The 57,671-nt window shown below is 66.4% G+C and carries 42 protein-coding genes, 1 tRNA gene and 1 pseudogene (2 of these 44 cut by a window edge); 11 read left to right on the top strand and 33 right to left on the bottom strand.

The genetic code is table 11. The features are described 5' to 3' along the window. From ACOGXQ_RS19665 to ACOGXQ_RS19625, 9 genes are all read right to left on the bottom strand, one after another. A protein-coding gene (locus ACOGXQ_RS19665; RefSeq protein WP_419945295.1) for an MBL fold metallo-hydrolase crosses the window boundary here: on the bottom strand, window positions 1–210 show its 5' end (the start). The gene continues 645 nt to the left of window position 1, outside the view; 210 of the gene's 855 nt are visible here — the first part of the coding sequence; its start codon is at window positions 208–210; its stop codon lies off the left edge, out of view. 168 nt (window positions 211–378) lie between these two features. Then, window positions 379–786, bottom strand: coding sequence for a PPOX class F420-dependent oxidoreductase (locus tag ACOGXQ_RS19660; protein ID WP_419945294.1), 408 nt, complete (start codon window positions 784–786; stop codon window positions 379–381). Window positions 787–905: 119 nt separating this feature from the next. After that, window positions 906–1,445, bottom strand: coding sequence for an adenine phosphoribosyltransferase (locus tag ACOGXQ_RS19655; protein WP_419945293.1), 540 nt, complete (start codon window positions 1,443–1,445; stop codon window positions 906–908). 19 nt (window positions 1,446–1,464) lie between these two features. After that, a complete protein-coding gene (locus ACOGXQ_RS19650; RefSeq protein ID WP_419945292.1) occupies window positions 1,465–2,232 on the bottom strand; it encodes a class I SAM-dependent methyltransferase in 768 nt (255 codons plus the stop codon). Window positions 2,233–2,307: 75 nt separating this feature from the next. Next, window positions 2,308–3,258: a phytanoyl-CoA dioxygenase family protein gene (locus ACOGXQ_RS19645; RefSeq protein ID WP_419945291.1), complete on the bottom strand. Its 951-nt coding sequence runs from the start codon at window positions 3,256–3,258 to the stop codon at window positions 2,308–2,310. 21 nt (window positions 3,259–3,279) lie between these two features. Then, complete coding sequence (locus ACOGXQ_RS19640; RefSeq protein ID WP_419945290.1) at window positions 3,280–3,699, bottom strand: nitroreductase family deazaflavin-dependent oxidoreductase; 420 nt, start codon at window positions 3,697–3,699, stop codon at window positions 3,280–3,282. A gap of 126 nt (window positions 3,700–3,825) precedes the next feature. Next, the gene (locus ACOGXQ_RS19635; RefSeq protein ID WP_419945289.1) at window positions 3,826–4,713 is read right to left on the bottom strand and encodes a phytanoyl-CoA dioxygenase family protein; all 888 of its coding nucleotides are present in this window, start codon (window positions 4,711–4,713) and stop codon (window positions 3,826–3,828) included. 51 nt (window positions 4,714–4,764) lie between these two features. Further along, complete coding sequence (locus tag ACOGXQ_RS19630) at window positions 4,765–5,064, bottom strand: hypothetical protein (RefSeq protein ID WP_419945288.1); 300 nt, start codon at window positions 5,062–5,064, stop codon at window positions 4,765–4,767. A gap of 12 nt (window positions 5,065–5,076) precedes the next feature. Beyond that, window positions 5,077–6,321 (bottom strand): Eco57I restriction-modification methylase domain-containing protein, encoded by a 1,245-nt coding sequence (locus ACOGXQ_RS19625; protein WP_419945287.1) that lies wholly within the window; start codon window positions 6,319–6,321, stop codon window positions 5,077–5,079. Window positions 6,322–6,468: 147 nt separating this feature from the next. Here ACOGXQ_RS19625 and ACOGXQ_RS19620 point away from each other — a divergent pair, with 147 nt between their 5' ends. Next, on the top strand, window positions 6,469–7,101 hold the full coding sequence (locus ACOGXQ_RS19620; RefSeq protein WP_419945286.1) for a GNAT family N-acetyltransferase: 633 nt from the start codon (window positions 6,469–6,471) through the stop codon (window positions 7,099–7,101). A gap of 7 nt (window positions 7,102–7,108) precedes the next feature. Here the strand turns inward: ACOGXQ_RS19620 and ACOGXQ_RS19615 are convergent, their stop codons facing one another. Then, the gene (locus ACOGXQ_RS19615) at window positions 7,109–7,498 is read right to left on the bottom strand and encodes a RidA family protein (RefSeq protein WP_419945285.1); all 390 of its coding nucleotides are present in this window, start codon (window positions 7,496–7,498) and stop codon (window positions 7,109–7,111) included. An 82-nt stretch (window positions 7,499–7,580) separates the two neighbouring features. Between ACOGXQ_RS19615 and ACOGXQ_RS19610 the strand changes: the two genes are divergently transcribed. Further along, window positions 7,581–7,976: a nuclear transport factor 2 family protein gene (locus ACOGXQ_RS19610; RefSeq protein WP_419945284.1), complete on the top strand. Its 396-nt coding sequence runs from the start codon at window positions 7,581–7,583 to the stop codon at window positions 7,974–7,976. 126 nt (window positions 7,977–8,102) lie between these two features. Here ACOGXQ_RS19610 and ACOGXQ_RS19605 read toward each other — a convergent pair whose 3' ends face one another. The 8 genes from ACOGXQ_RS19605 to ACOGXQ_RS19570 form a co-directional block, all read right to left on the bottom strand. Then, window positions 8,103–9,407: a CaiB/BaiF CoA transferase family protein gene (locus ACOGXQ_RS19605; protein ID WP_419945283.1), complete on the bottom strand. Its 1,305-nt coding sequence runs from the start codon at window positions 9,405–9,407 to the stop codon at window positions 8,103–8,105. Between the two features lie 19 nt (window positions 9,408–9,426). Continuing rightward, complete coding sequence (locus tag ACOGXQ_RS19600; RefSeq protein WP_419945282.1) at window positions 9,427–10,800, bottom strand: arylsulfatase; 1,374 nt, start codon at window positions 10,798–10,800, stop codon at window positions 9,427–9,429. 28 nt (window positions 10,801–10,828) lie between these two features. Continuing rightward, window positions 10,829–11,869, bottom strand: a complete 1,041-nt coding sequence (locus ACOGXQ_RS19595) for an ABC transporter ATP-binding protein (protein ID WP_419945281.1) — start codon at window positions 11,867–11,869, stop codon at window positions 10,829–10,831. Beyond that, on the bottom strand, window positions 11,866–13,950 hold the full coding sequence (locus tag ACOGXQ_RS19590; protein ID WP_419945280.1) for a dipeptide/oligopeptide/nickel ABC transporter permease/ATP-binding protein: 2,085 nt from the start codon (window positions 13,948–13,950) through the stop codon (window positions 11,866–11,868). The genes ACOGXQ_RS19595 and ACOGXQ_RS19590 overlap by 4 nt, the downstream gene beginning before the upstream one ends. Continuing rightward, entirely contained in the window at window positions 13,947–14,891 is a 945-nt protein-coding gene (locus ACOGXQ_RS19585) for an ABC transporter permease (RefSeq protein WP_419945279.1), read from the bottom strand. Before ACOGXQ_RS19585 ends, ACOGXQ_RS19590 begins: the two co-directional genes overlap by 4 nt. A gap of 141 nt (window positions 14,892–15,032) precedes the next feature. Further along, window positions 15,033–16,730, bottom strand: coding sequence for an ABC transporter substrate-binding protein (locus ACOGXQ_RS19580; protein WP_419945278.1), 1,698 nt, complete (start codon window positions 16,728–16,730; stop codon window positions 15,033–15,035). A gap of 128 nt (window positions 16,731–16,858) precedes the next feature. Continuing rightward, window positions 16,859–18,070: a cytochrome P450 gene (locus tag ACOGXQ_RS19575; protein WP_419945277.1), complete on the bottom strand. Its 1,212-nt coding sequence runs from the start codon at window positions 18,068–18,070 to the stop codon at window positions 16,859–16,861. Window positions 18,071–18,122: 52 nt separating this feature from the next. Then, the gene (locus ACOGXQ_RS19570; protein ID WP_419945276.1) at window positions 18,123–18,968 is read right to left on the bottom strand and encodes a TauD/TfdA dioxygenase family protein; all 846 of its coding nucleotides are present in this window, start codon (window positions 18,966–18,968) and stop codon (window positions 18,123–18,125) included. Window positions 18,969–19,032: 64 nt separating this feature from the next. On the opposite strand from ACOGXQ_RS19570, the gene ACOGXQ_RS19565 reads away from it, so the two are divergent. From ACOGXQ_RS19565 to ACOGXQ_RS19550, 4 genes are all read left to right on the top strand, one after another. Then, window positions 19,033–20,328, top strand: coding sequence for a helix-turn-helix domain-containing protein (locus ACOGXQ_RS19565; protein WP_419945275.1), 1,296 nt, complete (start codon window positions 19,033–19,035; stop codon window positions 20,326–20,328). Window positions 20,329–20,392: 64 nt separating this feature from the next. Continuing rightward, window positions 20,393–20,623 (top strand): hypothetical protein, encoded by a 231-nt coding sequence (locus ACOGXQ_RS19560; protein ID WP_419945274.1) that lies wholly within the window; start codon window positions 20,393–20,395, stop codon window positions 20,621–20,623. Between the two features lie 26 nt (window positions 20,624–20,649). Continuing rightward, window positions 20,650–21,888, top strand: a complete 1,239-nt coding sequence (locus ACOGXQ_RS19555; protein WP_419945273.1) for a cytochrome P450 — start codon at window positions 20,650–20,652, stop codon at window positions 21,886–21,888. A 17-nt stretch (window positions 21,889–21,905) separates the two neighbouring features. After that, complete coding sequence (locus ACOGXQ_RS19550) at window positions 21,906–23,810, top strand: alkyl/aryl-sulfatase (RefSeq protein WP_419945272.1); 1,905 nt, start codon at window positions 21,906–21,908, stop codon at window positions 23,808–23,810. 116 nt (window positions 23,811–23,926) lie between these two features. Here ACOGXQ_RS19550 and ACOGXQ_RS19545 read toward each other — a convergent pair whose 3' ends face one another. Both ACOGXQ_RS19545 and ACOGXQ_RS19540 read right to left on the bottom strand, forming a co-directional pair. Beyond that, window positions 23,927–26,011, bottom strand: coding sequence for a 4Fe-4S dicluster domain-containing protein (locus tag ACOGXQ_RS19545; RefSeq protein WP_419945271.1), 2,085 nt, complete (start codon window positions 26,009–26,011; stop codon window positions 23,927–23,929). A 194-nt stretch (window positions 26,012–26,205) separates the two neighbouring features. Further along, on the bottom strand, window positions 26,206–26,742 hold the full coding sequence (locus tag ACOGXQ_RS19540) for a hypothetical protein (protein ID WP_419945270.1): 537 nt from the start codon (window positions 26,740–26,742) through the stop codon (window positions 26,206–26,208). Window positions 26,743–26,831: 89 nt separating this feature from the next. Between ACOGXQ_RS19540 and meaB the strand changes: the two genes are divergently transcribed. Continuing rightward, complete coding sequence (gene meaB / locus ACOGXQ_RS19535) at window positions 26,832–27,827, top strand: methylmalonyl Co-A mutase-associated GTPase MeaB (RefSeq protein ID WP_419945269.1); 996 nt, start codon at window positions 26,832–26,834, stop codon at window positions 27,825–27,827. A 28-nt stretch (window positions 27,828–27,855) separates the two neighbouring features. On the opposite strand, the gene ACOGXQ_RS19530 is transcribed toward meaB, so the two are convergent. The 3 genes from ACOGXQ_RS19530 to ACOGXQ_RS19520 form a co-directional block, all read right to left on the bottom strand. Beyond that, a complete protein-coding gene (locus ACOGXQ_RS19530; RefSeq protein WP_419945268.1) occupies window positions 27,856–29,052 on the bottom strand; it encodes a hypothetical protein in 1,197 nt (398 codons plus the stop codon). 236 nt (window positions 29,053–29,288) lie between these two features. Further along, window positions 29,289–37,373, bottom strand: a complete 8,085-nt coding sequence (locus ACOGXQ_RS19525; protein ID WP_419945267.1) for a cadherin-like beta sandwich domain-containing protein — start codon at window positions 37,371–37,373, stop codon at window positions 29,289–29,291. Further along, window positions 37,370–39,055 carry a hypothetical protein gene (locus tag ACOGXQ_RS19520; protein ID WP_419945266.1) on the bottom strand — a complete coding sequence of 562 codons (1,686 nt, stop codon included), beginning with the start codon at window positions 39,053–39,055 and terminating at the stop codon, window positions 37,370–37,372. The genes ACOGXQ_RS19525 and ACOGXQ_RS19520 overlap by 4 nt, the downstream gene beginning before the upstream one ends. Window positions 39,056–39,638: 583 nt before the next feature. Between ACOGXQ_RS19520 and ACOGXQ_RS19515 the strand changes: the two genes are divergently transcribed. Beyond that, on the top strand, window positions 39,639–41,330 hold the full coding sequence (locus ACOGXQ_RS19515; RefSeq protein WP_419945265.1) for a hypothetical protein: 1,692 nt from the start codon (window positions 39,639–39,641) through the stop codon (window positions 41,328–41,330). Window positions 41,331–41,479: 149 nt separating this feature from the next. After that, complete coding sequence (locus ACOGXQ_RS19510; RefSeq protein ID WP_419945264.1) at window positions 41,480–43,135, top strand: hypothetical protein; 1,656 nt, start codon at window positions 41,480–41,482, stop codon at window positions 43,133–43,135. A gap of 61 nt (window positions 43,136–43,196) precedes the next feature. Here the strand turns inward: ACOGXQ_RS19510 and ACOGXQ_RS19505 are convergent, their stop codons facing one another. Both ACOGXQ_RS19505 and ACOGXQ_RS19500 read right to left on the bottom strand, forming a co-directional pair. Further along, window positions 43,197–44,303 (bottom strand): ribonucleotide-diphosphate reductase subunit beta, encoded by a 1,107-nt coding sequence (locus tag ACOGXQ_RS19505; protein ID WP_419945263.1) that lies wholly within the window; start codon window positions 44,301–44,303, stop codon window positions 43,197–43,199. A gap of 45 nt (window positions 44,304–44,348) precedes the next feature. Further along, window positions 44,349–46,832: a ribonucleoside-diphosphate reductase subunit alpha gene (locus ACOGXQ_RS19500; RefSeq protein WP_419945262.1), complete on the bottom strand. Its 2,484-nt coding sequence runs from the start codon at window positions 46,830–46,832 to the stop codon at window positions 44,349–44,351. Window positions 46,833–47,153: 321 nt separating this feature from the next. Here ACOGXQ_RS19500 and ACOGXQ_RS19495 point away from each other — a divergent pair, with 321 nt between their 5' ends. Beyond that, on the top strand, window positions 47,154–48,413 hold the full coding sequence (locus ACOGXQ_RS19495) for an NAD(P)/FAD-dependent oxidoreductase (RefSeq protein WP_419945261.1): 1,260 nt from the start codon (window positions 47,154–47,156) through the stop codon (window positions 48,411–48,413). Between the two features lie 29 nt (window positions 48,414–48,442). On the opposite strand, the pseudogene ACOGXQ_RS19490 reads toward ACOGXQ_RS19495, so the two are convergent. The 5 genes and pseudogenes from ACOGXQ_RS19490 to ACOGXQ_RS19470 all read right to left on the bottom strand — a co-directional run bounded on the left by ACOGXQ_RS19490 (window position 48,443) and on the right by ACOGXQ_RS19470 (window position 52,372). Then, window positions 48,443–48,814 (bottom strand): annotated as a pseudogene (locus ACOGXQ_RS19490) (DUF427 domain-containing protein). A gap of 62 nt (window positions 48,815–48,876) precedes the next feature. After that, window positions 48,877–48,954 (bottom strand) — tRNA-Pro (locus tag ACOGXQ_RS19485). Between the two features lie 147 nt (window positions 48,955–49,101). Next, the gene (locus ACOGXQ_RS19480) at window positions 49,102–49,335 is read right to left on the bottom strand and encodes a hypothetical protein (RefSeq protein ID WP_419945260.1); all 234 of its coding nucleotides are present in this window, start codon (window positions 49,333–49,335) and stop codon (window positions 49,102–49,104) included. After that, window positions 49,332–50,759 carry a ribosome biogenesis GTPase Der gene (gene der / locus ACOGXQ_RS19475; RefSeq protein WP_419945259.1) on the bottom strand — a complete coding sequence of 476 codons (1,428 nt, stop codon included), beginning with the start codon at window positions 50,757–50,759 and terminating at the stop codon, window positions 49,332–49,334. The genes ACOGXQ_RS19480 and der overlap by 4 nt, the downstream gene beginning before the upstream one ends. Then, window positions 50,756–52,372: a DUF512 domain-containing protein gene (locus ACOGXQ_RS19470; protein ID WP_419945258.1), complete on the bottom strand. Its 1,617-nt coding sequence runs from the start codon at window positions 52,370–52,372 to the stop codon at window positions 50,756–50,758. The genes der and ACOGXQ_RS19470 overlap by 4 nt, the downstream gene beginning before the upstream one ends. A gap of 79 nt (window positions 52,373–52,451) precedes the next feature. On the opposite strand from ACOGXQ_RS19470, the gene ispH reads away from it, so the two are divergent. Continuing rightward, window positions 52,452–53,504 (top strand): 4-hydroxy-3-methylbut-2-enyl diphosphate reductase, encoded by a 1,053-nt coding sequence (gene ispH / locus ACOGXQ_RS19465; RefSeq protein ID WP_419945257.1) that lies wholly within the window; start codon window positions 52,452–52,454, stop codon window positions 53,502–53,504. A gap of 465 nt (window positions 53,505–53,969) precedes the next feature. Here the strand turns inward: ispH and ACOGXQ_RS19460 are convergent, their stop codons facing one another. The 3 genes in view from ACOGXQ_RS19460 to ACOGXQ_RS19450 are tightly spaced (each overlapping or abutting the next) and all read right to left on the bottom strand, a layout consistent with a single transcriptional unit that may run on beyond the window. Beyond that, window positions 53,970–54,665 (bottom strand): lysophospholipid acyltransferase family protein, encoded by a 696-nt coding sequence (locus ACOGXQ_RS19460; RefSeq protein ID WP_419945256.1) that lies wholly within the window; start codon window positions 54,663–54,665, stop codon window positions 53,970–53,972. Next, window positions 54,662–56,812: a 3-phosphoshikimate 1-carboxyvinyltransferase gene (gene aroA / locus ACOGXQ_RS19455; protein WP_419945255.1), complete on the bottom strand. Its 2,151-nt coding sequence runs from the start codon at window positions 56,810–56,812 to the stop codon at window positions 54,662–54,664. The genes ACOGXQ_RS19460 and aroA overlap by 4 nt, the downstream gene beginning before the upstream one ends. Next, window positions 56,809–57,671, bottom strand: the 3' portion of a protein-coding gene (locus tag ACOGXQ_RS19450) for a prephenate dehydrogenase/arogenate dehydrogenase family protein (RefSeq protein ID WP_419945254.1). Its footprint extends 256 nt past the window's final position; 863 of the gene's 1,119 nt are visible here — the last part of the coding sequence; its start codon lies beyond the right edge, outside the window — the gene reads right to left on this strand; it ends in the stop codon at window positions 56,809–56,811. The genes aroA and ACOGXQ_RS19450 overlap by 4 nt, the downstream gene beginning before the upstream one ends.

The raw sequence follows: 57,671 nt of genomic DNA, 5'->3' as shown, positions 1-57,671 counted from the left end.
ATTGAGCGCACACACGTGATCGCTGTGCAGGTGCGTGATCAGCACAGCGCTCAAGAAAACCGGCAGCGAACCGCCGCCGGCCATACGCATCACAGTGCCGCGGCCGGCGTCGACGAGGATGTGGGCGTCGCCCGCCTTGACCAGCGTGGAAGGCCCCGCACGGTTCGCATCAGGCAACGGCGATCCCGTCCCGATCAGCACGATGTCCATGACGTCCCCCCGGCTGCCAAGCAATCTCGGCCGAGCCTCGACGAACCCGACAGGCACCCTAGCATTCTTATGCCAGTATCACTGCCAAAACCTTGCGAGCATCCCCGACGAGGTCTGATCGACGTTGAGGACAGGGAAGTCCTGCGCTGCAGCGCCGGGCACCGGCGCCTAGGCCGGTGTGTGCTCGAAGGGCAGGTTCGCGTAACGGCTCTGGGTCACCGTCACCCGCAGCACGACGCGATTCTCGAGGTTGTCCCGCATCGGGAACGGCTTGGACGTGTACTTGTGGCTGATGGCGTCCATGACGGCCATGTCCGGGTCGGGCTCGACCTCGCAGACGCCTCGGAGTTGAGCTTCCTCATAGGGATTGTCCATATCCACGATCGAGATGGCGACACGGGGATCTCGCAGGATGTTCTGGGTCTTCAGCGACGTGCGACCGGTCGCCATGATCACGGTCGACGCGTCGACGAGATCGATCCAGATCGGGTCGAGCTTCGGCGATCCGTCCGCTCGGACCGTTGCCAGGTGCGCAAAGTTCGGCCTGCGCACCAACTCCTGCGTCTCAGCGCTCATGGGTCTCGGTTCTGGCGTCGTCATCGATGCTCTCGTTTCGTCGTTCGAACAGGCTCACCGTAAGCGGCCGAACGACTCAGTGCCACGACGCGATCCGCCACTCCACGGCGCCGCCGGCGCTACTTGACGACGATCGCCGACTCGATGCGTGCGTCGCCAAGCTGGCCGCGTCCGTCGAGGAATGCGAGCTCGACAATGAACGAGAAGCCGACGAGCTCGCCTCCGCCCCGCGTGACGAGATGCGCCGATGCAGCCGCTGTGCCGCCGGTGGCCAGCACATCGTCGACGATGAGCACGCGCGCCCCGTCAGCGACGGCATCGGTGTGCATCTCGAGGCGCTCGGCGCCGTACTCCAGCTCGTAGTCGGCACCCAACACCGGACGCGGCAGCTTGCCCGGCTTGCGCAGCGGCACAAACCCGGCACCGAGCCGATCCGCAGCCATCCCGCCGATCACGAGACCCCGGGCCTCTGGCGCAGCAACAAGCTCAACGCCATGGTTCCCAAACGGCTCCACCAGCTCGTCGACACACGCTGTCAAGCCCGTCGGATCCCCCAGCAACGGCGTGATGTCCTTGAACACAATCCCACGCCGCGGAAATCCCGGCACATCCCGAATCAACCCCCGCCACACCGCTAAATCGTGCCCCATCTCCGACATCCAGTCATCCCCGAGCCGGCTACGAGCGCTGGGCGGTGAACAGATTGGATATGTAGGGGATCTCCAGCTGGCCAGAGGGATGGTGACGCTCAAGCAGTGCACGTAGGCGTCGCGTCGTCTCTTCCTCGCCCAGATGCTTGACGGCGGCGTGCATTTTGGACGAGGAACGCGCCAGACCGATGAATTGCTCGTGAGTCAGCGGCCGCGTCCATTCTGTTGCGGTTCTGGACACACCGTCGAAGCCGGCTTCGGATAGCTCGCTGACGATGTCGAAGCTGCGGTAGTCGCGGGTGTAGCCCGGACTGTGCTCTTCAAGGAAGGACTCGTAGTCCTCAAAGAGCGGGAGTTGTTCCAAGGCACGGTCGTTCTGGATGATCCCGATGAGTCCGCCCGGCGACAGCACTCGCTGAGCCTCGGCGTAGAAGCGCGTGCGATCAAACCAGTGCAATGCCTGCGCAGCGATCACCAGACCAGCTGATGCTCTCTCGAGGGGCAAGTCCTCAGCGGTACCGACTCTGAAGGCGACGGCTGGGTCTCGACTGTCGTTCACGGCTTGAGCCCGCATCGCGTCGCCTGGCTCGACTCCAAGGACGGTCCATTCGGGCAAGGCCTGCGCGAGTCGTCGCGTAGCAATGCCCGTGCCCGCGCCAACATCGACAGCGAGCTGGGGTAGAGCACGGCCATCGAGCGCCCTTCGCAATGCAGCCCATAGCGATTGGGGATATCCAGGCCGAAACCGGCTGTAGACGCCAGCAAGCTCGTCGAACGCTTGGTGCCGGTCAGTCATAGGCCCGCAACGGCGGCATCGCTACCGGTGCAGCCTGCCTCGGCGCGCCACCCCTCGCGTTAGCAGCGTGAGTGCTCAACGCGCCCTGGCGTGGCGGGGCCAGACGCATGGGAAGCGTTCGGCGCCGTCGAGATCGTCGCCGTCATCGAGGCCGACGGTGTTGCGGAACGGCTCTGGGGACGACGGCCGCTTGTAGAAGGTGACACCTTCACCGGCGAATCGCACCGACGCCGCCCGCCGCAGTCGATCGGCGCTGGTGTTGCCCAGCGAGCCGTGCAAGGTCATCCAGTGGTGGACGATCACATCCCCGGGGCCGGCCTCGTAGCGACGAATGTCGTAGTCGCCGGGGTGGTCGTCGACTGCCGGCAGCGTCTCGAGGCCGCCGAAGTCCAGACCCGGGACGTTCATGGTGCCCTTCAGCGTTACGAAGTCGTTCGGTTTGAACACCTTGCCCCAACGATGGCTCCCAGCGACATAGCCCATGACGCCGGATTCCATCGTGACTTCATCGACAGGAACCCAGCAGACCGCCACCTTGGAGCCCTGCAGCAGCCAATACGGCTTGTCCTGATGCCACGGGGTTCGCACGCTCGAACCCGGTTCCTTCATGAACAGCTGGTCGCTGTAGAGATTCACGCGCCCGCTGTGAGTCAGCGCGGCAACTATTGGCGGCAACGGACCGTTGATGTGCATCTCACGCAGTCCGGCGTGCCAGCTGCATGCATCGGTTTCTACAATGCTGCGGCCCTCCGGCGTCCGATCGGGCTCGATTGCCAGCGTCGCAGCGTCGTGGCTCTCCATCATCTGCCGCACGCGTGCGGCGATGTCCACCCTGCTGCCGGCCCGGCTCGTGCCACTGACGAGTCCCTCGCGCCCGACGTCCGTCTCCCGGTTGAACACCGCGTCGAGGACGATCCGAAATTCATCGACCCACTCCTGCGGGCAGATGTCGCGCAGCACGACGACGCCGTCCCGCTCATAGGTCGAGACTTCAGCCTCGGTCACCGAGCGGGTGGGGTCGATCATCGCGAATACCCCAGGCGAGGGTCAGTTGCGCACGAGGCGGAAGACCGGGATCTCGCGTCCGTGCCCGGTGGCGCTCTTCTCGTAGTCGGCGAACTGTGGCATCAGCGCAGCCTGGGCATCGAACAGCCGCTTGCGCTCATCGCCCTCGGTGAGCACTGCTGTGGCCTCCCACGTGTCGGTGCCTACCTCGACGGTCACGGTCGGGTTGGCAACCAGGTTGTGGTACCAGTTCGGGTTCGTCGGTGCACCGCCCTTGGAAGCGATGATCACGATGTCGTCGCCGTCGATGGAGTAGACGAGCGGCGAGCACAACTCCCTGCCGGTCTTGGCGCCCGTCATGGTCACCAAGATCATCGGCGCGCCCTTGAGCCAGCCGCTGCACTGGCCGCCGTTCTCACGGAACTCCTTGATGATGGGCTCGTTCACTTTCAAGAAATCCACTGGGGCTCCTGTCTGCTGTGCGAGTTCAAGTCTCGTCAGGTGGTGGCTGCCGCATCCCGCGCAGCCATGAGGAAGCTAGCGCCGCGTGCAGCGATTGATCCGGGCTGTCAACTGCGCCAAAGGGGATCAGGCCCCGCCCCCGTTCGAGCCGATGACGTCCTGCATCTCGCGGACATGGCGCAGCCACAGCCCGCCGCCGTTGTACGGCCGGGGGTCGTAGGAGGCGTGCCCCAGCAACCGTTGCACGCGTTCACTCTGGCCGGACAGCTCGCCCAGGCTGAAGTCCATCGGGCTGGCCTCTTCGGGTGTCAGCCAGCCCGCAACGAAGCTCACGTGGAAGGCCCGACGCCACCGGTCTGCAGTCTGGTTGGCACCGCCGCCGTGCAACACGTAGCCCGAGTAGATCAGCGCATCGCCCGGTCCCAGCTCGGCCGGCACCGACTCACGCTCTTCGTAGCGGTTGAGCTCAGACAGCCGATGGCTGCCCGGCACCACCCGGGTCGCGCCCAGCTCTTCGGTCACCTCTTCCAAGCCGATCATGGCGCTGATCGTGACCTCGGGCGAATCGGGCCATGTCGCCTTCACGAATGCCCACCAGTTGTTGGCGTCGCGGTGCAGAAACTGGGCGGGCTCCCCTGGCCCGATGTACATCACCTGGGCGGTGTTCAGCCAATACGAGCCGCAGATCGGCAGCAGCACGGCATCGGCGATCTGGGCGTAGAGCTCGTTGTCGAGGACGTCGAAGAACGCCGGCGTCAGCCTGGCCAGGCTCGAGAAGCGGATCGTGTTCGACCCGACAAAGAGTTTGCCGTCGTCACCGAGACCCTGCGTCGCACCGCCTGGCTCGACACCGCTGGCATAGTCGTCGGCCGCCTCCCGCATCTGGGCGATGGTCTCGGCGCCGAACATGCTCTCGACGATCACACCGCCGTCGTCGCCCAGCGCCTCAAGAATCGGCTCAAGCCCCGCTGAAGCAGGAATCCTCTGTAGCTGGCGGGTGGCGGTCAAGCTCACGGCGGCACGTCTCGGCATTCGGGCCCGCTCATCGGGCCATCGACCCAGAAACTACCTGTCGGCCAGCGCCTGCAGGTCGGTACACGCCTTGTACAGGACGCGCTCGATCTGAAGACTGGGCGGCACATCCGTGCGCTTGCGGTACGTCGTGAACCGATCTTCGGCGACGGGTTCAAAGCAGAACACCCCTACAGCGTCCACCACCTGTTCGGCCGTCGAGGCCCACCTCATGGCGCGGTCGAAGTCAGACTGGTTGACGATTCGGACTCCAATGAAGAAATAGATCATCGGCTCGATGCTTCGGAGCCAAGTCGTGATGTCACCGCCACCAGCTCCGGATGTCTCGCTCATTGCCTCGGTGGCCTACATCCGTGCCGCGGGCCGAGTCGCCGAATGGGCGGCGAGGGCGCCTTGATCGAGTCCATACACCCTCGCAGCCGCACAGGTGGCTGCCTCGACATCTCGGACACGGAAGGCTGCGCGCAAGTCCTCTTCGTCAGTCGCTGCGAGCTCCGTCGGCTGAGGTACCCGAATCTTGCGGAGGTACTGAGCCTGGAAGCGGTAGGTGCCGCCTCGCATCTTGACGCAGTAGGCCCCGACGAACAGGTTCGCAACGTCTGAGAGCAGAAGACCCCCGAGGACTTCGAGGTCCCAAATGTCGGAGACGACGTAATAGAGGTTGTGGTGGGGGTAGTAGCGCCCGACGTCGAGTACCGGATGTGCGGTCGACTTGATGTCGGGGAGCAGCAGCTTGGGTCTCTCGAGCAGCCCAGGTGTCACGCGGTCAATCGTCCGATACCAAGCGCTCGGCCTCCGTCGAGCAACGTGCCTACTCCTTACACGCGATTCGTGAGTACGCAGGTGCGCGGCCAGACCTGGGAACTCCGCGAGGTCTACCAGCCGCCCGTCTCGCCACGGGTTGATGAGGTACTTGCCGGACCACTTCGCTTCGCCATCCGCAGTGTCCCTAGCTGTCAGGATCGGCAGCAGCCGATCGTCTTCGATGCCGTTCGGATTGTCGGACATGTAAACGTCGTCGCACCCAGTGGCAACACCGATGCCCACTCGCGTTCCTGAGTGCGGGTCTTCAAGGGGGCGAAACCGCGACTCGAGATCAGCCAGTACCTCAAGCTTGCTCGGCGCGCCACTCGGCCAGTGAGCGCTGCCCTTGGGCCAAACTCGCAGCTCGGCAGATTCGAAGGATTCGTCCGCAGGCGCCTCTTGTGCCTCGGATAGAAGCCAAGTTGCAAGGCTGCGGCTCGCCGACTCGTCGAAGGACTTGCCAGCCTCAACGAGCCGAACAGGTCCTTGGGGTGCATTTCGAATCACAGTGATAGCTGGGTACGCAGACACAGCTGCCTCGAACGCATCGGCGTCATGCATCTCGATGAGCGTTTCCACTGCATAGTGCTCGCCGACGAGCTGCCGTAGGCGAGCGCCGTACTGGTTGCGCATCCAACGGTCAGCGCAAATGAAGCCGAGGCGGCCACCCGGACGCAAGAGCGCGAGGCCCTTCTCGAAGAATCCGACGAACAGGTCCGCCCGTCCTCGCATCGTCGAGCACGTTGACCTGTAGGCGTCGCTGACCTCGTCCGGGATCTGCTCCAACCGGACGTACGGTGGGTTACCAACCACAAAAGCCTTTTGCGATTGTCAATTGGCTGGCCACATCGGGCCCAATCGCCAACGAGGAGCGAATGCCAATGCAGAGCTAGCGTCGCTTGCGTCGGCCGCGCACGAGCAATGGGGGCACTGATGGAGATCGTCACGGTGGATCGAGAGCGGGCGGCGCAGTTCACCGACGAAGTGGTCGAGCTGGCGCACAACACCGGGCCGGCTTCCTACGACTGCCAATTCGGCTCACGCCCCGTGTTCGACCGGCTGGTGGGCGACTCGTGGCTCGCTCCCGGGACGCTGTTCGGCTACGACGAGACCACGCTTGTCCTCGACGGCGACGATCTTCTGGGCATCGAGATCGGGTTCGCCGGCCCAGAGTTCGAGCACCGCAAGAAGCCGCTGCGGTCGCTGTGGCCGCCGATCATCGAGGACGGCGTCGTGACCTCCGACGAGCTGGCTGAGATCGGCCGGCGCAGCTATCTGGCCAGCTACCTCAACGTCGTCATCCCGGCGAGCGCGTACTACATCCACGCCCTGTCCGTCCGACCTGATCGGCATGGCCAAGGCATCGGCGCCGCGCTGATGAAGGACGCCATCGAGCGGGCCACCGACGAGGGCTATCGGGTCGTCCACCTTGACGTGCTGTCGGACAATCCCGCCGTCAAGTTCTACGAGGCGTTCGGGTTCGAGGTCTTGGCTCAGACGGTGACACCCATCCCCCACAGCCACGGCGTGCCGATGGAACAGCGCATGTCGCTCGACCTGCGCTGAGCGGTGCCTATTCCTTGTAGGCGACCGCTTCGATCTCGATGAGGGCGCCGGGAATGATGATCCCGGCAATCACGGTGGTGCTCGCCGGCGGCTCATCCGGGAAGTACTTCTTGCGAGCTGCGCTGTATTCGCCGTACTGCTCGACATCGGTGATGAATGCCTGCAGCTTGACGACATCAGACATCTCGAAGCCTTCTTCGGCGAGCGCCAGACCGATGTAGTCGAAGATCTCCTCGGTCTGGCCGCCCATGGGCTTGCTGAGGTCATTGGCAATACAGCCCGAGACGTAGATCGACGGCCCGGCTCTGACCGCCGGGGCGAACGCACCGGTGCGGATCAGCTCCGGAACCGGGTGTGCCTCGATGAGCGCCTCTGAACGAATGATCTTGCCAACCATGGCCGGAGACTAACCGTGCCGCCTCAAGCGAGCTGCGGCTCGCATCGGTGTCGGCAGCGGCGCATCGTGGCAGGATCAGCCCATGGACGAGCTGCCGGCATTCTTCGCAGACTTCAAGCGGGCGATGTTCCGCTGTGACGCTGAGGCACTCGCGGCCACAGTGACTGGCGACTTCGTGTGGGAGCTGCACGCCGGAGCGTCGCCGGATGAACCTGCCGGGCGAGTCCTGCGAGGTCCCAAGGAAATGGCCGCGGAATTCCGCCGCCGCAAGCACGAGTGGACCGGCGTCGCCTACGAAGACGTCGACGAGCGCATGGCCGGCGACGATCTGATCGTGCAGACGTTCGTTGTGTCGGGCACCGATTCACGGGGCGAGAGATTCCGCTCGCACGCCGTGGACCTGTACCCGCTGCGCGACGGCCGAGTCGCTGCCAAGCGCACCTTCTGGAAGATCGACGGCCCCGGACCGGCCGTCTGACCGGCCACCGCCGAATCCGCAGGGCGAAGCCGTGGCCCGAGCGGCCCGTGGGCGAAGCGAACAAGTGCGGGAAACGACAAGCCACACGACGGGAAGGTGCTTCTCTCCGCGCATCCCGTGACGGAGTCAGCCGCTCGGCGGTGGTTCATCGGCAACCACAGATTCGGTCACCAAGCGATCGATCTCCGATTGATCGAGGCCGATCTCGGCCAGAACCTCCCGCGTGTGCTCGCCGTACTGCGGCGACGCGCCGAGCGTCGGATTGTCGGCCTCACTGAAGCGCAGCGGCATGCCCGACGTGGTGTAGCGCCCGAACGCCGGGTGCTCGATGTCCACCACGTAGTCATTGGCGCGGATCTGCTCGTCCTCCAGCGCCTCATAGGGCATGTGGTACGGCCCGCACGGGAACTCGATGTCGCGCAGCGCCGCCAGCCACTCGGCGGTCGTGCGAGTCCGGAACAGCGCCTCGGCAGCGCTCACGAGATCTGCGAACTCATCCGTGTCGGGTCGGTGGAGGTCGACCTTCGGCAGACCAGTCACCTCGTGGAACTTGTCCCGCAGCGCCGGACTCAGACCTGCCACGGTGATCATCCCGTCTGCCGTCATGTAGGTGCGGAAGTAGATCCGGAACGTGCCCGCGCCGGGAATGATCCGATCTTCGTAGATGCGCCGTTGGTCGACGAAGTCCACTCCGGCAGCCCGGGCCGCCGCCAGATCCTGTTTCAGCTCGGCCAGCACCTCGGCATCGCTCTCGAAGTCACCGATCATCGGCGTGGCGAGCGACATCGCCGTCCCCAGCAACGAGCTGTCCACCCGCTGACCCTTGCCGGTCAGGTCGCGGTGGCGCAGCGCTGCCACTACGCCCAGCGCCGAGATCATGCCGGTGCCGAAGTCGTTCACCGCGGGTCGGGTCGCCGACGGCACGCCATGCTCAGCCCGATTCATGATGAACCCGGCGCCGCTGCGGGCCTGCACCAGCACGTCATACCCGCCGAGACCGGCATCGGCGCCCTCCGGCCCGAACGCGGTGTGCGCGAGATACACGAGCCGCGGGTTGACCGCCGCAGCGTGCGCGAAGTCGATGCCGTATCGCTTGAGATCACCCGGCTTGAAGGCCACCAAGGCCACGTCCGCCCAAGCGAAGAGCCGGTCGACCACCGTCGCTGAACCGGGATGCTGCAGATCGAGCACCATCGCCCGTTTGCCGGGATTGATGAGGGCGTAGGCCTTCGCCTCCATCGGCGCAAGCGACGCCAGCGAGCGCATGGCATCGCCGCCGGGCGGCTCGACCTTGACAACCTCGGCGCCCATGCCCGCCAGCAGCCGGCCGCAGTGCGGGATTGCCGCATTCTGGGCGAACTCCACCACTCGGGTTCCGGCCAGGATCCCGTCGCCGAAGTTGGGTGCTTCGGACTTGGCAGGCGCATTCATCGGCTGCAGGCTCCACTCGTCAGCAGGCGGCTGGCGGCTCGTACGGGTCGGGCGTTCCCACCGGGATCAACGGATGTGTGGCGACGCTGTCCCAGAACTCGGCGACCGCGGCCATCACCGGCCGCTGGACCCAGGTGTTCGACGGCAGGAACACATCGTGACGCTCGCGGGGATCGTCGTAGAGGTTGAACGCCCGCGGGATGCTCAATTCGATGGGCGGATCACCCATGAATTCCTGCCAGATGAAGTGCAGCTTCCAGTTGCGCCACTTGACCGCGTGCATCCGGTCGGCCACGAAACACAGCACCGACTCGCGTCCCGAGCGATCCGACGAGCCGTCCAGCAGCGGCATCAGATCGATGCCGTCAATAGGCCGGTCGTCGGGCAGGTCAGCCCCAGCCACCGCCGCCAACGTGGTGAAGATGTCGGTGGCGTGCGCCAGCTCGTTGCTCATGCCTCCCGCCGGGATCCTGCCCGGCCAGCTTGCAATGAAAGGCACTCGCAGGCTTCCCTCCATCGCCGTGAAGTACGAGCCGCCCCACGGACCGGTCCAGCCCCGCCACGGCAGAACGTCCTCCGCGCCGTTGTCGCTCGTGAAGATCACCAAGGTGTCGCCGGCAATGTCCAGCTCGTCGAGCACCCCGACGAGGCGGCCGACGCGGTCGTCGGTCTCCCGGAAGGCGTCCGCAAAGTCGCCGAGCCCGGTGACTCCGGCGTAGTCAGGATGCGGCAGCGTCGGGAAGTGCGGGAACGCCAGCGGCAGGTACAAGAAGAACGGCTGCCGGTCAGCAGCGCACCGCCGCATGAAGCTCTCGCCCCGCTCGAAGGCCTCAGCGTCGAAGAGGGCTCGGGCGGCGGCGTCGTAGTCGGCCACCGCCACGGCAGCCTCGCCCCGCCGACCCTCGAGGAGCCGTTCCGGAGGCACGATCTCGGGGTCGTAGCCGGCGGAGGTCGACCACAACGATGAGTCGTGGGTTTCGGCGAGTCCCCACCACTCGTCGAAACCCCGCTCGTGCGGCTGGCGACCCGGCCCGTCGCCGAGATGCCACTTCCCGTAGTGCGCACAGCGGTAGCCCTGCGAAGACGCGAGCTCTGCCAGGGTGACCTCCCAGCGCGTCAAGCCGCTGGGCTGACCCGGCAGCGGGATGCGGACCGTGCCCGAGCGGATCGGGAGGCGGCCGGTCATCACCGCCGAGCGGGACGGCGTGCACTGCGCCTCCATGTTCATGTTGGTGAGCCGTATGCCTTCTGCCGCCAGACGGTCGATGTTGGGTGTCGGCACACCGCGCACCGCTCCCCCGCCGTAGCAGCCCAGTTCGCCGTATCCCAGATTGTCGACGAACACGAACAGGATGTTCGGGCGGCGGGAATCGGAGCCGGATCGCTCAGCCATCAGCCGCAGACCCCGGCGCTTCAGCAACCTAGGCATCGGTTGCCAACTCGCTCACGGGACGGCCGCCGAGCCTGGGCCCACTCGTGTGCAGGTGGCACCACACGGTCCCGCCCGTGGCGGTCGGCGCCGGTTCGGGGAACGCCTCCCAGCACACGTCCATGGCGTGCGGGCAGCGTTCGGCGAATGGGCAGCTGTCGGCCGGCGCCCTGCCGCTGGCGCCGGCCACGCCCTGGGCCAGCTCACGCCGGCGCTGCGACTTGACGTGCTGCACGGCAGGGTCGGGGTCGGGAATCGAAGCCAGCAGCAGCTCGGTGTAGGGGTGTGCCGGGCGCTCGCAGATGTCATCGGATTCGCCCAGCTCGACGATCCGGCTGTGGTACATGACCGCGATGCGGTGGCACGTGTGACGCACGACCGCCAGGTCGTGCGCAATGAACAGGTACGCCGCACCGGTCTCGCGCTGCAGCCGTTCCAGCAGGTTGATGACCTGGCTCTGGGTGGATACGTCGAGAGCCGAGACCGGCTCGTCGAGCACCAGCAGGTCCGGCTCGGTTGCCAAGGCGCGGGCGACGGCGATCCGCTGACGCTGGCCGCCCGAGAATTCGTGGGGGTAACGGTCGAGGTGATGGCGTTGCAGACCGACCTGGGTGAGCAGTTCGCCGGCTCGCTCCCGCGCAGCACGCGAGTCCATGTCGAAGTGAATGCGCAGGGGTTCCGCAATGATCGCACCCACCAGCATCGAGGGGTTCAACGATCCGACCGGGTCCTGGAACACCACCTGCACGGTCTTGCGGTATTCGGTGGGCACACGCCGACCGAATCCGGTGACATCGAAGTCGCCGAGCCGGATCGAGCCGTTCTGCGGCTGCAGGAAGCGAAGCACGGCGCGGCCGAGCGTGGTCTTGCCCGATCCGGACTCCCCCACCAGTCCGAGCGTGTCGCCGGCGTCGATCTCCAGCGACACGTGCTGCACCGCCCGCACATCGGGCAGGCGTTGCCACGGCAGCGCACCGCGCCCGCCCGGGAACACGATCGTCAGATCGTCGATGTCGAGAAGCGGCTCGCTCACGTCGGCTCGCCCCCCTCGCCGGCCGTCAGGCCGGGCATCGCTACGGCGGCCGGCTGCTCCCACCCGGCGATGCCCACGACAGCGGATCGCCGCACGCCCTGCAGCTCGAGTTCGTGGCTGCGTTCGCAGCGGGTGAGCGACGCTCCCAGCGGCCGCAGCTCGACAGGCCCCCGGCGGCATTCGATCGCCTCATAAGGACAGCGGTCGGCGAAGTGGCAGCGGTCCGGCCATTCCCACGGCGGGGGCACGACACCCGGGATCGTCGGCAGGTCCCCCACTCTCGGCTCATTGCGGGGAATCGCCGCGATCAGCCCCTCGGTGTAGGGATGGCGAGGCCTGACGAAGACATCGGTGAGACGGCCGGTCTCCACGATCTCGCCGGCGTACATCACGGCCACCTGGTCGGCCAGGTCGGCCACCACGCCGAGGTCGTGGGTGATCAGCAGCACCGAGACACCCCGGCTGCGTGCGAGATCGCCGATGAGGTCGAGCATCTGACCCTGCACGGTGACGTCCAGCGCCGTGGTGGGCTCGTCTGCGATGAGCAGCTTCGGCTCGCACGACAGGGCCATGGCGACCATCACCCGCTGCGCCATGCCACCCGAGAACTGATGCGGGTAGGCGTCGATGCGCTTGTGCGGATCGGGAATGCCGACCTCGGCGAACAGCTCGATGACTCGCTCGCGGGCCTGCTTGCGGGTCATGTCGAGATGCACCCGCAGCGGCTCCGCCACCTGCCGTCCGACCGTGTACGCAGGATTCAGCGCGGCTGAGGGCTCTTGGAAGATGATCCCGATCTCGCGGCCTCGGATGTGGCGCAGGTCGTCGAAGTCCATGCGGATCAGCTCGCGGCTGTCGAGCATGATCGACTCGGCACTCGCCTGGCCGGGGTCGGGCACCAGGCCCATCAGCGACAGCCCGGTGATGGTCTTGCCCGAACCCGACTCGCCGACCAGCGCCATCACCTCGCCCCGGCCGATGTCGAGGTTCACGTTGCGCACGACGGTCATGTCGCTGTCTTCGCCCGGCTTGGGGAAGACGATGTCCAGCCCGCGCAGGCTGAGCAGGGGGTCGTCGGCGCCCCCCGGCGGCCGGGGCGGGGCGGCAGCGATGCGCTCTTTGGGAATGACGTCGCCGACGCCCACTCGCCCGCCGCGGGCCTCGCGGGCGAAGGCGTCGCGCAGCCCGTCGCCGAAGACGTTGAAGGCCACCACCGTGAGGAAGATGGCGATGCCCGGCGGGATGGCCGGCCAGATCGTGCGATCGATGCTGATCTCCGCGTCGCGCAGCATCCGTCCCCAGCTCGCCTGGGTGGCGTCGGCACCGATCCCCAGGAAGCTGAGGGCCGCCTCGGCCAGGACCGCTTGCGCGAACAGCAAGGTGGTCTGCACGATGAGCGGCGGCGCGACGTTGGGGAGGATGTGGCGCCACATCACTCTCCGGTCGCCTGCGCCGGCAGCGCGCGCACCGTCGACGTAGAACTCCTCACGGGCAGCGAAGACCTCCGCCCGCACCAGCCGGGTGATGATCATCGAGAACACGAGGCCGATCGCCAGCATGGCGTTGGTGAGCCCCGTGCCCAGCCCGGTGATGATCGCCATCGCCATCACGACCGCGGGCACGGCCACGACGATCTCCACGAACCGCATGGCGATGCGGTCGGCCCAGCCGCGGAAATAGCCGATGGCCAGCCCGAGCGGCACGCCGATGACCAGCGCCACCAGCACCGCTTCGACGCCGGCGATCAGCGCGTAGCGGGCCCCGAAGAAGATGCGGGTCAGGATGTCCCGTCCGACGTGGTCGGTGCCGAGCGGGTAGCCGGCCTCGCCAGGGCTGAACAAGATGTCCTGGAATCGGGTCGCGAGGATCGCGTCGTGAGACGTGAGCAGCGGGGCAAAGATCGCCGCGATCACCACGATGACGAGGTAGGCGGCCCCCGTCATTGCCACCTTGTTGCGCAGCAGGCGCGACCAGAACCGGCTGCGGGTGGCCCGTGCCGCCGACTCCTGAGACATGGGCGACTGTCCGGTGACGTCACCCCCCTCGGCAGTGCCGCCCAGTCCCGCCAGGGTGTCGCTCATTCCGGCCTCACCTTCGGGTTCAACCAGGCGTAGCTGAGATCCAGCACGATGTTGACGATCACCACCACCGCCGCGGTCACCATCACGAACCCGAGCAGGGCCGGCATGTTCTGGCGCAGTATGGCGTCGACACCGAACCTGCCGAGACCCGGCACGTTGAAGACGAACTCCACGAAGATCGAGCCGCCGATCAGCGCCGATGTCTGGAAGCCCGCCAGCGTCACGACCGGGATCGCCGCATTGCGAATGGCATGACGTGACACCACCCGCCGCACAGGGAGTCCCTTGGCCAGCGCTGTGCGCACGTAGTCACGCTGAAGCACGCCGATCATCGACGAGCGGGCCTGGCGGGCAATCGCCGCAGATGCGGAGATGCCCAGCGCCACGCACGGCAGGATCAACGCTTCGACCCATGCGAAGAACGTCTCCGGCCGGGTCGTGGGCCAGATGGCCGGCAGCCACTGCAGCTTCACCCCGACGTAGTACGCGAGCACCAGGCCGATCCAGAAATTCGGCACGGCAAGCCCCAGCGACGAAGCGACCGTGATGGTGCGATCAGGCCATCTCCCGGCCTTGAGCGCAGCCAGCACGCCGAACGCGCTGCCGATGGCCAGCGCCACGATCAGCGATCCGAACACCATCGACAACGTCACCGGGATGCGGTCGCGCAGCTCGGTGGTGATCTTCTCGCCGTTGAACCAATTGGTGCCGAGATCACCGACCACAGCGCTGTTCAGCCAGTCCCAGTACTGCACCACCAGCGGGCGGTCGATGCCGAGTTCGGCCCGTTTTTGGGCCAGCGATTCCAAGTCGGCGTCGTCGCCCATGATCGTGGCTGCCGGATCGACCGGATTGAGCTGGGCCAGGAAGAAGACCAGCGTGGCCACCATGAGCATCAGCGGGACTGCCGCGAGGATCCGGCTGACCAACAGTCGAAACACCTGGCACCCCCCTGCGCTGCCGCGGCGTGCGTCGCGGCCGAGCCGGTTGGGCTCGGCCGCCACGTCAGTTCGCCATCTTGAGACCAGTCGTCAAGGCTGCGGAAACTAGCCGACGACTCGAGGTCGTCGGGCGTGCCGCCTCTAGTTGTTGAGGCGGACGCCGTACGGCATGGGCGCCTGCATGTTCAGACCCAGCGTGGCCCCAGACACATACGGGGCATACAGGGCGTTCTGGCCGCCGTGGGCCAGCGGCAGCACCACCCCACGGTCGATCAGGCCTTCCATGACCTCCGCATACAGCCCGTAACCCTCCTCGACAGACGGGGCATTGAGCGCCTCCACCAGCGTGGCCTCGAGATCGTCGAGGTCGCCGAGGCGGAATGCGTTGAATCGGCCGGTCTCGCCCATGAACTTTCCGAGGTCACGCGCCGGGTGCACGAGCAGATCGCGGAACCACGAGATGCCCCACTGAGCGTTCGCTGTTCCCGGACCCAGCTCGCCGTTGTTGATCTGGAGCAGCTCGATGGTGATGCCCGAAGCACCGAGCATCTGCACCACGAACTCCACGATCGGGTTGATGGCCGGCATGATCGGCATCCGGATGGTGACGCCGTCGGGGTAGCCGGCTTCGGCCAGCAGACGCCGGGCCTCCTCGGGGTCGTAGCTGTACTTGGTGTCCAGCTCGGGCACGTTGAACTGGCTGAACGCCGGTGGGTAGATGCCGCCGAGGCTGTCTGCCTTGCCGAAATGCATCGCATCGGCGTAGGCATCGCGGTCCAGCGACAGCAGGATCGCGCGCCGCACCCGTTCGTCGCCCAACGGGGAATCGAACTCGCCGGCGCGGTCGGTGACGATGAGATAGGCGAAGAAGTTGGGCACCGAGATCAACACGTTCCCGGCTTCGGTGCCTGCGTCGATCTGCGCGTCACGCGTGGTGGACATGATGTCGGCCTGGCCGGTCAGCAGAGCATTCAGACGTGCGTTGTTGTCGGGAACGGCGGTCACCGTCACGGTCTCGACGCCCTGGTCGGCCGGATTCCAATAGTTCGGATTGAGGTTGTACACCTCGGTCACGCCGGCCTGGCTGTCGGCATCGGACCAGATCCATGGCCCTGATCCCTGCGGATCACGGGTGAGGTCGCGGCCGTCGAGAGCGTTCGGGCTGATCATCATGCCCATCACCATCGACATCTCCAGCGGGAACTGCGGTGCCGGCACCGAGAACTCGACGTCGAAGGTGGTGTCGTCGATCACCCGGGCGTCGACGAATGCCGCCCACGTCGCTGCGTTCGGATTGCCCTGGAAGCTGGCGTGGTAGTGCATGTTGTCCACTGCCACCTGGGCGTTGAACTCAGCACCATCGTGGAACACCACGTCGTCGCGCACGGTGAAGCGCCAGACATTCGGCGACGGCTGCGTCCACGACGTGGCCAGCGACGGCTCCAGGCTCAGATCGTTGCGCTGGCGGGTCAGCGTGTCATAGGTCGGGTAGTGGTAGGCGCTCTGGGCCGGCTGGCTCGCCGCGGGGTTGAAGCTCGTCACCGGCGAGAACTCGACCATGCGCAGCGTGCCTTCGGGCGACGGAATCGGCACCGCTGTCGTGGTCGCCGCACCTTGGGTCGTGGTGGTCTGCTCCACCGCGGCAATCGTCACCTGGGTCTGCGCCTGAGTCGTCGCCGGCGCAGGCACCGCCGCTGCTGTGGTGGCCGGCGCCGCGGTCGTCGCTGAGGCAGTTCCGGATCCGGAATCCGAATCTCCGCCTCCGCAAGCGCTCGCTGCCAGCGCGAACGCCGCCAGCACCATCATGAGGCGCATCACGCGCCGTGTAGGCCCTCTCACGAGATTGCCCTCCCAGGAATCAGGCGCCGCCCCCTGAAGTCCACGGCGCTAGCCAATTGGCTGCACGTTAGTGAAGTCGCGTCCTGTCGCGCTCCGCACAGTGCTACGGCTCTGTGACGGTCCTGGAGTCAGTCGACGACGATGGGGATCGACCGTGGTCCGCGGATCTGCCCGGTCGACCAGGTGACCTCGGCACTTGGGGCAATCGAGTACTCGGGTATGTAGCGAAGCCAGGTCTCGAGTGAAATCTCCATCTCGAGTCGCGCCAGGTTCGAGCCGAGGCAGCGGTGGATGCCGGCACCGAATGCGATGTGCCGATTCTCGGCGCGGTCGATGATCACCTCGTCCGCTCGGTCGAACTGCTCGGGATCACGGCACGCGATGGGGAAGGTCATCATCACGTGATCCCCTGCCTGCATCCGGACGCCGTTGACCTCGGTGTCGGCGGCGACTCGCCGCGCCACGTTCACCGGTGCGTACGCCCGGAGGAGCTCCTCCATGGCAGTAGGCAGCAGCTCGGGTTCGGCGACGAGGCGGCGGCGGTCTTCATCGTTGACTGCGAGATGCCACAACGCGGCGCCGATGGAGCTCCACGTGGTGTCGATGCCGGCGATGAGCTGCAGCACCAGCATTCGCTCGATGAGGTGATCAGGCAGCGGCTCACCGCCCATCGTGGTCGTCACGAGGTGGCTGATGAGGTCGTCGCTGGGTTCGACGCGCCGCGCGACGATCACCTTCGCCATGTATTCGCGCACCTCGCAGATCGCCTGCTGGAGCACCGCGCCGTCGTTCGGGCCGACCGACAGGATGTCGAAGATCCAGGTCCGGAATTGATCGCCGTCGGCCGGGTCGATGCCCAGGATCGCTGCGATCGCGCCCACCGGGATGTGCTGGCTGTAGTCGACTGCGGCGTCGCCGTGACCTCGCTCGGCAATCGCCGCGGCGCGCGCCTCGCAGTCGGCAGCGATGTGGGCACGCCAGCTCTCGATGCGCTTCGGCGCGAAGAAGGGCAGCAGAGTGCGGCGAATCTCGAGGTGATCGGGGGGATCGGAGTTGATCGGCGGGAAGTACCCCCGGTGGACCGTGCCGCCGCGACGGATGCCATGGTGAACGTTGGAGAACGTCCCGGGGTCGTTGGCGATCTCGACGACATCGTCGTAGCTCAGCGGGAGCCATACACCTTCGTTGAACCGCTCCGAACGGCCCATCGGGCAGCGACCGCGCAGCTCCTCCCAGATGGGAAACGGGTCGTTCACCCAAGCGGGGTCATTGAAGTCCCAGTCGGTAGCGAAGTCTCCGACCGGCGCTATGGCTGAGGTCGCGTCGTCCGTGTAGGTCATCGCTGCGCTCCGATGCTCGGATGTGCGTGTTCAGACTGGGTTCAGACTGGCCTCAGGCCGGCCGGTCGCCGAGCAGGGTGACCCGCTCCATGCGCCGGTGCAGGCCGCCGTGATCGGGCACCGCGTAGTGCTGGGTGCAGCGGTTGTCCCACTGGGCGATCGAACCGGGATGCCAGCGGAAGCGGCACTGGAACTCCGGCTCGGACGCTTGGGCGTACAAGCGCCGGCGCAGCGCACGGCTCTCGTCAGGCGTCATGCCGTCGATGGTGAGCGTGAAGGTCCGGTTCACGAACAGACTCTTGGCGCCGGTGACGGGGTGGGTCCGAACGACGGGGTGTTTCTGGTCGGGATACTTCTGGCGGGCCTCTTCGCGTTCGCTCTCGCTCATGCTGCGTCCGAACGCTTTCACGAACGAGTGGATCGCGTAGCGCCCCTCGATCTGGCTCTTGATGTCATCGGGCAGCTGTTCGTACGCCAGCTCCATGTTGGCCCAGCACGTGTCCCCGCCGTATGGGGGAACGATCCGCCCCATCAGGATCGAGCCGAGGGGCGGGCACTCGCGAAAGGTCACATCCGAATGCCACGTCTCGGCGGCCTGAAAGCTGTCGGCGGTGGACTCCAGCACAAGGATCTCGCTGTGTTCGGGCACGCTGCGCGCGAACGGATGGATTTCGAGCTCGCCGAAAGCCTTGCCGTAGGCCACGTGCTGGCCTTGGGTCAGCTCCTGGTCGCGGAAGAACAGCACTTTGTGGGCCATCCAGGCGTCATGCAGCTCGGCGATCAGCTCGTCGTCGAGCTCGCGCAGGTCGACGCCGGAGATTTCCGCGCCGATCGTGCCGGTCAGCGGCTCGACCCGGATCCGGTCGTAGTCGTTTGTCTGCACAACGTCGATGCGCATGTCGGTTCCCCTCGCCAGCAGCTCGCGGCACGCCGCCACGGCGCTTCGGACCTAGATTAGCCGTGTGGCTGCACGCGACGCCGACCACGGCGCAGAAGCTGCGCCGGTAGGCGAAACTGTGGCCCGAGCGGCCCGTGAGCGAAGCGAGCAAGAGCGGGAGACAATTGGTGCGACAGCAGAAGGGCGAAAGGACCGGTGCGGCTTCTTGGATACGGGGTTCCATCCAGCGGACGCGCTGATCGAGGCCGCGACTGAACTGCTCTCGGTCGAGCCGCCCTCCGCTGTCTCGGGCCGGCGCATCGCAGAAGCAGCCGGCGTCAACTACGCGCAGATACATCGGCACTTCGGCTCCAAGCGCGAGCTGTGCCGCCAGGTGCTCGACCGTCTCAGCGATGCGTTCGTCGCTGATGCCTTCCCGCCCGGCGCGCTGGTGCCCACCCCTGGCATCGTGATACGGCACGACTCGTTCGTGCGAGTGCTGACCCAGATCCAGCTCGATCAGGCCACGCTCACGCTGCGGCCAGAGCATCCGATCATCCACCGCTACAGCACGGGGATGAAGACACTGCGCCCCGAGTTGACTTCCGATGCACTCGACACGCTGGTGGCTTTGTCGTGCGCCATGCAGCTCGGCATAAGCATTCACCGGGTGCCGTTGGTGCGCTCCGCCGGGCTCGACGACGACGCGCATCTCGTCGACCGGGAACTGGTCTTGGCGATCGAGTATCTGCATGCAGGGCGCGGGCCGTTCGCCGGCGGCTGCTTCGCGTCCAGGCGGCTGCACGTTCGCGGACCCCAGCCGCCGACACGATCTCGTGTGACCGGCCGAGCCCAGGCAGAACGGCTTCTCGTGGCGGCAGCCGTCGACCTGCTTGCCAGCAGGACGCCGTCCTCCATCTCGGGACGCCAGCTCGCCGCCCGTGCCGGGGTGAACTACGGACTGATCCATCACTACTTCGGATCAGCGAGCGAAGTGCTGGCCCAAGCGTCCCGGCTGATTCGCGACCGGTACTACGCAAACGAGTCTGGTCCCGGCTTGATCCCGGATTTCTTCTCGATGCGGGCGCATCCGGGCTACGTCCGAGCGCTCACGCACATCGCCCTCGACGCCAAGCTGGCTGCGACGGGCGACCATTTCCCCGTTGTCGTCGCCTTGCTCGGTCGTCATCGCAGGCGGCACGGCGAACCGACTGCTTCCGAACGCTGCCGTTACTTGCTCGTCGCCGCCGCGCAGTTCGCGTGGTCGCTCTTCGAGCCCCTGTTCGCCACCGCGCTCGGGCGGAACCCACGCGAACTCGAGCCGCAGGCAGCCACCTTGCTTGCCCGCATGCTCAGCTTCGATGAGTACCCGGCACCGTGACTCCCGACGCGTTCCGCGCCCACGTACGCAAGTTCTTCACCGAGACGACTGGGTCGTTGGCCAGGTGAACGGGGGCTGGTCGACTGCGGTGGCGTTGCTCGCGCATGAACGCAAGCAGACCGGTCACGAACACGACGACTGCTTCAGCTTCCATATCCTCAATGCGCGCGGCATGAGCCTCGGCGGCGGCACCGACGAGATTCAGCGCAACACGATCGGCGAGCGAGCACTCGGCCTGCCCCGCGAACCCGGACCCGACCGCAACACACCGTTCAGAGATCTGCCGAAGAACTGAGCACTCGACAAGAAAGAAGGCAGCCCATGACCGATACAGCACCCGTCGACGACTGGGACACCGACTACGACATCTTCGATCCGGGCTACGTGCGAGATCCGGCGCCGGTGTGGGATGAGCTGCGGGAGCGCTGCCCGATCGCTCATACCGAGCGCTGGGGCGGCTCGTTCCTGCCCACCCGCTACGACGACGTGCAGGCCATGGCCAAGATGGTGCCCGATCTGTCCAGCAGCGATGTGCTGGTCACCTCCCCGCCGCCGGAGATGATCGAGGAGCTGCTCGCTGACCCGATCTTCCAGCAATACGGCACCAATGCGGCACCGATCTCGGAGGACCCGCCCATCCACGGCTGGACACGGCGCTTGCTGCTGCCGCACTTCGCGCCCCGTGCGGCGGAGTCACACCGTCAGTACGCCGAAGACCTCGCTCATCGCCTGATCGACGGGTTCATCGACCAAGGCCAGGTCGACGGCGCCGAGCAGTACGCACAGCAGATCCCGCCCCGGGTCATCGCCCACCTGCTGGGGATCGACGAGAGCCGCGTGGACGACTTCACCTACTGGGTGCGCTGCGTCCTGGAATTGGGACTCACCAAGCCCGAACTGCGCCGGAAGTACCGACTCGTGATCCGGGAGTTCTTCTTCGAGGTGGTGAAGGAGAAGCAGGCCAACCCCGACGACGGGTTCGTCTCGGCGCTGCTGGAGGGAACCGACGACGAGGGCAACCCCATCGATCCGATCATGGTGGTCGGCATGCTCAACCTGCAGCTCATTGCGGGCATCGACACGACGTGGAGCTCGATCGGCTCGGCCCTGTGGCACTTCGGCACCCACCCTGCTGACCGCGAGCGGATAGCGGCCGAGCCCGAGCTGTGGCCCTCTGCCATCGAGGAGCTGCTGCGCTTCTACTCGCCGGTGACGATGGGGCGCGTCGCGGCGGAAGACGTCGAGGTCCGCGGCGTCACGATCCCCAAGGGCAGCAAGGTGCTGATGAACTTCCCGGGCGCCAACCGCGACCCGGAGGCCTTCGAGCGTCCCGACGAGGTCATCCTGGACCGACCGCACAACCGCCACGTCGCATTCGGCGCCGGCATCCACCGCTGCGCAGGCTCGAATCTGGCCCGACTGGAGATGGACGTCGCACTGCGCACCTGGTTCGAGCGCATTCCGGACTTCGAGGTGAGCGATCCCGGCGCGGTCACCTGGGCCGGCGGGCAGGTCCGCGGTCCCCGGCAACTGCCGATTCGCTTCCCGTCGTCACGCTGAGCGGGCACCGCGGCGACATGGCACCGGGCGGGAACGACCGCGAACACGGCGACGACGGCTCGCTCGGGCCGCTGGCTCCGACTGAGTTCACGGTGGCGGCGAACTCCGCGGCGGCCATCTCCTTCGACGACCCCGGCGACTTCGGACGGGCCGGCCGCGGCCTCGTCGCACAGCTTGACGACGGCCGGGTCACCTTGGGCGACCACGTGGTGTTCGATGTCGCACGCCACGCCTTCGTCTCCGAGTCGGAAGCAGCGCCCCCGTCCGTGCACCCGAGCCTGTGGCGGCAAGCGCGGCTCAACGTGCATCACGGGCTGTTCGAGGTGGCCGACGGCGTCTGGCAGGTGCGGGGCTACGACATCGCCAACATCACGTTCCTGGCCGGCACCGACGGCTGGCTGATCGTCGATCCGCTGACCAACGCGCCCGCGGCGGCAGCAGCGCTGGACCTCGCCAACCGAACGCTCGGCACCCGCCCGGTGAACTCGATCATTTACACCCATTCCCACGCCGACCATTTCGGCGGCGTGCTCGGCGTGACCGATGCGGAGGCTGTGGCGAACGGCGATGTGCAGATCGTGGCCCCTGACGGGTTCCTCGAAGAAGTCGTGAGCGAGTTCGTCATTGCCGGGCCGATCATGGGCCGGCGGGCCGCCTACCAGTTCGGACCGCTCTTGCCGCCGGGTCCGCTCGGCCACGTCGATTGCGGGCTGGGTTCCACGATGGGCTTGGCGCGCTCCGATCTGATCGCTCCCACCGACACCGTCTACAAGACCGGCGAGGAGCGTGTGCTGAGCGGCATCCGGATCGTGTTCCAGAACACGCCAGACGCCGAAGCGCCCGCGGAGATGAACTTCTTCTTCCCCGACAAGCGCCTGCTGTGCATGGCCGAGAACTGCACCCACACCCTGCACAACCTGTACCCGATCCGGGGTGCACAGACCCGCGATGCCCTCGCGTGGAGCAAGTACATCGACGAAGCCATGGACATGTGGGCAGACGACACCGACGTGATGTTCGCAAGCCACCATTGGCCCCGGTTCGGGAACGCCGACGTCCGGGCGTTCCTGACGATGCAGCGCGACGTCTACCGCTGGATGCACGACCAGACGATGCGCCTGGCCAATCAGGGCCTGCGGCCGACCGAGATCGCTGCCCGGCTGCAACTGCCCGCCGAGTTCGATCAGTCCCACGTGCAGGGCTACTACGGCACGGTGTCGCACAACTGCCGCTCGGTCTACAACCGCTATCTCGGCTGGTACGACGGCAACCCGGCCAACCTCGACCCGTTGCCGCCTGTCGAGGCCGGCACGAACTACGTCGAATTCATGGGCGGCGCCGACGCCGTGCTGTCGAAGGCACGCGAGTGCTTCGAGCGGGGCGAGTACCGCTGGGTGGCCCAGGTCGTCGACCACCTGGTGTTCGCCGACCCGGCAAACCGAGAGGCCCGCAGCCTGCAAGCCGAAGCGCTGGAACAACTGGGCTACCAGTCAGAGTCAGCCACTTGGCGCAATGCCTACCTGATGGGCGCGAAGGAACTGCGGGAGGGCTCCCCTGACTGGGGCCGCATCCCCACCCGGGACATGTCACAAGCCATGAGCGCGGAGCACCTTTTCGACGTGATCGGTGTCCGCTTCGACCCCGACGCATTCACGGCAGGGCCGGTGACGTTCAATTTCCGCTTCATCGACCTCGATGAGGACCATGTGCTCGGCGTCGGCCGCTCGGCCGTGCACCATCGCCACGACGCCGTCGATCCCGGCGCCGCGGCCTCAGTGCGTACCGACCGGGCCACATTCGTCGCTGCGCTCAATGACGCCAGCGCGCTCGACGGCGTCGAGATCGTCGGTGATCGAGCGCTCCTGCAGTCGCTGTTCGCCGACCTGACCGTGTTCACCACGGCACCGCTGATCGAGCCCTGAGCTGCCCGACCGTGTTCCGGGGTGCGGGTTCTCGCCGCTTGGGGCGGTCCGGAGAATTCTTGGGAGATTTCCGGCCGGGCTAGCGTTGAACAAGGAGGATCTGCCTGTCAGCGCCTTCATCGCTGCGTGATGCGTTCGCGGGCTGCAGCGGGCCGTTCGGCTTGGTGGGAGGCTGCGATGCCGGCCTCGCGATCCAGCGGGAAGGGCGCCATGCCGTCCGGGCCGGGCGGCGCCATCTCGGGCGGGAACATCGCGAACCCCGACTCATCCCGCGGCTTGCGCCCGAGACTGAGTCCGCGCGTGTTGGCGCCCTTGGGCGGCTCGACCGGCACGTCGTCGAGCACCTCGATGTCGACCCACCACTTCTTGGCCTGGTTGATCTCGCCCCGGCCGAGCCTGTCGTCGAGCCGTGCGATCCACGAACGGGCGAACGGCAGTTTCATCGCCGCCCACTGGAACGGCCGCTCGGCCAGCACGCCCTCGATGTTGTAGGGACACGTCTTCATGCACCGCCCGCAGGCCGAGCCGCGCATGTTGGTGATGCGGTAGCGAGCACAGCGATCCACGTCGGGCTTCCACATCTCATAGCCGTTGAACATCACCTTGTCGCCGAACCGGATCGCGCCCACCGGGCACTCCCGGGCGCACTTGGTGCACTTGGTGCAGAAGTCCTGCAATCCGAAATCGATCGGCCGATCCGGCGTCAGCGGCATGTCGGTCGTGACCGCGCCGGACTTGAAGCGCGGCCCCACGAACGGGTTCAGCACCAGCTCGCCGATGCGCGACAGCTCACCGATGCCCGCAGACAGCAGCAGCGGGATGTGGTTGATCTCGTCGTCGGCGGCGGTGTGGGCCTGCGCGGCGTAGCCGAGCCGACGTATCTGCGCAGCGATCGCGTTGGCGATGACCGACGCCCGCAGGTAGGCCCGCATCGACTGGGCGCCGCTGATCCAGTCGTCGCCCGATGCGCCCTCCATGGTCTCGAAGCCCTGGTCGAGCACGAACACAATGGCGTTGCGGTGCAGATTCTCGATCGGCGAACCGTCGGGGCGGTGCGAATACCAGGCGTAGGTGGGCGCTTCGCACACGCCGGTCATGTCGGCGCCGATGAAATGGCCCAGCGCTTTGACCGCATCGGCGTTCGCGTCGGCATCGTCGACCCCGGCAGCCACCTCGGGCGCAGCGTCCCCGCGCTGCAGCGGCACCAAGCGCCGCAGCATCTCCTGCGAGGCGATGCCGTGCGGCGCCTTGCGGATGAACCGGGCCACCTCCTTGCGCGGCCTGGGCCCGAGGTCGCCGGCGCCGGCGCGGACGAAGAAGTTGTGGCGGGCGGCGGGCCGCTTGACCTCTTCGGCGATGACGAGCGTGGTCGGCTCGTCGACACGCTTCACTTTCTCCATCGGGTAGCGGCCCAGGTGCCATGGGCGATGGCGACCGTCCAGGCGGCTCCACCCCGGCCGGGTGCCGCCCCAGCCCAGCCAGTGCTTTGTGGCGATGCGCAGGCTCTGCAGCGCATTGCGCGGGGCGAGCGGTCCGTCAGGCGTCAGCTCAAGACTCGTCGTCACCACCGAGACGGCAAACCCCCGCTTCAGGAAAGGGTGGCCGAGTCCGCGGCGCCCGGCTTCGAGCACGCCGGCTTCGACAGCAACCCGGTAACGGTCGAGGTCGGAAGCTGCGGCGGTGTGTGCGGTCGCGCTGTATCCGAGCGTGCCGAGATACCGCGTGAGCACAGTGGCGATCTCGGTGGCACGCAGGTCGGCGTTGTCCTGCTCGGACCCGCTGATCCACTCATATCCCGGCTCGCCGGGCCGGATCGGTCGCCCGATCCCCACGACGATGGCGATGGCACTGCGGTGTCCCTCGATCGGTTCGCCACGCCAGCACGCCGATGACGGCTCGCAGATGCCGGCAAGGTCGGCGTCAAGAAAGAAGCAGTACCCGCGCATGTTGTCCACCGCCGCCTGAGCGCTGGGCATCGGCGCCGGCGCTGCCAGGACGTCCGCTGTCCGGCAAGCTGTGAAGACGTCGACGATGTCGCCGAAGACATGGGCCACACCCCACTCGCCCGGCGTCGCCAGTGCGAGCGGCCCCTCGGGCAGTCCCCTCGCAGCGTCGAGTGTCCCGAGTGCGCGCCGGGGCAGCAGTTCGGTCGGCAATGGACCCGCCGCAGCGGCTCGCTTGCGGTGTGAGAACAGGCGCATGCGGCAAACCTCCTTCTGTCATGATTTCACGCAGTCAGGCAGCAGTCAGGCGCTCCTGCGTCGCGCAATGCTCAGCCGACGGCTGCCGGCGGCGTGGACTCGCTCATGCGGTTCCACACCACTTGGTCGGGCAAGCTCATGACCATACAGCAGGTGTACCTCGGCCAGTCGGGGAGGGAGCCTGCTCGGGGCGCTCAGCGGTGACGTCCGCCGACGTTGCGGATCTTCTTCTTGGCGCGTGCGCCTCGGTAGGCAGCGCTCGACGCTGCCCGCATGCTTCGAGGAGCGGTGGCCAGCCGCTCGTCGGCATCATCGAGATGGCGGTGGTAGCGGCGATGCACCCACAGTTTCTCGCTGCCCACCTGGATCTGACCCCACACCGAGCCCCGGACGGCGAATGGCTCGAAGCGCTCGACGCGCTCGAGCCGCTCGACGGGCTTGGCCGGCCGCAGCGCCTTGGTGCGCATCACCACGATCTCAGAGCCGGTCAACCCCAAGAGTCGGTAACGGGACATGCTGAGCACCGCGACGGTCGCGAACACCGTGGTGGAGATCAAGGTGATCTGCAGCCACGGAAGGCTGATCGTGAGCACAATGCCGGCCAGAGCGCTGACGCCGATCACGAGCAGGGTGAACGGGTGCATTCCTCCCTGTGCGGGCACGAGCGCATGCAAGCGGTCTCCCTGATCCAAGAACTGCTCCGCTGGATGGGAGCGATCACCGGTGCGCATTCGCCTGAGCAAGCCCACATCCATATTGTGCCCGAAGTTCGAATCCGCACGAGCAGTTCGCGCGCCTGCATCCCGATACCTTGCACATCGTGGCCGTTTCTGATGGCGCAGATGTCTCGGAACTCGCCGCAGGAGTCCGTGCGTGCGACCGAGCCGCCGTCGGCCGGGCCATCACGCTGTTGGAGTCCCAGCTTCCCGGCGACGCCGCGCCCGCACAGGAGCTGCTCGCCGCGCTGCTCGACGACAGCGGCGGCGCGCACCGGGTGGGCATCACCGGCGTCCCGGGTGTGGGCAAGAGCACGCTGATCGAAGCGCTCGGCACGCGGCTGACCGCTCGTGGCCACCGGGTTGCCGTGCTCGCCGTCGATCCCACTTCGGCCCGTCACGGCGGCTCGATCCTCGGCGACAAGACCCGCATGGCGGCACTGGCCAACGATCCGGCGGCGTTCGTGCGGCCCTCGCCGACCGTCGGAGCGCTCGGCGGCGTCACGCGAGTGACCCGCGAAACCATCTTGGTACTCGAGGCCGCCGGATTCGACGTCGTGCTCGTCGAGACCGTCGGCGTCGGCCAGTCAGAGACCGCCGTTGCCGACATGGTGGATTTCTTCGTCGTGCTCATGCTGCCCGGCGCCGGTGACGACCTGCAGGGCATCAAGAAGGGCATCTTGGAAATCGCCGACCTGATCGCCGTGAACAAGGCCGACGGCGACGACGCCAAGCGCGCCGACGCGGCCGCCAACGACTACCAGCTGGCCCTGGGCATGACCCATCCGGCCTCGCCTACCTGGACACCCCCGGTGATCACCTGCTCGGCCCTAACCGGCAAAGGCCTCGAAGCGCTCTGGAACCATATGAGGACCCACCGGCGACTCATGACGGACTCGGGCGAACTGGCCGAGCGTCGGGCAGACCAGCGCGTGCGCTGGATGCATGCAATGCTCACCGAACGCATGCGCGCCCGGCTCGCCGCCAGTGTTGCGGGCTTATTGACCGACCTTGAAGCCCAAGTGCGATCCGACCGGCTGACCCCAGCCGCCGCCGCCGACCGGCTGATGACAGCCTTCGAGGGTCCGACCGACGTTTAGGAAGCTGCCGATCTATACGGCGTTCAACCTATAGCCCACCGGGTTCATCGGAAGTCCAGTCCTCGTCGTAGTCGGTCACGGTGATCTCGACATCCAGATCGCCCGTCGAGGTGCCGCGAGACACGTACACCGTGAAATTGTAGATGTTGTCGGCGTAGTAGTCCGTGGGTGTCTCGTAGTCGGGCTGAGTCGCGAAATTCACCTCGCCTTCACTGGAGATGGTGAAGCTCGCAGCGTCGTCCCCTGACAACCACCAATGGACATCCACATCGTCCGGACCAGGTGTGTAGATGTCGTAGTCCCCTATCGGGTCGGTGTAGTTCTCGGGATAGGTGCTCTTGAAGACACCCGGCGCCAAGACCAGCGGCGAGCTGTAATCGGCGGACGGCGACGGCACGGCCGCATCGATCGTCAAGCGATACGTGAAGGCGCCGCCGTGCTGCCATTGCCAATTGGCGAGCTGGATCGTGTAGGCACCCGGCCGCAAGGCGATGCCGACCTGCAGTGGAATCACCGTGGGCGTGTGCACATTCATGGCTCGGTACAGGCGAGTGCCGATGGGGGTCTCATGCCCGTGGTGACCCTCGATCAGCTGCATGAACGGCTCATCGGCGGAGTCGAAGTCTTTGCCGGGCTTGTGCGTGATGGTCAGATTCATCGGCGTGTCCAAGGTGAAGGTGAATGCCTTCGCAGAGCCTTCCCCTGAGTCGTCGCCGATGTCGATGACGAAGGAGTAGCCCTGCGGCAGGTAACGAGTGCACTCCGTCGAAGTGGTGCCTTCGCGAGTGATCAAGCCCTCGGTGAGCGTCCCGAGATCCTCGGTGCAGTCGGACTGCACAGTGGTGACACTCGTCTCCGTCTCTGTTGTCTCTTCTGTCGTCTCTGTCTCGGTTGTCTCTTCGTCCGTCTCGGTTGTCTCTGTCTCTTCGGTCGTCTCTTCGCTGTCGTCCGCATCATCCTCGGAGACCGCGCCTTCCTCGCTTTCCTCTTGCGCGCTTTCTCCGCCCTCTTGGTCCGCGCCTGCCGTCTCTTCGCTGTCGTCCGCGCCTTCCTGCTGCGCGTCTTCCTCGCCTACATCCTCTACGGAGACGCCCTCCTGCGCGGAGACGGCAGGTGAACCCCAGACCATGCTCAAGGTCAGGAACATCGCTCCTGCCACCGCGGACCAGCGCTTGGAATTGCTGTGTCGCTTGTCGTGCAAGGAATCCGGACTGTGACTGAACATCGGGCACTGCTCCTGACTTGCCCAGCAGGCTCTTGACTCTGCAACAGCTACTGCTCAAGCGTACACGCGCCTGCCCCGGCCGGCGGCCTATGCGATGCACGAACCGCGTGACGCTGACCTCCTTTCTTGCCTGATGACCAACCGATCGGCTGCATCAGGCAAGATGCTGCGCCGGGCGCTACGGATTGCTCGCGCGTCCCCCGCGTCAGCGACCTCCCCCCGGTCCGCGCCGGGCGCTACGGATTGCTCAGGATTCTTCTGGCGGCGGCTGCTGCGGTGTGGACTCGGGTCGCGCCGGTGACTCGGCGTACTTGTGCGTCCGGCGCGGCGGCAACGACGGCGGCGCGGACGCTGTCGGAGACCGCCGCACGGCCGCCGACGATGACCACAGAAGCCGGCCGGTAGCTCGCGATCAGCGCCGGGACCGACCCGGCCAGCACGTCCGCCTCGGTGTACAGAACAGCCGACCGCTGCGTCCGAGCCGCAGTGGCAGCCGCTGTGCCGATGTCAGGCGGCGACCAGCCGTTCGCCAGCACCAGCACCGCCGAGCCCGCCGAGCCCGCCGGATCGCCCAGGATGCTCCGCGCCGTCTGCGCCGCTGTCTCGATGCGGTCCGCCCCCGTCACCCGCGAAACCCCGGCCCCGGGCACAACAGCGGCAATGCCGGCCTCCACCACACCCGACACAGCAGCCGATCCGCCCACGATGACCACACGCGCAGGCAGATACTCGCGCAGCAGCACCCTCACCGCCTCAGGCAGCGCCCCGGGCTGCGTGTACACCACCGCAGAACGCGGCGTACGAGCAGCAAGCGCAGCCGCCGCGCCGATATCAGGCGGCGACCAGCCGCTCGCGACGATCAGCGTGGCCGCCGAAGCGCCGCCCGAGGGGGCGCCCAGAATGCGCCGCGCCGCCTGAACCGACGTGTCGACACGGTCCGCGCCCTCCACCCGGCCCGTCTCAGTCTCCGGCGTCGCAGCACGAATCCGGCTGCGAGTCTCGCGTGACACCGCGGCAATGCCGCCCACAATGACCACCTCCGCCGGCAAAACCTCCCTCAACAGCTCGCGAGTGGGCTCAGACAACGCATCACGCTCGGTGTAGACCACCACCGCATTCCGCAACCGCGCCGCCAGCACCGACGCAACACCCACATCAGGCGGACTCCACCCATTAGCCACCACCAACACCGCCGTACCCACATCGAACTCAGCAGAACCACCGCCGCCGCCCGCACCACTGCCGCCGCCCGCACCACTGCCGCCGCCCGCACCACTGCTGCCGCCCGCACCTCCGCTGCTGCCACGCGGGACACTGTCGCCGCAGGAAACATCGGACTGCTCACCGTCGTTGACACCAGGGCCGGAGTCGGTGACCAGACGCAGGCAACGAGTCGCTCGGCGATCGCGGAAAGTGGGGTCGTACGACGCTTCGATGCGATACGTGGTGCGCGCGAGGAGGCCGGTCAGCTCGAACGTGCTGTCGTCGTCGTCTGCGACGAGAGCCTTGCTCTGATACCTCCAATAGCTGCCCGATCGGGTGTAGCGCAGATACACGGGATCGCCGTTGCGGGCGTTCACGGTCACGGTGACGGCGGCGGAGTCATCGGAAATGGACCCCAAGTCGATGTGAGCGTCGGTCACCTCGGGAGACGGCAGATCGACGCGGAGCGACTGCACTCCTGCTTCGTCGAATCCGGTGCTCAGCGTCGCTTCGATCTCGAGGGTGGTGCCTGCTCGCAGATCTTCGAGGTCGAACGAGGGCGACGTGCTCAGCGGCAGTTCGTTCCAGGACGACTCGCCGACATAGCGGTGGCGCAGCCGGATAGTGAACTCCTCGTCGGCCGACTGGCGTGCGCTGCCGCCCGCGTTCGGAGACGATGTCCCGCGGTCGATCCGCACCGTCACCGACGCTCTGGTCTGGCTGACACTGTGTGCGTCGATGCCGGCAACGGTCGGTGCAGCGCCGAGTGTCGTGAAACGCGTGGCGCTGGTCTGATCGGGCGGGAAATCGCTTGCGAGCGACACTTCCGCCTCATGCAGCGACCCGGACTCCAGCCCGGTGACAGCGCGAGACACGGTGGAACCCCGAGTCGTCAGCTCGATGGCGGGCGCCTCCCATGCCTGCCCGTCGCGCCGGTACCGCAGGTAGACGGTGATGCTCGAAGCGCTCGGGTTTGCGATGTCGACATGGACGGTGGCCGAGGTCATGCTCAGCGACCGAGCTGCGATCGTGGTCACCCGGTGCTCGTCATTGGCGCTGATCACGGCATCCGCAGCAGATGCAGCAGGACTCAGGGCAACCGCGCTGTCCGTCGGAGACGAGCCTTCGGCCACCCTCGACAGCCTCACCGAGAAGGTTTCTTCGGCCTCTTCGTCGCTGTCGTCGATGATCGGGATCTCGATGCTCCCCCACGCGCGCCATCGGTACTCGGCGACGCCATCTGCGGGGTCGATGTCGACACGGACGAAGTCGGTCCGGCGGAATCGCAAGGTGCCGACGCTCGGCGCGACAGCGGTGTAGTCCTGTGCAGCCAGCGCGGTGCCGTCGGCGGTGCCGACCGCGATGGCCCCGGCGTCTTCGTGCGGCTGCTCGTCACGTGCGGTGGTGACAGACACCGCTGCGGTGATGCGTCCGCCCTCGGCGGCTGGATTGGGCGAGATGTCGAGCGCTGCTGTGGCTTCGGGGAAGTCGTCGTCCATCACCAGGTGCTCGGCCGCACCGCTGTGAGCCTGCACGGTGTACGCGCTCGGGTTCGGCTCGATCCGAACGCGGATCGTGGAATGGCCTTCCCATTCGTCGTCGTCGGCGGTGTCGACGGTGTGCACGGCGCTGGTCTGGCCCATGGGCATATTCAGCGTCACCGTGCGGGCGCCGGGCGGCGCGAGCATGCTCCCGCCCGTCTCGTCGACCCGCAGGCTCACGTCGAGTCCGGCCGCGTCCGCGACTGGGCCGTCCAAGGACACGGTGAAGTCCAGTGCGCTGCCTTCTGCGACTCCCTGCCGTTGGGTCACCTCGATGGCGGCCTCGGGCATTCGACGCGTCAGCACGACGGTGTAGGTCTCGGTGGTCTGGCGGGTGCGGGAGGTGACCACAATCAGGACAGTCACTGGAGTGCCGACCGGCAGGTCGAGCTGGAAGCCCGATGCCGGAGCGGCGTCGGTGAGCAGGGTTGTCTGGTCGTCGGCGTAGAACTCGAACGTCTCTCCTGCGTTCAGCACCACCGGGGAGACCGTGACCTGCGGATGGCCGAATCCGATGTCGGCGGTGTAGTCGTAGGTGGTGCTGAGGAAGGCCGGGGAGAGACTGCCGCCGGTCAGCGATATGGCTCGCAGACCGGCCTTGTCGAGCAGGTCGTTGGGTGCGATGTCGACTGGGCGGCTGCTGAGGGGGATCTCGATGTTGGCGTCAGCGGGATCGGCGCCGCCGGTGACAGCAGCCAAGCTGACGGTGAACCGCTCGGCTTGCTCGCTCTCGCTGTCGTCGAGGGTCGCGATCTGCACTTGCTTGGCTGCGCAGAATCTCCCCGCCGGGCAGCCGTTGCCGCCGTCGCCCTCGAAGAAGTCGCTTGCACGGAATCTCAGGGTTCCCGTGGCTGGGGTCAGGGCGCGATAGTCCTGTCCGGCGATTGCCGCGGCGGCGCTTCCGCTGCCGTCGGGGTCGGGGCCGTCGGAGGTGGTCAGCGACAGACTGCCTGCGTCCTTGTTGGGCCGCTCGGTCCGCTCGGTGGTGATGGTCACTGTGACGGTGATCGGCCGGCTCTCGTCGACGGTGCTGCTCGACAGCGTGAGCGCGGCGGTCGCCGCGGGGAAATCGTCGTCGCTCAGCTCGACGCTGAACGACGACGCGCCCGAGATGAGGTAGCCGCTGCCGGCAAGCAGTTCCGCGGTGATGACAGAATCGGCGTCCCAAACGTCGTCATCCTCGGTCGTCACCGCGTGGGCGACCGTTGTGGCCCCGCCGGGGATCGTCAGGGTCATCGGCTGTGCGCTCACTCCCGTGAGCGCCATAGGCCCGCCGGTCTCGGTCACGAGGAGGGTGACCACGGTGGCCTCCGATGTGGCGCCGTTGCGGGTGACGGTGAACTCCAGGCTGTCGCCTTCGTTCGCGCCGCTGACCGTCGTCGACAGGGCGAGCACCGGCACCGACCGTGTCACGGTCAGCGTGTAGACGGTCTTGGAGGAGTCCTGGGCGGTGACTTCCACCATGACGACGTTCTCGCCGACCGCCATGTCGAGCTGCAAGCCCGGCAGCGCCGAGAGGTCGGCGAGCGCTTGGCTGCCGGCGCCGAAGTAGGCCACGCTGGATCTGCTGTCGTTGGGGGCGGCGGTCACCGTGACCTGCTCCGCGCCGAAGTCGACGACGGCTGCGTAGGCCCTGGCCCCGGACACGCTGGCGGCTGCGCCGTTGATGCTGACCACGCGCAGGGTCTTGTCGGTGGACAGATCGTTCGCGCGGATCGAGACAGTCCGCGGGGTGGTGGACGCGTCGAGCGTGATGGCGCTGCGGGTGCGGGGCAAGGCCGAATTGGACGGCTCCACGCGCGCCAAGGCGACCTCGAACGTCTCGGCGAACTCGTCCTGCGTGTCGTCAGTGATCGCTATCGGCACATCCTTGGCAGCACAGTACGTGCCCACAGCGCAGCCGTTGACACCGTCGCCCAGCGCGAAATCGCCCGGCTCGAACTCCAGCGTGCCGCCCGCAGCGGTGAGCGCAGTGAAGTCCGCGCCGGTCGCCGTGCCAGGCGTCGTGCTGACCCGCAGCGGACCAGAGCCGCCGTGCGGGACGTTATTGCCCACAGTGGCGACCGTCACCGTCGCCGCGACCTCCCCCACGTCCTCGTCGACCTCAGCAGCCACCTCCAACGATGCAACAGCAGCAGGAAAATCGTCGTCAGAGACAACGTAGGAGACCTCACTGTCAGCACCCACGAGATAATCCGCATGAGCCTGAATCGTCGCGGTCACCGTGGAATGATCCTCATAGACATCATCGTCAATGCTGCGGACCGTCAAACGCGTCCTCTCCGCACGCGCAGGAATCGTCACAGAACGAACAACCTTGTCCCCCGCACTCACCATCGCACCGGTCTCGGTCACGAGGAGGGTGACCACGGTGGCCTCCGATGTGGCGCCGTTGCGGGTGACGGTGAACTCCAGGCTGTCGCCTTCGTTCGCGCCGCTGACCGTCGTCGACAGGGCGAGCACCGGCACCGACCGTGTCACGGTCAGCGTGTAGACGGTCTTGGAGGAGTCCTGGGCGGTGACTTCCACCATGACGACGTTCTCGCCGACCGCCATGTCGAGCTGCAAGCCCGGCAGCGCCGAGAGGTCGGCGAGCGCTTGGCTGCCGGCGCCGAAGTAGGCCACGCTGGATCTGCTGTCGTTGGGGGCGGCGGTCACCGTGACCTGCTCCGCGCCGAAGTCGACGACGGCTGCGTAGGCCCTGGCCCCGGACACGCTGGCGGCTGCGCCGTTGATGCTGACCACGCGCAGGGTCTTGTCGGTGGACAGATCGTTCGCGCGGATCGAGACAGTCCGCGGGGTGGTGGACGCGTCGAGCGTGATGGCGCTGCGGGTGCGGGGCAAGGCCGAATTGGACGGCTCCACGCGCGCCAAGGCGACCTCGAACGTCTCGGCGAACTCGTCCTGCGTGTCGTCAGTGATCGCTATCGGCACATCCTTGGCAGCACAGTACGTGCCCACAGCGCAGCCGTTGACACCGTCGCCCAGCGCGAAATCGCCCGGCTCGAACTCCAGCGTGCCGCCCGCAGCGGTGAGCGCAGTGAAGTCCGCGCCGGTCGCCGTGCCAGGCGTCGTGCTGACCCGCAGCGGACCAGAGCCGCCGTGCGGGACGTTATTGCCCACAGTGGCGACCGTCACCGTCGCCGCGACCTCCCCCACGTCCTCGTCGACCTCAGCAGCCACCTCCAACGATGCAACAGCAGCAGGAAAATCGTCGTCAGAGACAACGTAGGAGACCTCACTGTCAGCACCCACGAGATAATCCGCATGAGCCTGAATCGTCGCGGTCACCGTGGAATGATCCTCATAGACATCATCGTCAATGCTGCGGACCGTCAAACGCGTCCTCTCCGCACGCGCAGGAATCGTCACAGAACGAACAACCTTGTCCCCCGCACTCACCATCGCACCGGTCTCGGTGAGCTGCACGTTCACGCTCAGGGCGTCGTCTGCCGCTGTTGCACGGCTCACGATGAACGACAGCACGTCGCCTTCGTCCGCGGTGGTCACGTCGGCGGTGATGGAGACAGTCGGCGGCGGCGTTCGCGTCACGGTCACCGTGTAGGCGCGCGTCGCTGAGTTCTGCGCTGTCACCGTCACCGTGATGACGGTCTCCCCGGCTGGCAGATTCACTTGATATCCCGCCGCTGTGCTGGCGTCGGCTGGCGTGATCGACACGGACGCGAGCGGGTCGTTGGCGGCAGCGGTCACGGTGGTGCTCATCGTTGCCCACGAGGCGTCGGCGGTGTAGGCCGTGGTGAAGAGGTCGAACGCCGGGCTGATGGCGAGGCCGCTCAGCGCCAGCTCGCTCAGCGAACGGTCGGCGCTGCCGGTCGCGAACGTCCGGGTGACCGTCGAGTCGTCAGCGAATGCGCTGCTCAACGACACCTGCAGCTGGTACTCGGTCGCGTCCGTCAAGCCAGTCAGCGTGATCTGCTCCTCGGCGCCTGCATCGGCTCGTTCGTGCGTGGTCCACGATCCCCCTGACGACCTGATCCTCCAGTACAGGGTCGGCTCGTCCGCGTTGGCGATTCGCACGACGACCTCGGCTGTGGGGGTGCCGATGTCGATCGAGACTGACTTCAGCAGATTGGTGCCGGTTTCGGAGTGGAGCAGGATCGGTGCTGTGTTGTCGGCGAGCTCTGAGAGTCCGCTGTAGTCGCTGGGGGCCAGTGCGACGTAGAAGTGCTCTGTCGCGCCGGGGTCGTCTGCTGAGGCAAGATCGTCGTGGAGCTCGACGCGCACGATCCGGTGAGCGCCGGCGGCTGCTGTGCCGCTCCAGTCGAACTTCTCGTAGCCCCACGTGCGGTACAGGCTGCTCGACCCGCCCGAGAACAGCTCCCCGTAGCCGAAGTTGAAGCCCTCCCTCATCGGGTCCTGCTCGCCGAAAGACAGGTCCTTGCTGAACGCAGCATCGCTGCTGGTGACCACCGGGTCGCCGGCCACGAACGCACGCGAGTCGTCCAGCGCGCTGTGCAGCACCCCCACCACCGGCCACGGCTGACCCTCCGATGAGACATTGGACAGCGTGCACTCCATCACCGTGCCCTCATCGGCCTCAGCCGGGCACGACAAGGTGAACTCATCAGTGGACACCGTCACCGTGGAGGCATCCCCCAGCGCCGCCCGCACGAAGTCCACCCGATGCGTGCCCGTCGTGCCGTCCTCCGCGGTGACGGTGAGCGTCACCGCAGTCGTGCCGACGCTCAACGGCACAGACGGACTCTCCTCGCCGCTGGACAGCACGGCGCTGAACACACCCCCGCGGGCCAGCGCCACGCCGGCGCCGTCGTGGGCCGCGGCCATGCTCACCGTCGCACGCTGATGGGACACCTCCGCAGTCAAAGTCGCCTCGGTCACCTCATAGGCCACATTGACCGACTGGGCGGCGTCGCTCGCCGACAGCGCCCGACCCCCCCCCGCAGACGCCGACAGGCTCGACAACGCCACATCCGAGCTCTTGGCGTCGTCCTCGGTGACAGTCACGCTCTGCTTGTTGTTGTACAAAAACCCGACACCGTCGCTGCCGTCAGGCCCCAACGCCACATAGAACTGCTCACTGCCCTCAGCAGCCGCGTCGTCGACGACCGCGATACTCACCGTCCGCGAAGTCTCAGGAGGAACCAGCGTGGTCACAGTCGGGGGAGGATCCGCCGGGACGCCGTCCGCGTCGCCGTCCCAGTCAAAACGCGAATAGCCCACCAACGTCTCACCGATCCACCAGACACTGCTGTCCAGCTCCACAACCGGACTCAACGACCCAAACCCCACATCCACCGGACTGCCCACCACCAACGCCCTGTCCTCGTCAGCCGACAAATGCAACAACGCCACCACCGGCCACGGCTGAGCCTCCGACGACGAGTTCGCAAGAGTGCACGCCAGCGTCTCACCCTCAGCCACCTCCGCATCACACGTCAACGAAAAACCGTCCTGCGTGACCGTGACCGTGTCCTCAGAGCCGGCCGCACGAGACAGAACCGCCAACACCAGCCCCGCAACACATGCCAGCGCCAAGACCCCCACGAGCCGGGTCCCCGCACGCCGCCCGGAGCGACCTGCCTCATCGGTGCTCACTGGTACACGGGCTCCATGTCTGTGTACAGGCCGTCGGGCTGGAAGACCCGAATGTAGTCGATCTCCATCTTGGAGTCGAGAATCTCGTCGCCGAAGTTGCCAGCCAACCCGCCGGGGAGTCTTGAGCCTAAGTCGATGGTCATGGGCGTGTGCCCTATGCCCATCTGCATGAGGAGGCTGTCGGCGCTGCTGCTGAGATGCTCGTGGAAGTCTCCGGTCAGCGTGGAGAATGGTTCAGGGGCGAAGCTGACCTTGCCGTCGCTGACTGTGGCAGGCCGGTGCTGGTAGACGAATGCGCTCGCCGGCACCAAGGTCAATGTGTCGTGAACGCCGTCGATCTTCAGGAAGACGCGGTAGCCGCGCGGGGTCCATTCGATGCCTTTGGTGACCGTCACCGGCGTTTCGGTGCTTCTGCAGTACGCTGCCGTGTATGTGCGGGAAGCGCAGTACGAGAGCCAGTATCGCATCCGTCTCGGCTCGGCATCTGCGTCCTTGAAGAAACTGTAGGGCTGCACCCATGCTTGCATGACCTCTTGGCGGTCCCTCGGAACGTGCTCGAAGATGTTGACGACTGCCCCTATTTTGGTGAGGGGGGTCTTGTAGCCGTCGCCGCTGTGCTCGCTGATCCCGTAATCGCGAGCAGTGAAGCGCAGCGGGAGCCCCGCATGGTTCAGCTGGACATTGTAGTTCCGGTACGTACCCGACGATCCGCCGTTGACCTTGTACTTGAGTTCGACGTACCCGTACTTGAATTCGAATTTCCCATAGGTGCTGAGACTCGTCCAGCACCTAGATACGGCAGCCATGTAGTAGTGGCCTCCTGCGACGTTCTCGCAGGGCGTGCCGTCTGCATCGGTGAGGCCGCAGGGATCGTCGTTGTAGTTCCACACCTCCACGCGCAGCGTCGCCATCCCGTTGGGGCAGTCGCCCTGCGGGACGCCGTCGAATTCCTCGGCGAACACCAAGCTGTAGTCGGCCTTGGGCTTCACCAGCGTCGGCAGGTCGTGGCGATGCGCTGCGGTGGTCTGCGGCGCCTCAGCGGGCAGCAGCTCCCCGAGGAACAGGCAGCCATAGCGGCTGGGATCGCGATCGGGATAGTCGCTGCAGTCCGGCCGGTGCGGCGGCGCCACCACCACGTCCTTGTACACCTTCAGGGGCGACTCGCCGTGAGTCGCGGACAGTTCGACGCGCTGGCTTACGAAGTCGCTGATATGGCTGGTCCTGGAGTTCGGGACGTAGCCGTTGCCGGCGCCGACGAATGGGGTGTCGGTGTACAGGTACAGCTTGCCGGTGTCGCTTTCGACGCCGACACGCAGGTAGTCGCAGCATCGGTGCTGGCGGTAGAGGTTCCGCGACGCTTCCGGCTGGCCCTCCACGGCGAACACCACCGTTTCGTCAGCCAGGCTGCCGCCGACCTCCACGACGCCGAAGCGATGCGCAGAACCGGCGTTGAAGCGGGCGAAGTACCAGATTTCGTCGGTGCGCTGCAGACTCGACTGGGATGGCACGTTGTACGTGTCGCTGACGATCCTGAGCGGAGCGCCGTCCGGGGTCTGCGAATCGGGTTCCTCGTCTGCACCCCGCACCGATATGCCCGAGCCGGAAGACGCGTCGACCCGCGCGCCGGCTGCACTGCCGGAGGCCGTTGCCGACAGCGCAGCCGCAGTCAGCAAGGCTGCCACGACGAAATTCCTCCCCTCTATTGAGGGGACTCGCTCAGCCATCCGCGTCAACGACCACCGACGAACTCGCACCGCAGATCAGCCGCAACCTCGTTGGGCATTGCACCTAGGTCCAGCCCGAAGTCCATCAGGTGAGGCTGAATCTGCAACTTCCCTCCACAGCGTCCGCTGACCGTGGTCATCGTTCATGAACCATCATAACATTCGAACCAGCAGGCATGTGCCATCACGGTGATGGCGGCTCGGCGCCATTCAGGCGCTGACATCGGACGCGCTGAGATGAACACCCTCGCCGCAACCCGCCGAGCGGTGCGATGCCCAGTGGTCGGGGCCAAGTCGTCGTGGGCTGAAAGCATGCCCGCACCCGGCTGCGGCGCCGATGCGAACCGCGCAGCGATCCTGTCGTCGCCGGCTTATGCTGATCAGCAGCGGCACTGCTGCTGATCAGAGACATGCAAGCGGCTTGCTTGAGTACGGCGGGCGCGATTCGGTTCCGGAGCGGACAGCGAGAATGATCTCATTCTGCGAACAGGGATCCAGCGGGTCGGGCGGCGTTGGGCGGTCTCAGCGGCGGGGCAGGGCGATGCTGTTCGCTGCTGTGTCGCTGGGCTGCGCGGCCGCGTTGATCGCTCCGGTCGGCACATCGATTCCGGCGGGTCCGGCGCCGGCTGCGGCAGCGGCATTCGTCGATTCCACCGATTCCACGCCGGAGTTGCTGCTCGATGCGTCAGACTTGGCCATGACGCTGCGGGCGGAAGTGCTGACCGACAACGAGTCGCATCACAATGATCACAGAGCCGTCGGGAATCACTATTTCGGCCGGGCCACTGTCACCGGCGATGCGCAGTCGGTCGGAAGCGTGGTCTACGCTGTCGAGACCGCTCACGACGAAGCGCCGCAATGGTGCGACACTCCCGAACCGAGCAGTTGCAACCCTGTGGAGGTGGGCATCAGGCCGGGGTCGGGTCTGCTGTACCTGTACCGTCCGAGTTACCGCAGGACGCGTCCTCACTCGACGAGCGATTGGCCGGCGCGCAGAGTGCAGATATCGGCGGAGGACTCGTCGTCGGGCATCAAGGTGTACCGCGACGTCTTGATCGACCGGTCGGAGCGTGCCCCCGACTGCGATGACTTTCCAGACCGAGATCGCGAACGTTTCGCGTGCCTGTTTCTTGCGGAGACGCTGCTGGGCGATCCCCCGGAGACCACCGCAGCACTCCGGGAGGCTCTTCCGCCTTTGACCCAGTCCGGTTCCGAGTATCAGCTCATATTCGAAGAGCATTTCAATAGTGGGGTCGCGACAGACAGCCCGACCTGCATGGACGGCATGGCAAGCTTGGATCGGGAGATCTGGGAGATCAATATCTCAAGTTTTGACCAAGACACCCCGAAGCCCGATCATGAGCCGTGCGTGGAAACAGCAATCGACTCGAGCAACAGGACCTGCTTCAATGTCGTCAGTGGTCATTATACCTACGGCGTAAAATTTGGCTGCCAACCACAACTCTCCACCCAGGGCAGGTTCTCCTACAGGTACGGCTACATCGAGATCAAAGTCACCTTAGAGATCAGACGCTTGAGTCAATGGACCAACCTGTCCTTCAGCGTGGGACCCACCATTTCGGAACTGGCCGCGCACCATGATGTCTGGGATATCGACATCGCGGATACAAAAGACCTCTATGCCAACGCTGCCGTCGAGATGAACGTCGTGGAATATGTGACGCAGTCAAGACTGGGCGTTGCGCATCAATACATCAATCCATACGGCATCGTCAACACAGTGCGGCCCCAGCGAACCAACCGTCGGACGTATTTCTGCCGCACCGTCCAAGCGGGAAAACTGGGCGTGTCGATCTATTCTGCTGAAATATGTCCCAACACCCTCAACAGTGACCTAACGATGACGATAGGCGTCGAATGGACTCCCAGAGGCTTTCTCGCCTATCACAAGGTAGACGATTTCCACAACGACTTTGTCAGATTCTCTCCAAATCAGACAGAGATAGAGTTCAATCACATCGGCGGGCGTGGGCGAGATTGGGCATCGGACTCAACGGCGGATCGCAACGATTTCTTTGAGACCTTCACCAACGAGGAGAACGTCGATCTCATTCTGGAGCAGGTGGGCATCAGCCATGCCCCAGCTTTCGTAACGTTCAACGGCAGGACATACGCTCGCCCGACGGGTTTCGTGTCGAGAATTCATGTGGATTACGTCAGGGTCTTTCAGCCGCGTGATGGCTATGCGGGGATGGAACCCGTCTACCAGTAAGGTGCTTCGCGATTCCTGGGCCAAGGTTCTGGCGACGCCCGAGCCGCCGCGGACGCTGAGTGGCATGTTCTGATGCCGAATGGACGGCGAGAGTGATTTCATTCTGCGGGCAGGGCGGCGCTGGGCGGTCTCAGCGGCGGGGCAGGGCGATGCTGTTCGCTGCTGTGTCGCTGGGCTGCGCGGCCGCGTTGATCGCTCCGGTCGGCACATCGATTCCGGCGGGTCCGGCGCCGGCTGCGGCGGCGGCATTCACCGATTCCCAGCCGGAATTGCTGCTCGAGGCGTCAGATCTGGCCATGACGCTGCGAGCGGAAGTGCTGACCGACATCGAAGCGCATCACAACGAGCGCAGAGGCATCGGGAACCACTATTTCGGTCAAGCCTCCGTCGCCGGCGATGCGCGGTCAGTCGAGAACGTGGTCTACGCTGTCGAGACCGCTCACGACGAAGCGCCGCAATGGTGCGACACTCCGGAACCGAGCAGTTGCAACCCCGTGGAAGTGGGCATCAGGCCGTGGTCGGGACTGCTGTACCTGTACCGTCCGCACAGCAATAGAACGCGGCCCCACTTGACGAGCAACTGGCCGGCGCGGAGAGTACAGATATCAGCGCAGGATCCGTGGTCGGACATCAAGGTGTACCGCGACGTCTTGATCGACCGATCGGACCGCGCGCCCGACTGCGATGACTATCCCGACCGCAACCGCGAACGTTTTGCGTGCCTGTTTCTTGCGGAGACGCTGCTGGATGATCCCCCGGAGACGACCGCAGCACTCCAAGAGGCTCTGCCGCCCTTGACCCAGTCCGGTTCTGAGTATCAATTGATATTCGAAGAGCTCTTCGACGACGGGGTCGCAGCAGACAGCGATACCTGCATGAACGGCATGGCAAGCCTGGATCGGGAGATCTGGGAAGCCGATCGGGAACCGTGCGTGAACACAGCAAGCGACTCAAAAATCGACTCAAAAGGCAGGACCTGCTTCAATGTCGTCGGCGGCCACTACACCTATGGCGTCATATGGAGCTGCCAGCCAAGGATTTCCACCGAGGGCTGGTTCTCCTACAAGTACGGCTACGTCGAAATCAAAGTCACGTTGGAGATCAGGTTTCTGGTGCAATGGACCAACCTGTCCTTCACCGTGGGACCCACTATTTCGGAACTGGCCGCGCACCATGACATTTGGAATATCGACAACTCTGACGTGAAAGGTCTCTATACCAACGCTGCCTTAGAAATGGATGTGATGGAATATGTAGCGCAATGGAGATTATCGTTAGCTCATCAATACCTCAATCCATATGAAATTAGCGATGCAATTTTACCTCAACGAACCATTCGCCGGACGTATTTCTGCAGACCTGTCCCCTCGGAAAAGCTGGGCGTATCGTTTTATTCAGATGAAGTATGTCCCCATCCCCTCCATAGTGACGTAACAATAACAATGGGCCTTGAATGGACCCCCAGAGGCTTTCTCGCCTATCACAAAGTGGACAGTCTCCACGACGACTTTGTCAAATATCCTGCGGACCAGACAGAGTTGGAGTTCAGGCCAATTGGCGAGGGACAGTGGAGTGCGGATGCAACGGTGGGCCGCAGCGATTTCTTTGAGACCTTCACCAACGAGGAGAACGTCGATCTCATTCTGGAGCAGGTGGGCATCAGCCATGCCCCAGCTTTCCTCAGATTCAACGGCAAGACATGGGCTCCTCAACTGTCGGGTTTCGTGTCGAGAATTCATGTGGATTACGTCAGGGTCTTTCAGCCGCGTGATGGCTATGCGGGGATGGAACCCGTCTACCAGTAAGGTGCTTCGCGATTCCTGGGCCAAGGTTCTGGCGACACCCGAGCCGCCGCAGACGCTTGGCTCAGAAGTCCTCGTCGAAGGCGACCTCGCCTTCGATGCCGACCTGATAGGCGGCGACAGTGCGCTCGAAGAAGTTGGTCAGCTCCTGCACGTCCTGCAGCTCCATGAAGCTGAAAGGATTCTTCGAGCCGTAGCTCTTCGGAAGCCCGAGCTGGGCCAGACGCTGGTCGGCGACGAACTCCAAGTACGCTCGGGTGTCGCTCACCGACATGCCCGCCACGCCGCCCGAGAGCACGTCCTGGGCGAACTTCGTCTCGACGTCCACCGCTTCGTCGATCATCTTCCGGATCCGCTCGGCCAGCACCACGTCGAACAGCTCGGGCTCCTCGGAGCGGATCGTGCGCACGACCTCGAAGGCGAAGTTCATGTGGGCCGACTCGTCGCGGAACACCCAATTGGTGCCGGCCGCCAGCCCGTTCAGCAAGCCCTTCGACCGCAGGAAGTAGACGTAGGCGAACGCGGCGAAGAAGAACAGCCCCTCTATGCACGCAGCGAAGCAGATGAGGTTCAGCAGGAACGCTTGGCGATCATCAGCACTCGACAGCCGGTCCATCGACCAGACGCTGTCCATCCAGCGGAAGCAGAAATCGGCCTTCGCTGCGATCGACGGGATGTTCTCGATGGCCGCGAATGCCGCTGACCGTTCATTCAGGTCCGGGATGTAGTGATCGAGCAGCGTCAGGTAGAACTGCACATGCAGCGCTTCCTCGTACAGCTGCCGGCTCAGGTACATCCGAGCCTCAGGGCTGTTGATGTGCTGGTAGAGGTTCAGCACCAGGTTGTTGGCGACAATCGAGTCGCCGGTGGCGAAGAACGCCACGAGACGGTTGATGAGATGCCGCTCAGCCGGTGCGAGCTTGCGATTCAGATCGACGATGTCATCGGAGAAGTCGATCTCCTCGACGGTCCACGTGTTGCGGATGGCGTCGCGGTACATCTCGAAGAACTGCGGATACCGCATCGGTCGCAGCGTCAGCTCGAAGCCTGGATCCAGGATGTGGCCACGCCGAGGCGTCGGATCGGCATCCCGGTCGGCTCGCGACGGACCCTCGGGACTCGGGTCGCTGACGAGCGGGGTGATATCGAGTTCTGACTGGATGAGTGCCATGAGGTTCCTCTGTCGGTCGTGGGCCTCTTGGTGGTCGGCGACGGCTCAGTCGCAGGCCTCGCAGGCCTCGGGGTTCTCGAGCGAGCACGCAACGGCATCGGCGTCCGCCATGTCTGACACAGCGGCGACCTTGCCGATCGCCGTGTCTGACATGACGGAGACGATTGCCTCACACTGCGGCTCAGCCGCAGCCGACGTGGCAGTCCGCGAAGCGGTGTCGGTGGTGGTCTGGTTGATGCGGGTGGCCGGCCGTGAGCGCAGGTAGTACGTGGTCTTCAGTCCTGACTTCCACGCGTGCATGTACATCGAGGAGAGCTTCCCGATGCTGGGGCTCTCCATGAACAGGTTCAGCGACTGGCTCTGATCGATGAATGCGCCGCGTGCCGCAGCCATGTCGATGAGCGAACGCTGCGGCAGCTCCCAAGCCGTGCGGTACACCGAGCGGAGGTCATCGGGAATTTCCGCGATGCCCTGCACGGAGCCTTCGGCCATCTTGATCTTGTTGGCCATGGCCTCATCCCACAGGCCGCGGGCCTGCAGTTCACGCACCAAGTAGCGGTTGATCTGCATGAACTCGCCCGAGAGCGTCTCACGCTTGAACAGGTTCGACACCTGAGGCTCGATGCACTCGTAGCAGCCGGCGATGGAGGCGATGGTGGCGGTCGGCGCCACCGCCACCAGCAGCGAGTTGCGCAAGCCGTGCTGTGTGATCCGCTCGCGCAGCTCAGCCCAGCGCTTCGGATCCGACGGCTCGACGCCCCACAGGTCGAACTGCAGTTCCCCGCGGGCGGCACGGGTTTCGCCGAAGGCCGCATGCGGCCCGTTCTGGCGAGCCAGCTCACAGCTGGACCAGACCGCCCAGTAGTAGATCTCCTCGGCGATGCGTGCCGCGATCTCGCGGGCCTCGGGCGAGTCGAAGGCCAAGCCGAGCTGGAAGAACACGTCCTGCAAGCCCATCACGCCGAGCCCGACAGGACGCCAGCGCTCGTTCGATCTAGCGGCCTCAGGTGTCGGGTAGTAGTTGATGTCGACGACGCGGTCCAGATAGGGCACCGCTGCCCGCACGACCTCTCCCAGCGCTTCGCAGTCGACTGATCTGGCGCCGCCGTCGCCGTTGCGCACGAACTTGGCCAGGTTGACCGAGCCGAGATTGCAGACCGCCGTCTCGGCTTCGCTGGTGACCTCGAGGATCTCCGTGCACAGGTTGGACAGGTGGATCACGTTGCCGGGCTCGCCTGTCTGATTGGACTTGGCGTTCGAGGCGTCCTTGAACGTCATCCAGCCGTTGCCGGTCTGAGCCAAGGTGCGCATCATGCGGCTGTAGAGATCGCGGGCCGACACCTGCCGCTCGTACAGACGCTCCGCTTCGGCTTCCCGGTAGGCATCGGTGAACTCGTCGCCGTGCAGGTCGGTCAGATGCGGGACCTTCTTGGGGTCGAACAGCGACCACTGCCAGTCGTTCTCGACCCGGCGCATGAACTCGTCGGGCACCCAGTTCGCCAGATTCAGGTTGTGGGCCCGCCGGGCGTGATCGCCGGTGGAGTCCTTCAACTCCAAGAACTCCTCGATGTCTGCATGCCACGACTCGAGGTACACGCAGGCCGCTCCCTTGCGCCGGCCGCCTTGGTTGACCGCCGCCACCGAGGAGTCGAGCGTCTTGAGCCACGGCACGATGCCGTTCGACAAGCCGTTGGTGCCGGCGATCAGCGAGCCACGTGAGCGCACGCGGTGCCAGCCCACGCCGATGCCGCCGGCGAACTTCGACAGCTTGGCGATGTCGCTGTAGCGGTCGTAGATGCCCTCGAGCGAGTCCTCCGGGCTGTCGAGCAGGTAGCACGACGACATCTGCGGATGCGCGGTGCCCGAGTTGAACAGGGTGGGCGACGACGGCAGGTAGCGCAGGCTGGAGATCAGCTCGTAGAACGAGATGGCCTCTTCGGCATTCCGAGACAGGCCGCAGGCGACCCGCAGCAGGAAATACTGCGGTGTCTCGATGACCGTGCGGTTCTCCGGGTGACGCAGCAAATAACGGTCGTACACCGTGCGCAGCCCGAAGAACTCGAAGCCGCTGTTGCGCTCCGCCACGACAGCGTCGTTGAGCTTGCGGGCGTTCGCGCCGACGAAGGACACCACATCAGCGTGAATGAGGCCGCACTCGCCGCCGAGATCGATGGACTGGCTGAACGAGTAGATGTTCTGGTTCTGAACTTCCTTGTCGATATAGGTGGCGAGCAGCCGTGCCGCCAGCTTCGAATAGTTCGGCTCCTCGGAGATCAACGCAGCGGCAGTACGGATCGAGAGCTCGTCGAGCTCGGTGGTAGTGGCGCCGTCATGGAGGCCGGAGATGGTCCGCGTTGCGACCCGCATGGGGTCGACGCCGGCCAGTTCGGTGGCGCAGCGTTCGACCGCGCGAACGATCTTGTTGACGTCGACGGCCTGCATGGAGCCGTCGCGCTTCTGCACGCGCATGCCGGGGGTTTGCGTGGCTTGCTGCTGCGTGTCGCTCGCCAGCGTCTCGATGGTGCTCATCTGCCGACGCCTTGAATTGGACATGCACCGAGATGCGCTGTGCGACGTGCGATGTTCATGCCGATCTCATCCCTCTCATCCCGCCGAACGCAGTGCCGTCCCGGGTGCTTGCAGGCCACGGCGACTGCCCGAACCACACTCTTGTAGTTACACAGGTGTGAGGAACATTTATAGCGCGGTCGGATCGGCGCTGCGAGCCTTGGCCCGATCCCTTGGCAACTGGCCTCCTACGGGCTGCTGCCAGCGCACCGGCGCGCGCTCTGCCCGCTTCTGGGCTGTGCCGCCGGTCTTCTTTCCGTTCTGAGATGACACACTGCTCGCGTGTCGAACTCCCCGAAACGCATAGTCATCGTCGGCGCCTCCCTGGCCGGCGCGCGCGCTGCCCACAGCGCACGCGCCGCAGGCCATGACGGACCGCTGACGCTCATCGGCGCCGAACCGCATCTCCCCTACGACCGGCCTCCCCTCTCCAAGGAGTTCCTGACCGGCGATCAGGACGCGGATTCACTGGCTCTGGATCCAGATGACGCCTACGACGACCTCGACGTGGAGGTGATGCTGAGCACCCACGCCGTGGGACTCGATGTGGAGGCCCGAACGGTTGCCATTGCCCCGGCGGCGGGCGGAGGTGCCGAAACGGTGCCATTCGACGGACTCGTCATCGCCACCGGCGCAGCCGCTCGACCACTTCCGGGCACCGAGGGCATCAGGGGCGTCCACACGCTGCGAACCCTCGACGACTCGGCGGCGATCCGGGAAGGTCTCCGGGCCGGCGCACGGGTTGCTGTCGTCGGCGGCGGCTTCATCGGCTCAGAGGTTGCCGCTTCCGCCAAGGCTCGCGGCTGCGAAGCGACGGTCATCGAAGCGGCCCCGGCGCCGCTCATGCGCGGGCTGGGCGCCGAGATGGGCATGCAGGCAGGTGCCCTCCACCATCAGAACGGCGTCGATCTGCGCCTCGGCGTCGGGGTCGACGGCGTGCTGGGAGCCGGCCAAGTCGAAGCAGTTGGGTTGGCCGACGGCAGCAGGATCGAAGCAGACCTCGTAGTCGTGGGCATCGGGGTGGCGCCCAACACGGCATGGCTCGAAGGCTCTGGTCTGCAGATCGACAACGGCGTCGTCTGCGACGCCACGCTGTGCTGCGGACCGCCGGGCATCTATGCCGTGGGAGACGTCGCACGCGCACCCAATGGATGGCTCGCACCGTGGTACGGCAGCTCGCCGATCCGGGTCGAGCACTGGACAGCGGCCGTCGAGCACGGCATGGCCGTCGGGCGCAGTCTGGTGGCACCCGACGAAGCAGTGCCCTACCTCTCGGTGCCCTTCGTCTGGTCCGACCAGTACGACGCGCGCATCCAGATCGCCGGTCATCCCGACGCCGGCGACCACGTCGAGTTGCTCGTCGGCTCGGTCGAAGACGACCCCGAATCAGGCCGCGCCTTCCTGGCCGGCTACCGGCGCGACGGCCGGCTGAGCGCGGTGATGGCGCTCAACGCCATCAGGCCGTTTGTTCGATTCCGTCGGCTGCTGGCCGGCCATCCCACCTGGGAAGAAGCGCTCGAGCTGGCAGCCACGCTCGGCTGATCGGCTCGTGCGCCGGGAGCCGAATCTGCTCAGGAGATGACCTGGGAGACTTCGTCCCGCTCGGCGTAGAAGCTCATCATCCCGGTGATCTCTGCCATCTCGGGGATCGGATCGGTGTAGGCCCACACGACGTCGTCGTAGGTCTTGCCGTCTGTTGCTACTGACCAGTAGCTGGCGTCACCCTTCCACGGTCAATGGGTCGACAAGTCGGTCGGACGAAGCAGATCCATCCGTACGTCCGATGCCGGCAGGTAGTGACGCGGCGGCAGCCGTCCCTCCCTCAGCACCAAGGCTGCCGTCGACTCGGCCACGACCACGCCGTCCACCCGGACGGTGACCCGTCCTGGCTCCGGCAGGATCGCAATCTCCGGCTTGCGATGCTCTGTCGCCGTCTCGCTCATCAGTGCTCCCCTCCCGAATTCGCTGCTCGGTCACCCCAGCGGCCCACGCGGCTCGCTGGCAGTGGTCGGGCTGAGAGGATTTGAACCTCCGACCCCTGGTCCCCCAGACCAGTGCGCTAACCAGACTGCGCCACAGCCCGTGTAGGCGAGCACGATACCGGCTCGGGTTCCGAGCCGGTCCGCCGCCGGCGTTCACATGACGTGGCTCCGATGCTCAGCCGATGACCTTCGCCGCCGCCTTCAGGCTCGACGCCGATCCAGCGGTTCACATGACGTGGCTCCGATGCTCAGCCGATGACTCCTGCGAACCACTGCACCAGCCAGACGACACCCTCAACGGCGCGCCAGCCCAAGTACAGCGTCGCCATGGCCACGACGAGCCAGAAATGCCACGGCGCTCCGCTGCTGCGCGGCGCCGGCTCATCGGGACGGCTATGGGGACCGGTTGCGTGACGGGAGCTTCCGTCGGCCTGCGGGCGTCTGTTCCGTCGCCCCTCGACGCCATCGACTCTGCGTCTCATCGGCGACGCACCCGCAACCGCAGCGGCGTCTTGGACAATCCCAGATCCTCTCGCAGGCGGCGCTCGAGGTAGCGCAAGTAGGTCTGGGGCAGCTCCCGGTTGGCGAACAACGTGAACGTCGGGGGCTGAGTCGCCGCTTGGGTGGCATACAGCACCCGCGCACCTGCGGGGGCAGGCTGAGCAGACTGCGCTAGCTGGATGATCTCGTTCACCTTGGCGGTCGGCGCCCTCGACTCGTACGCCTCCACGGCGGCTTCGATCGCCGGCACCAGCCGATGAACTCCCCGTCCGGTCAGGGCGCTGATGCGCAGCACCGGCGCCTCGCCCACGAAGTGCAAGCGGCGGGCGAGGTCGCCCAGCACGACCTCGCGGTGCTCCGCATCGAGCGTCTCCCATTTGTTGAGCAGCACCACGATCGGGCATCCGGCGCCGTCGATGCGCTCCGCGAGCCGCTGGTCCTGTGCTGTGACGCCCACAGTGGCGTCGATGATCAGCAGTGCCACGTCGCAGGAATCGATCGCTCGCAGGGCTCGCAGGTTGGCGTAGTACTCGGTGTCGGCGTCGACGCGGGCCTTGCGGCGCAGACCGGCAGTGTCGATGAACCGCAGCGGGCCGGCCTCGGTGACGACGAGCGTGTCGACAGCGTCACGGGTAGTGCCCGGCCGGTCGTGGACGACCGAGCGATCATCGCCGATCAGCCGGTTGAACAGCGTCGACTTGCCCACATTGGGGCGGCCCACGATGGCTACCGAAGGAATGTCCTGACCTTCGCCGCCGTCGTCGGTGCCGCCCGGGTCTCGAGTGTCGCCTGAGTCCTGCGTGCCGCCGGCGTCATCGCCATGGTCGCCGTCACTGGCGTCGAGGGCGCCGTTGCCTCCGTCCGCGGGTGGTTCGGCTGCGGGGGCAGTCCGAACCGTCTCGAGCTGTTCGAGCAGATCCAGCACCCTGTCCAGCAGGTCGCCCACGTTGCGGCCGTGCAGCGCCGAGGCGGCCCACGCCTCGCCGAGCCCCAGCCGGTTGAACTCCCAGCGGCCATCGTCGCGGACCCCGCTGTCCGCCTTGTTGGCGACCACGATCGTGGGCCGGCCGCTGCGACGCAGCATCGCCGCCATCTGCGCATCGGGCTCGGTGATGCCCACCGTGACGTCGACCACGAGCAACAGCACGTCGGCGTCAGCCATCGCGCGCTCGCTCTGGGCTGAGACCTTGTCGTCCAGCGTGTCCCCATCGGCGGACCACCCACCGGTGTCCACCACCAGGAACTTGCGGCCCCGCCACGCCGCTTCAGCGGTCTTGCGATCACGCGTCACCCCCGGCTCGGGCGCCACCACCGCCTCGCGGCGGCCGACCAGCCGGTTGAACAGCGTGGACTTGCCGACATTGGGCCGCCCCACGATGCCCACGACCGGCAGGGACGCGCTCATGGGGCGGCTCCTGCGGTCGCTGTATTCCGACGGCCCGGCCCGGTCCCCGCGGCAGCATCGAGGAGCCGGCGAAGCGCAGTGCCGTTTGTCGGGACGATCTCGACCGGCTGGGGCAGGTCGTCGGGCGTCATCCCGTCGAGGAACTTCCCGCCCGACAGGCAGACGTCGGCCAGCAGGTAGCGATGCCCCGGCGGCTCGCACGCCAGTGCTGTGGAGATGTCGGCTCCCCCAAGCAGCCCAGTGACGCCGATGTTGCCGCCGAAGAAGTCGTTCGGCACCTCGATGGTGCGCACCTCGGGCACTGCTGCATCGCCGGCCGCCATCACGGCTGCCCGCCATTGGGACACGAGCGGACCCAGCACGGCCGCTCCATATGTCCCGGTCAGGATGCCGATCGGCCGATCAGTGCCCCGACGAGTGCCCCGACGAGTGCCCCCATCAGTGCCCCCATCAGTGCCCCCATCAGTGCCATTGCCGTCTCGGCGCATTCGCGTGGGCGCCTGCACCGCGATCGGGCGCAGCGACAGCGGCAAGGCGGCGGCATCGATCTCGCCGCTGCGGTTGGCACCGTGGCCCGGCGCTCGCACAGCGCGATACCCCTGCGCCGGCGCTCCGTCGACCCAGGAGAAGAACCCTGCGGTCGGCGCACGCGGCGGGATCTTCCCGCCGTCCGACGCCCCGGGGATGGCCATGAACTCCTGCTCGAATGCCCGCGCCATCCCGATGCCGTCCTCGTGCATCGGGAAGTCGCCGTAGGTCTCCGCCGGGGGGAAGGGCCGCCCGGCGAGGAGGTAGTACTCGTCGGCGGCGAACACCAACCGGCGGCCGAGCACGTCGAGATACCGCTGCTGCCACTCGGTGCACAGGTCCACCACGGCCGCTGCTTCGTCTCGTGAGTGCGGGCGCATCGCAGGCTCCCGCTGGTGGGAGCTGACACCGAGCGGCACGACTGCCAGCGTCGACAGCGACGGATACCTGTCGAGCACGCCGGCCAGCGTGTCGGCCAGCACGCTGCCGTCGTTCACCCCCGGGCACACCACCACCTGGCCGTGCACCTCGATGCCGCCGTCGAGCAGCGCCGCCAGCCACCGCAGGCTCATCGCTCCTCGCGGGTTGCGCAGCATCCGGGCCCGCACATCGGGATCGGTCGCGTGAATCGACACGTACAGCGGCGACAGCCGCTCATCGAGGATGCGCTCGAGATCCAGTTCGGTGAAGCGCGTCAGCGTCGTGAAGTTGCCGTACAGGAACGACAGGCGGTAGTCGTCGTCCTTGAGATACAGGCTGCGGCGCAGGCCGGGCGGCAGCTGGTAGATGAAGCAGAACTCGCAGTGGTTGTCACAGGTCTGCACACGGTCGAAGATCGCCGCGTTCACCTCGGCGCCCAGCGGCACGCCGGCGTCCTTGGCGACTTCGACGGTGATGTCCTGGCCGCCGCGGCGTACCGCCAGCGTGGGATCGGCCTCGTCCAGCAGCAGCTGCCAGGCGATGACATCGGTCGGGGTGACGGCGTCGATCGACATCACCTCGTCGCCGACTGCCAAGCCTGCCCGCTGTGCCGCCGAACCGGGCTCGACGGCGACCACGACCGCAGCAGCGACCGGCCCCGACATGGGTTCAGGATAGGAAGCGGCCGCTGTCGCCCACCTTCGCAGGGCCGCACCCGGGGACGGTGCAGTTAGCGTGACCGCCGTGGCTGTGGAACGGGTGCTGCTGGCTGCGCCCCGCGGCTTCTGTGCAGGCGTGGAGATGGCCATCAAGGCGCTTGCGTGGCTCGTCAGGTCATTCCCGCCGCCCGTGTACTGCTATCACGAGATCGTCCACAATCGCTTGGTGGTCGACCGCTTCGAACGGCTCGGCGTGGTGTTCACCGACGATGTCTCTGCGGTGCCGCCGGGCCGGCCGCTCATGCTGTCCGCCCACGGCTCCGCTCCCGAGGTCGTCGCCGAGGCCCGCCGGCGGGGGGGCTACGTGGTCGATGCCGTCTGTCCGCTGGTCACCAAGGTGCACCACGAGGTCCGGGTGCGTGCGGGCAAGGGCTTCAGAGTCGTCTATGTCGGCCACGAGGGCCATGACGAGGCCGTCGGCACCATGGCGGTCGCACCCGAGTCGATCTCGCTGGTGTCCGAGCCAGCCGATGTGGCGGGCCTCGACGACTTCGACGCGCCTGTGGCCGTGCTGGCGCAGACCACGCTCAGCCACCGCGACTGGTCCGATGTCGCGGCGGCGGCGAAGGACCGCTTCGGCGACGTGTGGATGCCCGGCCGCTCGGACCTGTGCTTCGCTACGACCAACCGTCAAGGTGCGCTGGCCGAGATCGCCGCGGCCTGTGATGCCGTCGTGGTCATCGGCTCAGCGAATTCGTCGAACACCATGGCGCTGGCCAAGGTGGCAGCGGAGTCGGGCTGCAAGCGCGTGCTGCGGGTGAACGCCGCCGCTGAGCTGCCCGATGACCTCGCCGGCACGGTGGGAGTCACCGCTGGGGCCTCCGCGCCGGAGGAGCTCGTGGACGCAGTGATCGAGCGCCTCGCGCCTGCGGAAGGCACCACCGAGGTGACGATCACCGACGAGGACGAGTACTTCCCCCCGCCGCGGGAGCTGCGCGACCTGCTCGCAGCGATGGAGACGGCCGTGCACGCCAGCCTCGGCGTGCCACCAAGCCGCCGAGTCAGCGCAGCCGACCGGTCAGCCGCCGCCAGCGACGTGCTCGCCGCACTCGCCGCACCTTCGATCAGCAAAAAATAGTGCTCGCGCATCACGATGTTTCGTGCATGTTCGATATATGTCAAGTGGTGACTTCGACATGCCGCGGCGCAAGTCCGTATCCCTCAGTCCAGAGGCACTGCGCGACCTCAGAACGACGGCCGCGCGACGCAGCAATGAACGCGAAGCGATCGAGGAAGCACTCCGACTACTCGCCGAGAAAGACTCCCAACGCGATGCGATGGACGAGTTCGTCGAGTGTGCCCTCGCCGAATAGGGAGAACCGTCCGAGGCTGAGAAGGCCCGCGCCGAGGAGATCCTGTCCAGCCCGTGATCTTTGATGCAGGCGTGTTCATCGCTGTCGAGAGTCGGCAAGATCTTCTGCAGTGGATGAATGTTCACGTCCATTGGCGCTCTCCACTCCCTGTCGGCCGACTTTGCACCGCGGGAATGTCGTGAGACGCTAGCTGAGGAGGCCGTGTGGCTCAGATCCTCAGCCGTGCGAGCTCAGTAGACGTTGGGGGTGCCGACGGCGGCTTGGGCTCGGTCGAACACCTCCTGCACGCGCTCGCGCAGCTCCTCGGTGGTCTCGCGGATCGCCCCGCGCGAGACGCGGCCGCTCGGCCCGGGCGCCGGCGGGTCCATCGGGGTGCCGATGACGAACTTGATCGGGCGGGGATACATGAACTTGGCGCCGCGCGGCATTGCAGCCGCTGTCCCGCCGATCCCGACGGGCACGATCGGCACCTGCGCTCGCCCCGCGAGATACACCGGTCCGTCCAGCAGCGGCAGCACCCGCGGCCCGTCCTTGCGCTCGCCCTCGCCGAACATCACTACCGGGCAATCACCGAGGGTCAGCGCATCGAGGGCGGTCCGCAGCGCCGCGCGATCTGCTGTGTCACGGTTCACCGGAAAGCAGCCGATCGTGGTGAACAGCCAGCCCGCAAAGCGGTACTTCCACATCGAGTCTTTGCCCATGACCCGCATCCGCGCCGGAATCGCAGCGTGTATCGGCGTGTCGATGTAGCTGCGGTGGTTGGGGACCCACACGCAGGGGCCATCCGGCAGGTTCTCCAAGCCATCGACGGAGATGCGGTTCCACGCCCGGAAGACACCCCAGATCGCGTACTTCATGATCCTGTAGACCGCCATGTTGAGCGACCCGTCACGCAACTCGACTCCGACTGGAACGGGTCCGGTCACTGAAGCGCTCCGGAGGGGGGAACGGCGGCGGGAGCGGATGCAGCGGCGGGACCTGCGTCTTCCGCACCAGCGCCGGCCGTGCCCAGGGCGCGTCCGGCAACGCCGTTCGCACGGCAATACATCGCAGTGATGGTCTCGACCGTTTCGCCCTCGGACAGCTCGCTCGTGTCGACGATGACGGCTCCGGGCGCTACCCGCAGCGGCGAGTCATCTCTCTGCGAATCGAGACGATCACGCTCGGCCAGTTCTGCGGAGAGCGCTGCGTGAAGGTCGTCAAAGTCAGCCAGCACATCGGCCGACTTCTGCTGCAGCAGGCGCCGGGTAGCGCGCACCGCCGCAGCGGCGGTGAGGAACACCTTCAGGACTGCATCGGGGAACACCACGCTGCCGATGTCGCGGCCCTCCATCACACCGCCGCCGACGCGGTGAGCCCAGTCCCGCTGGCGCCGGGTCAGCACCCACCGCACCTGCGGGTTGGCGGCCACCACGCTGACACTGCGATCCACCTCTGCACTGCGTATCGCGGCGGTGGCATCGGCGCCGTCGACGGTGACCTGCTGCGAGCCGCTCACGCTGGAGATCTCGATCTGCGACGTGCGTGCAATCTTCGCCACCGCCGCGAGGTCATCGAGGTCGACTCCTGCCCCGAGCGAGGCCCACGCCACCGCCCGGTACATCGCGCCGGTGTCGAGGTGGTCCACGCACAGTTCGGCCGCCACCGCACGAGCCACGCTGGACTTGCCCGACGCAGCGGGGCCGTCGATCGCGATCACCGGAACCGTCGACGCGGAACCCCCCTCCGGCGAGGCTCGGAGCGTCTCGAGCACGTCGTAGAAGTCGGGAAAGGTCTTGGCTACGCACTCAGGATCGTCGATCTCGATCCCGGCCACCCGCAGGCCGATGAGCGACATTGCCATCGCCATGCGGTGGTCTCCATGGCTGTCCACCAATCCTGCCCGCAGGCCGAACGGATTGGCACGCACGGTGATGCCGTCGGGCTCGGCTGTGGCGTCGATGCCGCGTTTGGCCAGCTCGGCTGCGGTGTTGGCGATGCGGTCGGTCTCCTTGCGGCGGATGAACCCGATTCCCTCGATGGCAGTCGTGCCCTCGGCGAACGCCGCCACGGCCGCCAGCGTCTGCGCCGTGTCGGAGAAGTCGCGCAGGTCGAACGTGCCGGCACGCAGCCGCCCGTCCGACGGAGCGCCGACCGTGACGGCATCGTCGCTGACGGTGACCTCCGCGCCCATCTCGCCGAGCACCCCGGCAAAGCGCACATCGCCCTGGATGCTGTGGCTGCCGAGCCCTTCGACCCGCACGCTGCCGCCGCACAGCGCAGCCGCTGCCCAGACATAGCTGGCAGCAGAGGCATCCGGCTCGATGGTGTAGTGAGCTGCGCGGTAGCCGCCTTCGGTGACCACGTAGCGATCGGCGCTGTGCACGACCACGTTGGCGCCGAAGGCCTCCATGACTGCCACCGTCATGTCGATGTACGGCCGGCTCACGGTGTCGAACGCAGCGTCGATCTCCACGTGGATGCCGCCGCGCAGCGGTCCCGCGAGCAGCAGGCCCGTGGCGAATTGGCTGGACACATCGGCCCGGATCCGCACGTGGCGCAATTGCGGGTCCTCACCGGCGCCGGCCGAAGTCACCTCGATCGGCAGGCAGCCGTGCTCGCCGAGCTCGTTCACCTCGACGCCCAGCGAGCGCTGCGCCGCGAGCAGGTCGTCCTGCGGGCGCGCCCGCAGCTGGGGGTCGCCGTCGAGCAGCCAGCGGCCGCCGAGCGCTGCGACGACGGGCAGGACGAAACGGGCCGTCGTGCCCGACGACCGTGCGTGGACCATGATCGGCTCGCCGGCGGCGTCATGGGCAGCACCGGGAGAACCCGAGCGCCGACCGCCGATGCCGTCGATGATGAGCCGGCGCGCGCGGCGGTCGATCTGCACGACCGCACCCAAGGCGGTGACCGCATCGATCATGGCCTCGGTGTCATCCGCGAACAGGACGCCATCGAGCGTGCTGCGACCCGTGGCCAGGGCTGCGCACAGCACCGCCCTGTTCGTGATGCTCTTGGAACCCGGCAGCAGCGCCGTTCCCGACGCGCCGTTGGTGAACGGGCCGATGACCCCGACCACCCGCCCGTCGCTCATGCCAGGTCGCGTGTCGTGGGGTGGTAACCCTGCCCGGCGAGGGCCGCAAGAAAGCGCTGTGCCTCGGTGCGCGCCACGACGAGGACCAGCACGCCGTCGGCCCCCTCCGGCGAGTGGGCCACCTCGATATCGGCGACGTTCACATCGCAGTCGGCGGCGAGCATGGTGATCGCCGCGATCTGGCCCTTGCGATCGGGGATCGGCACGCGCACCTCGAGGAGTTCCTGGGGGCGCACGTAGCGCGACGGCAGGTTGGTCCGTGCCCTGCGAGCCTGGGTGAGCACCGTGCGCAATCCCTCACGATCGCCGTGCGCCACCACCTCGCGCACCTGGTCCAATCGCTCGGACAGCTCGTCCAGCACGGTCACGATGGCGTCGCGGTTCTCGCCGCAGATGTCCAGCCAGATGCCGGGATGTCCCGCGGCGATGCGCGTCATGTCGCGGAAGCCCCCGGCGGCCAGCCGCAGCAGCGGCGCATCGTCGAGGGCCCGGTCGTCGGCGAGGCACATCAGCGAGGCTGCGGCCAGGTGAGGCACATGGCTCACGACGGCGACGAGCGCATCGTGGCGCTCCGGCGTCATCGTCACGACATCGGACCCGATCCCAGCCAGCACCGTCTGGCACGCACGCAAGGCTTCGTCATCGGTGGACCCGGTCGGTGTCAGCGTCCACACGGCGCCGGCGAACATGTCGGGGTTCGCTCCTTCGACTCCTTCTTGTTCGGAACCCGCCATCGGATGTCCCGGCACGAACCGGGGATCGGAGATGTCGTGAGCCACCGGCGTCTTGACGCTGCCCGTGTCGGTCACCACAGCACCTGCCGCCGCAGAGTCGGCGAGCGCGAGACCCACCTCGCCGG

The sequence above is a fragment of the Candidatus Poriferisodalis sp. genome (assembly GCF_965208485.1).
In the GTDB taxonomy this organism is placed as follows: domain Bacteria; phylum Actinomycetota; class Acidimicrobiia; order Acidimicrobiales; family Poriferisodalaceae; genus Poriferisodalis.
The sequence above is the reverse complement of the archived record's forward strand: the minus strand, read 5'-3'. Positions and strand labels throughout refer to the sequence as shown.

Bases quoted from the DNA above. Each gene is read 5' to 3' on its own strand.
- ACOGXQ_RS19610 (WP_419945284.1), top strand. From the start codon at position 7,581: ATGGACGAGCTGCCGGCATTCTTCGCAGACTTCAAGCGGGCGATGTTC.
- ACOGXQ_RS19655 (WP_419945293.1), bottom strand. From the start codon at position 1,445: ATGTCGGAGATGGGGCACGATTTAGCGGTGTGGCGGGGGTTGATTCGG.
- ACOGXQ_RS19500 (WP_419945262.1), bottom strand. From the start codon at position 46,832: ATGAGCACCATCGAGACGCTGGCGAGCGACACGCAGCAGCAAGCCACG.
- ACOGXQ_RS19550 (WP_419945272.1), top strand. From the start codon at position 21,906: ATGGCACCGGGCGGGAACGACCGCGAACACGGCGACGACGGCTCGCTC.
- ACOGXQ_RS19545 (WP_419945271.1), bottom strand. From the start codon at position 26,011: ATGCGCCTGTTCTCACACCGCAAGCGAGCCGCTGCGGCGGGTCCATTG.
- der (WP_419945259.1), bottom strand. From the start codon at position 50,759: ATGAGCGCGTCCCTGCCGGTCGTGGGCATCGTGGGGCGGCCCAATGTC.
- ACOGXQ_RS19510 (WP_419945264.1), top strand. From the start codon at position 41,480: ATGCTGTTCGCTGCTGTGTCGCTGGGCTGCGCGGCCGCGTTGATCGCT.
- ACOGXQ_RS19470 (WP_419945258.1), bottom strand. From the start codon at position 52,372: ATGTCGGGGCCGGTCGCTGCTGCGGTCGTGGTCGCCGTCGAGCCCGGT.
- ACOGXQ_RS19505 (WP_419945263.1), bottom strand. From the start codon at position 44,303: ATGGCACTCATCCAGTCAGAACTCGATATCACCCCGCTCGTCAGCGAC.
- aroA (WP_419945255.1), bottom strand. From the start codon at position 56,812: ATGAGCGACGGGCGGGTGGTCGGGGTCATCGGCCCGTTCACCAACGGC.
- ACOGXQ_RS19480 (WP_419945260.1), bottom strand. From the start codon at position 49,335: ATGAGACGCAGAGTCGATGGCGTCGAGGGGCGACGGAACAGACGCCCG.
- ACOGXQ_RS19605 (WP_419945283.1), bottom strand. From the start codon at position 9,407: ATGAATGCGCCTGCCAAGTCCGAAGCACCCAACTTCGGCGACGGGATC.
- ACOGXQ_RS19650 (WP_419945292.1), bottom strand. From the start codon at position 2,232: ATGACTGACCGGCACCAAGCGTTCGACGAGCTTGCTGGCGTCTACAGC.
- ACOGXQ_RS19540 (WP_419945270.1), bottom strand. From the start codon at position 26,742: ATGCGCACCGGTGATCGCTCCCATCCAGCGGAGCAGTTCTTGGATCAG.
- ACOGXQ_RS19615 (WP_419945285.1), bottom strand. From the start codon at position 7,498: ATGGTTGGCAAGATCATTCGTTCAGAGGCGCTCATCGAGGCACACCCG.
- ACOGXQ_RS19530 (WP_419945268.1), bottom strand. From the start codon at position 29,052: ATGTTCAGTCACAGTCCGGATTCCTTGCACGACAAGCGACACAGCAAT.
- ACOGXQ_RS19645 (WP_419945291.1), bottom strand. From the start codon at position 3,258: ATGATCGACCCCACCCGCTCGGTGACCGAGGCTGAAGTCTCGACCTAT.
- ACOGXQ_RS19555 (WP_419945273.1), top strand. From the start codon at position 20,650: ATGACCGATACAGCACCCGTCGACGACTGGGACACCGACTACGACATC.
- ACOGXQ_RS19660 (WP_419945294.1), bottom strand. From the start codon at position 786: ATGAGCGCTGAGACGCAGGAGTTGGTGCGCAGGCCGAACTTTGCGCAC.
- ACOGXQ_RS19600 (WP_419945282.1), bottom strand. From the start codon at position 10,800: ATGGCTGAGCGATCCGGCTCCGATTCCCGCCGCCCGAACATCCTGTTC.
- ACOGXQ_RS19620 (WP_419945286.1), top strand. From the start codon at position 6,469: ATGGAGATCGTCACGGTGGATCGAGAGCGGGCGGCGCAGTTCACCGAC.
- ACOGXQ_RS19590 (WP_419945280.1), bottom strand. From the start codon at position 13,950: ATGAGCGACACCCTGGCGGGACTGGGCGGCACTGCCGAGGGGGGTGAC.
- ACOGXQ_RS19575 (WP_419945277.1), bottom strand. From the start codon at position 18,070: ATGACCTACACGGACGACGCGACCTCAGCCATAGCGCCGGTCGGAGAC.
- ACOGXQ_RS19515 (WP_419945265.1), top strand. From the start codon at position 39,639: ATGCTGTTCGCTGCTGTGTCGCTGGGCTGCGCGGCCGCGTTGATCGCT.
- ACOGXQ_RS19630 (WP_419945288.1), bottom strand. From the start codon at position 5,064: ATGAGCGAGACATCCGGAGCTGGTGGCGGTGACATCACGACTTGGCTC.
- ACOGXQ_RS19570 (WP_419945276.1), bottom strand. From the start codon at position 18,968: ATGCGCATCGACGTTGTGCAGACAAACGACTACGACCGGATCCGGGTC.